The following is a 57,671-nucleotide window of genomic DNA, read 5'->3' as shown; positions in this document are numbered from 1 at the left end:
GCCACTGATAATCCTGCGCGGAGGCGCGAGCGCTTTCCAGCTGCATCTGCGCCTGCGCCAGGGTGGCGCGTGATTCGCTGCCCGCCTGATATTTGTTTTGAATCACCGTCAGATAGCGTTGATAAGCATCGACGCTGCGCTGATAGAGGGCGATTTTCTCGTCCATAATGCGCAGCTGGAAATAGTCCTGCGCCAGCTCAGACTGGGCGCTAAGGGTGATATTCGCCAGCTCGGCGGCGCTGGCCTGGGCGCTGGCTTTGTTCTCTTCCAGCGTGCGACGCAATTTGCCCCACAGATCCAGCTCCCAGCTAGCGCTCAGCTCGGCCTGATGGCTGTTGCTGACGCTACGCTGGCCAGTGGTGCTGGCGCGGCTGCCGCTGCGCGTGCTGGTGGCATCGTAGCTCACCGACGGGAACAGCTCGGCACGTGACTGCGATGCCAGCGCCTGGGCTTCACGGTACTGGGCGGCATAGTTCGCCACGTTCTGGTTAGAGATGCTGACCTGACGCAGCAGGCCATCGAGGGTGGCATCGTGGTACACCGCCCACCATTCGCCTTTGCTCTGATCATCCTGCGGCGTGGCCTCGGTCCAGCCTTGCGCCTCTTTAAAATGGGTCGGCATTGCCATCGTCGGACGCTGATAATCAGGACCAACGGTACAGCCTGCCAGCAGCAGCGCCATAAAGATCGGGGTAATTCGTAACGACATTTTCATGGATCAGGATTCCGCATGACGCAACCGCCGCCACTGACGTTTGGTGGCGCGGCTCAGACTATCGAGCCAGAGATAAACAACCGGCGTGGTAAACAAAGTAAGCAACTGGCTGAGCGCCAGGCCACCGGCAATCGCCAGACCAAGCGGGCTGCGCAGGTCGGCATCGCCACCGCTGCCCAGTGCCAGCGGCAGTGCGCCGAAGAAGGCCGCCAGCGTGGTCATCATGATCGGACGGAAGCGCATCAGGCAGGCCTGAGTAATCGCCTGACGCGGCGTCATGCCCTGACGACGTTCAGCGTCGATGGCAAAGTCGATCATCATAATGGCGTTCTTTTTCACGATACCAATCAACAGGATAATGCCGATCAGCGCGATCACCGTCAGTTGCGTATTAGTCAGCAGCAACAGCAGCAAGGCCCCGACGCCTGCCGACGGCAGCGTAGAAAGAATGGTGAGCGGGTGGATATAGCTTTCGTACAGCACGCCGAGCACGATATACACGGCCGCCAGCGCCGCCAGAATCAGCCACGGCATGGTGGCGGTCAGCTGAGAAAACGCGGCGGCAGTCCCGGCAAAGCCCGCCTGAATATTGGAAGGCAGCCCCAGTTTCGCCATCGCCTGCTTGATAAGCTGCTGCGCCTGTTCCAGCGAGACGCCGTCATTCAGGTTGAAGGCGATGGTGCTGGTAGCAGACTGCCCCTGATGCGCCACCGAAAGCGGTGCATTGCCGCCGACAAAAGTGGCAAAGGCTGAGAGCGGCACCCGGTCGCCACTGTCATTGACGACAAACAGCTCTTTCAGGATATTCGGGTCACGGGTGTAGCTGTCCTGCAACGACATCACCACATGGTACTGGTTAAGCGTGTGGTACAGCGTGGCAATCTGCCGCTGGCTGAAGGAGTTGTTCAGCATGGTATCGATCATCTGTACGTTAACCCCGAGCATCTTCGCCCGGTCGCGATCGATATTGATCACCACTTCCTGGCCGCCGGTTTGCGAGTCGGAATCCACGCTGTTCAGCTGCGGGATCGCCGCCAGCGCCGCCTGCACTTTCGGCGTCCAGGTGCGCAGCACATCCAGATCGTCGGCCTGCAAACTGTATTGATAAGTGGCGTTGGCGCTGCGGCCACCAATATGCAGATCCTGCGCCGCCATCAGGAACATCTGTCCCCCGGCAATATGGCTGGTCTTCATACTCAGGCGGTTGGCCACTTCGGTGGCGGTGGCGGTTCGCTTATCAAAATCCTTCAGTCGCACAAAGAAGTTGGCGCTGTTACGCGAACCAAACATGCCGCTGCCCATCGACGACATCACGCTTTCGACTGCCGGGTCAGACTCGATGATTTTGGTAAACTGCAACATCTTCGGCTTCATCGCCTGGAAAGAGATGTTCTGATCGGCGCGCAACGCGCCCATCAGCAGCCCGGTATCCTGATTGGGGAAGAAGCCTTTCTGCACCACCGAATACAAAAACAGGTTCAGCAACACGGTAAGCAGCAAGCTGAACATAGTCATTTTCTGGTGCGCCAGCACCCAGGCCAGACCACGCGAGTAGGCAGCCAGCAGCGCATTCAGCTGGTTTTCAATAAACTGATACAGCGGATGCGGGCGTTTGCTGACTTTCGGCTTCGGTTTCAGCAGCCGCGCGCACAGCATCGGCGTCAGGCTGAGCGAGACAAACATCGAGATCAGCAGCGAGATGGAAAGCGTCACGGCAAACTCGCGGAACAGACGGCCGACGATACTCCCCATCAGCAGAATCGGGATGAAGACCGCAATCAATGACATGGTCATCGACAGCACGGTAAAACTCACCTCCTGCGCCCCACGCAGCGCGGCGCGCAGTGGACTTAACCCTTCTTCGATATGGCGGGTGATGTTTTCCAGCACCACAATCGCATCATCGACCACAAAGCCGGTCGAGATGATCAACGCCATCAGCGACAGGTTATCGAGGCTGTAACCCAGCAGATACATCACCGCACAGGTGCCAATCAGCGACACCGGCAGCGCCAGCGCCGGTATCACCACCGCCTGCACATTGCGCAGGAAGACAAACACCACCGCAATCACCAGCATCACGGCGATCAGCAGCGTCTCTTCGGTGTCATACAACGACTGACGCACCGTCGGGGAACGGTCCACCACCAGTTTCAGTTGGGTATCGGCGGGCAGATCTTTTTCCAGGTTCGGCAGCTGCGCTTTGATGGCATCAATGGTATCCAGCATGTTAGCCCCGGCCTGACGCGTGATACCGATCATCACCGATGGCGTAGCATTGAGGAAACCGGCCTGATACTTATCTTCAATCGAGTCGTACACGGTCGCCACATCATGCAGCCGCACCGCTTTGCCGTTGTTATAGCTGACGATCAGATTGCGGTACTGTGCCGCTTTATCCAGCTGTCCGTTGCTGTCCACCAGCCACGACTGGCTGCTGCCCTGCAAAATCCCTTTCGGCAGGTTGGTGGTGCTGTCGGCGATGGCGCTACGCACCGTATCCAGTGAAATACCGTATTGCGTCAGCTTCTGCGGTTGCAGATCGATGCGCACCGCAGGCAGCGCACTGCCCATCAGCGACACTTCACCAACGCCCTGCACCTGGCTCATCGCCTGTTCAATCTTGCTTTCCGCCAGGTCGTAGAGCTCACCCGGCGTTCGGGTGGCGGAGACCAGCGCCAGCATCACAATCGGCGCATCGGACGGGTTGGCTTTACGGTACGTCGGCAGCGATTCCATCGAACTTGGCAGCAAACTGCGCGCCGCGTTAATCGCCGCCTGCACATCACGCGCCGCGCCGTTGATATCGCGATCCAGTTCAAACTGCAAAATGATGGTGCTGGAACCCTGCGAACTGCTCGACGTCATCTCGGTGATGCCCGCGATCTGCCCGAGCGAACGTTCCAGCGGTGTCGCCACCGTGGCCGCCATGGTTTCCGGGCTGGCCCCGGCAAGACTGGCGCTGACCATGATGGTGGGGAAATCCACCTGCGGCAGCGGAGCCACCGGCAGCAGCCGGTAGCCCAACAGGCCAAGCAGCATGATCGACAGCGTCAGCAGCAGAGTGGTCACCGGGCGGAAGATAAACAGCCGCGTCAGATTCATTGCTCGCCTCGCGCCTGCTGCTGTTTACGCTGCACAAAACGCTTGCCACGCTGCGCCCAGCCATCAAACCACAGGTAAATCACTGGGGTGGAGAACAGCGTCAACACCTGGCTGACGATCAACCCGCCGACGATCACCAGGCCGAGCGGCTGGCGCAATTCAGCGCCAGAACCGGAGGCCAACATCAGCGGCAATGCCCCCAGCAGCGCCGCCATGGTGGTCATCATAATCGGACGGAAACGCAGCAGACACGCCTGATGAATCGCATCGCGTGGGCTCATCCCCTGCTTGTTTTCCGCTTCCAGCGCAAAGTCGATCATCATAATGGCGTTCTTCTTCACGATGCCGATCAACAGGATCACCCCGATCAACGCAATCAGGCTGAACTCGCTACCGGCCAGCAGCAGCGTCAGCAGGGCACCCACCGCCGCCGACGGCAATGTGGAGAGAATGGTGACCGGATGAATAAAGCTTTCATACAGAATGCCCAGCACCACATACATGGTGATCAGCGCCGCCAGAATCAGCCACAGCGTGTTGCCGGTGGCGCTCTGGAACGCTGAGGTTTCCCCCTGATAACGCAGGGTGATACTCGACGGCAGATTCAGCTGCTGCGTCACCTCGGTAATCGCCTGCTGCGCATCTTCCAGTGAATAACCGCTGCTGAGGTTAAACGACACCATCACCGCCGGGAACTGGTTGAGGCGCATATGCATCAGAGAACCGGTGCGCTCATGGATGGTGGCGATCGAGGTCAGTTTCACCATGCCAGTCGTACTGCTGGTGCTGGATGAGGTCGAACTGCTGGAGCTGTCCGATGAACTGGAGCTGGAGCTACTGCTGCTGGACGAGCTGCTGGTGGTGGTCGTGGAGCTGCTACTGTCGCTGCTGCTGGTCGACGGTTGCAGATAGACATCATCGAACGATGCCGGAGACTGCTGATAAGTGGGTGCCACTTCCAGCACCACGCGATACTGGTTCGCCTGGGTAAAGATGGTAGACACCAGACGCTGACCAAAGCTGTTGTACAACGCGGTATCGACGTCAGAGGCGGTAATGCCGTAGCGTGCCGCTTTATCACGGTTCAGTTCCACATAAGCCACGCGGCCCTGATCCTGTAAGTTGCTCACCACACCATTAAATTCCGGGCGTTTCTGCAAGGCGGCAATCAGCTGCGGCGTCCATTTCACCAGGTTTTCGCTGTCAGCATCGTCCAGGGTGAACTGATACTGATTCGGCGTGACCTGGTCGTTGACCGTTAAATCCTGCGCCGGTTGCAAATAAAGCTGGATACCCGTCACCTGGGTCGCCGCCTGTTGCAGCTGTTTAATCACCACATCGGCTTTGTCATCACGCTCGCCAAACGGCTTGAGGTTGATCTGCATACTGCCGCTGTTGAGGCTGGTATTGGTGCCGTCGATGCCGATGGTCGAGGACAGGCTCTCCACCGACGGATTTTGCAGGATCACTTTTGCCAGTGCCTGCTGCCTTTTCGACATTTCACTAAAGGAGACATCCTGCGAGGCAAGGGTGACGCCCTGAATCAGGCCGGTATCCTGGGTCGGGAAGAAGCCTTTCGGAATCACCAGATACAGCACCGCCGTCAGCGCGAACGTCGCCAGCGCCACCAGCAACGTCAGCTTCTGGTGATTCAGCACGATAGTCAGCATGCGGTCATAGCCGCGCACCAGCTTGTCAAAAAATTCGCCGCCTTTGCGTGAGAAACGGGACTGTTTTTCCGGCGGGATATGCTGCAACAGATAAGCACACAACATCGGGGTCAGCGTCAGCGACACCAGCATCGAGACGAGGATCGACACCGCCAGGGTGATGGCAAATTCGCGGAACAAACGCCCGACCACATCGCCCATAAACAGCAGTGGGATCAGCACCGCAATCAGCGAGAAGGTCAGCGAGATAATGGTAAAGCCAATTTGCTGGGAACCTTTCAGCGCCGCCTGCATCGGCGTTTCGCCCTCTTCCAGCCGTCGCGAGATATTCTCCACCACCACAATCGCATCGTCGATCACGAAGCCGGTGGCGATGGTCAGCGCCATCAGCGACAGGTTGTTCAGGCTGAAGTCCGCCAGGTACATCACGCCGAAGGTGCCAATCAGCGACAGCGGCACCGCGACACTGGGGATCAGCGTCGCCGCGATATTGCGCAGGAACAGGAAGGTGACCATCACCACCAGCGCCACCGACAACATCAGCTCAAACTGCACGTCACTGATCGAAGCACGAATGGTTTGCGTACGGTCGGAGAGGATGGTCATCTTCACGCCATCCGGTAACGCCGCCTGCAACGTGGGCAGTTTGGCTTTGATGGCATCCACCACCTGAATGACGTTTGCCCCCGGCTGACGCTGTACGCTTACCACAATCGCCGGGCTGTTATTGGCCCATGCTGACTGGAAGCTGTTTTCCGGCCCCTGCTCGATATGAGCAATATCTTTCAGGCGCAGTGCGGCACCGTTCTGATAGGTGATAATCAGGTTGCCGTACTCTTCAGCGGTGCGCAGCTGGTCGTTAGCGTCGATGGTGACCGAATGGTATTTGCCGTCGAAGCCGCCTTTTGAGCCGTTCACGTTGCTGTTGCCGATCAGGGTGTTGACGTCTTCCAGCGTCAGGTTATGTGCTGCCAGTGCTTTCGGGTCCATCTGGACACGAATCGCCGGTTGATGGCCCCCCGCCAGCGTCACCATACCGACGCCAGAAATCTGTGACAGCTTCAGCGCCACACGGGTGTTGACCAGATCCTGCACTTCGGTGAGCGGCAGGGTATCGGAACTGGCCGCCAGGGTGATTACCGCGGTATCTGCCGGGTTGACCTTTTTATAGGTCGGCGGATTAGGCAGATCGCTCGGCAGCAGGTTGTTCGCGGCATTGATCGCCGCCTGCACTTCCTGTTCCGCCACATCCAGCGACAGATCAAGGCTGAACTTCAGCGTAATGATTGAGGACCCACCGGAGCTGGTGGAGGTCATCTGGCTTAAACCCGCCATCTGCCCCAGCTGCCGCTCCAGCGGCGAAGTGATCGATGAGGCCATCACGTCCGGGCTGGCACCCGGATACAGCGTGGTGACCTGAATGGTCGGATAGTCCACCTGCGGCAACGCCGAGGTGGAGAGGAATTTATAAGCGAAGATCCCGGCGATCAGCACGCCCACCATCAACAGGATGGTGGCGACCGGCCGCTGGATAAACAGGCGTGACGGATTCATTTGGCCTCGGCGGTCGCAGTCGGTTTGCTCTCATCGGCCAGCGTCACTTTACTGCCGTTGGTCAGACGATCGATACCCTCCGTCACCAGACGTTCGCCTGGCTCTACCCCTTTCAAAATCGCCTGGAAATCTTCACCAAAGGTCGGACCGGTGGTGACCGCTTTACGCGTCACGGTGTTGTCTTTATTGATGACAAACACAAAGCTGCCATCGCTGCTCAGTTGCAACGCCTGGGCCGGGATCACCGTGGCGTTTTTCAGGGTGTCGGTTTGCAGGCGCAGATTGACGAACTGATTAGCAAACAGCGACTCGTCTTGGTTGGGGAAACTGGCTTTCAGCTCGATGGTGCCGGTGCTGGTGTCGATTTGGTTGCTGATATATCTCACTTCACCCTGCGCCAGCACCGTGGTGTTGTCCTGATCAAACGCCGTTGCTGGCAGGCTTTGCTCGTTGTGCAGCGCTTTGGTCAGCTGCGGAATGTTGCTTTGCGGCACACTGAAGGTCACTGCTGCCGGTTGCATCTGCGTCACCACCACGATACCGGTGGTATCGGTGGTCTGGATCATATTACCCGGGTCCACCAGACGCAGGCCCACACGGCCGCTGACCGGCGAGGTGATGCGCGCGTATTCAATATCCAATTTTGCACTGGCGATCTGCGCTTCATCCGCTGCCACCGCACCGCGATACTGGCCAACGGTCGCCATCTGGGTATCCAGGTCCTGGCGCGCCAGTGAGTCCTGCGCGTAGAGTTTTTTGTAGCGTGCCAGCGTCAGTTCGGCACTTTTCAGCAGCGCCTGGTTCTGATTAAGATCGCCCTGATATTGCGCCAGCGTCGCCTGGTAGCTGCGCGGATCGATCTGCGCCAGCAGCTGGCCCGCCTGCACTTTCTGTCCTTCGGTGAAGTACACCTTATCCAGCTGACCCGCCACCCGGCTGGTAACCGTCACGCTGGCATTGGGCACCACCGTCCCCAGCGCATTCAGATACACCGGCACATCGGCGGTGGTGGCAACGCCACTGTGCACCAGGGTCGCCCCCCCCATCATCATCGCCATGCCCGGCGGGCCACCGGCGGCACGGTGACCACTGCGCCCACCGTGTTCACCACCCGGCGGCATTCCGCCTGGCGGCATCCCCCCGCGTCCACCGACTACGCGCCAGATCACGCCAGCCACAATTAACAGCACAACTAACAGGAGCAGCCATTTCAGCCAGCGAGAGAAAGCGGATCGAGGAGCGTTGGTCTTCATTGAGTTTTTAGGTCTCAGATAAATGGAAAATCCCCTGAAAAACAGGGGATTATTTCAAAGGTAAATCATTACTGCGCGTATTATCGGCTGAAATACATATTTTATTCCATGCTCAAACCGTAAGGGTATCGTTAAGATCCTCAGGATTTCCAGCCGCCGCCGAGTGCCTTGTACAACGTGATTTTCTGGCTTAACTGGCCCAGATGCGCGCTAATCAGCGTTTGTTGTGCGCTGTAAAGAGAACGTTGAGCCACTAACACATTGAGATAATTATCAACGCCCTGCTTATACCGCAATTCAGAATAGTCGTAGTCGCGCTGATTCGCACCTACCTCTTTTTGCAGGGCCGTCATTTGATCCTGCCAGGTGTCCTGACCGGCCAGCGCATCGTTCACTTCTTTAAACGCGGTCTGGATCGCTTTCTCATAGTTGGCGATCTCAATGCGTTTTTCGATATGGGCGATGTTCAGGTTAGCCTCGTTTTTGCCGCCGTCAAAAATCGGCAGGTTAATCGAGGGGACAAACGACCAGGCACCGGTACCGCCACCCAGCAGGCTGCCAAGCGAGCTACTGGTGGAGCCACCGGATGCCGTCAGCGTAATGCTCGGGAAGAAGGCCGCGCGCGCTGCACCGATATTGGCATTAGCGGCTTTCAGCGTATGTTCGGCAGCCATCACATCCGGACGGCGCGTCAGCAAATCTGACGGCAATCCGGCTGGTGTGGCCGGGAACTGCCAGTTGGCATCCAGCGACGCATGGGACAGCAGCGACACCGGCAGATCGGTGCCCACCAGCAGACGCAGCGCATCCACATCCTGGCGTACCTGACGGGTGTAGCTGGCGACATCCGCCTCGGCCGCACGCACCGTGCTTTCTGCTTCGGCCAGGTCCTGGTCGCTGCTGACGCCACCGTCATAGCTCATTTTGGTCAGCCGGTACGAATCCTGCTGGCTCTGGGCGGTGTGCTGCGCCAGATGCAGCAGATCGTTATCTGAACACAGGGTCAGCCAGGCAGTGGCCACTTCCGAAATCAGCGAGATCCGGGTGGCACGCTCGGTTGCTGCGGTCGAGAGATAGGTTTCCTGCGCCTGATCGCGCAGGCTGCGCAACCGGCCAAAGAAATCCAGTTCCCATGAGGTGACGCCCAGACCGGCGTTCAGCTCGTGGTAAGTGATCGGACCGGTGGTTTTGGTGTTGTACAGATTGCCCGGCTCATGAGCCGAGGTCTGGCTGGCCGTGGCGTCAATTGACGGCATCAGCGCAGCGCGCTGCACCGTGACATCGTTACGCGCCTCTTCGACATTGAGGGCCGCGACGCGCAGGTCGCGGTTGTTATCGAGTGAAAGCTGGATCAGATTACGCATCGTGGCATCGGTGAAAAAATTCTGCCACGGCAAATCCGCCACATTGCCCACTGCGGTGGGCTGATCGTAATGGGCATCCACCGGCATCGCCGGGCGCTGATAATGCGGCTCCATGGTGCAGCCGGTTAAGCCCAGGGCAGCGGCCAGCGGCAGCAGCGCCCAGTTAAAGGTTTTAGTTATCATGCTGCACCCCCTCTGCGGATGCGTTTTTCTTACGCGCGAAGAACTGCGACACCACCACGTAGAACATCGGCACAAAGAAGATGGCGAGGAAGGTCGCGGTAATCATCCCGCCAGCCACCGCCGTACCGATGGAGTGCTGGCTACCCGCGCCCGCACCGTTAGAGATGGTGAGCGGCAGCACGCCGAGGATAAAGGCCATTGACGTCATGATGATCGGGCGGATACGCAGCCTGGCTGCCTCCACCGCCGCTTCCACCAGGCTCTTGCCTTCCCGCTCGTGCAGTTCCTTCGCAAATTCAACAATCAGGATGGCGTTCTTCGCCGCCAGCCCGACGGTGGTTAATAGCCCTACCTGGAAGAACACATCGTTCTGCAAGCCACGCAGCAACACCGCGCAGATGGTGCCCAGCACGCCAAGCGGCACCACCAGAATCACCGAGAACGGAATCGACCAGCTTTCGTACAGCGCCGCCAGGCACAGGAACACCACCAGAATCGAGATGGCATACAGCTGAGTGGTCTGGTTGCCTGATGCCTGCTCCTCATAAGAGATGCCGTACCACTGCACGCGGAAACCGCTCGGCAGCTGCTTCGCCAGCTCCTCAACCGCTGTCATCGCTTCACCGGTACTTTTACCCGGAGCCGGGGAGCCGAGGATCTCTTCCGCCGTCAGGCCGTTAAAGCGTTCGAAATGCGGCGAGCCATACACCCATTTACCGGAGGCAAAGGCGGAGAATGGAACCATGGTGCCGCTGGTGTTGCGGAAGTACCATTTATTGAGGTCAGACGGCGTCACGCGGGAATCCGCTTTCCCCATCAGGTACACCTCTTTGACACGGCCGTTGTACATGAACTGGTCGATATAGCTGGAGCCCCAGGCCACCGACAAGGTGTTGTTGATATCGGTCATGCTCAGGCCGAGCGCGCTGGCTTTCTCGTCATTAATCTCCAGTTGATACTGCGGCTCATCTTCCAGGCCATTCATGCGTACCTGAGCCAGACGCGGGTCTTTGTTCGCCAGGGCAATTAACTGATGCGTGGCATCCATCATCTGCTGATGGGTGTGCGCACCGGTATCCTGCAAATAGAGGTCAAAGCCGGTGGCATTACCCAGCTCCATCACCGCAGGCGGCACCATGGCAAAGATTTTGGCGTTTTTGTAATTGGCGAAATGCGCCATTACCCGGTTGGCCAAATCCTGTACGCTCTGGCCACTATGGGTTCGTTCCCCCCAGTCTTTCAGACGCACAAACGCCATGGCGTTACTCTGACCGCGACCGGCAAAGTTAAAGCCCGCCACGCCAAAGGTGGTGGTGACCACGGAAGCTTCGTTCTTTTGCAGGTAATCATTCAGGTCGTTGATCACCTGCTGGGTACGCTGCGACGAGGCGTTTACCGGCAGGGTCATCTGCACCATCATCAGGCCCTGGTCTTCATTGGGCAGGAAGGTGGTCGGTACGCGGGTAAACAGAAAGCCCGTTACCCCGACAATCACCAGATACACCACCATAAACAGCCCGCGCCGTGAGATGACTTTACTCACGCCGCGGGTGTAGTGCATCGCACCGCTATCAAACTTGCGGTTAAACCAACCGGCAAACCCGGTGGTTTTGTGCTCGGCCGAACTGGCTTTCAGCAGGGTGGCGCACAGCGCCGGGGTGAAGATCAGCGCCATAATCACCGACAGCGCCATCGCTGACACAATGGTGATTGAGAACTGACGATAGATAACCCCGGTTGATCCAGCGAAGAAAGCCATCGGCAGCAGTACCGCCGACAGCACCAGCGCGATACCAAACAGCGCGCCCTGGATTTGCTGCATCGATTTGATGGTGGCGGTTTTCGGATCGAGCCGTTCTTCGTGCATCACACGCTCGACGTTCTCCACCACTACGATGGCATCATCCACCAATAGCCCTATCGCCAGCACCATCCCGAACATCGTCAGGGTGTTGATGCTGTAGCCGAAGGCCGCAAGGATACCGAAAGTACCCAGCAGCACCACCGGCACCACCAGCGTGGTGATCATGGTCGCGCGCAGGTTTTGCAGGAAGATAAGCATCACGAAGAACACCAGAACCACGGCTTCGATCAGCGTTTTCACCACTTCTTCAATCGACGCGCTCACCACCGGTGAGGTGTCGTAGGGATAGGTGACTTCCACGTTATCCGGCAGCGACTCTTTCAAATCGGCAATCGTCTGACGGACCGCTTTCGCGGTGTTCAGCTCGTTGGCACCGGTTGCCAGACGCAACGCGATACCTGCCGCCGGTTTGCCGTTGAGCGTGGCGTCAATGCCGTAGCTTTGTGGCCCCAGTGCTACCGACGCCACATCTTTCAGGCGCACCTGAGAGCCATCGCTGTTCACTTTCAGCAGTACGTTCTCAAACTGCTTCACCGTGGTGAAACGGGTTTTGCCAAGTACCGTTGCCTGGGTTTTTGCGCCCTGAATGGTCGGCAGACCGCCCAGCGAACCGGAAGACACCTGCACGTTCTGATTATCAATCGCGGTGCTGACATCGCTCGGCATCAGGTTGTATTTGTACAATTTGGCGGGATCGAGCCAGATACGCATGGCGTATTCGGAACCCAGCACCATAAAGTCACCGACACCTGGGGTACGTGAAATCGGGTCTTCCAGTTTGGAGACCAGCATATCCGCGAGGTCACCGTTGGTCAGCTTGCCGTCTTTCGAAATCAGGCCAACCACCATCATGAAGTTTTTCTGGTACTTACGGATGCGGATACCCTGCTGGGTCACATCGGTCGGTAATTGCGACTCCGCCAGAGAAACGCGGTCCTGCACCTGTACCTGCGCAATATCCGGGTTAATCCCCTGGTTGAAGGTGGCGATGATCTGCGCACTACCGTCGGATGCACTGCTGGATTCGAGGTAACGCAGACCGTCCAGGCCGTTAAGTTGCTGTTCAATCACCTGCACCACGGTGTTTTGCGTGGTTTCGGCACTGGCACCGGGATAGGTGACGGAAATCGACACCGCCGGGGGTGAGATATCGGGGTATTGGTTAACCGGCAGTTTGAGCGTCGCAATCGCCCCTACCAGCATCACAATGATCGCGATCACCCACGCAAATATCGGGCGTTCAATAAAAAACTTAGACATTACGCCCCCTTATTGTGCCGCAGCATCAGTCATGGAGAGGCTGACGGCATTGGCGGCAGGCGTGTCATTGGTATCGGCCGCCGTGGTGGTCACTTTGACGCCGCTGCGTACACTTTGCAGATTGTTTACCACCACCTTCTCGCCCTCTTTCAGGCCTCCGGTAACCAGCCACTCCCCTTTGATCATCTCGCCGGTGCTGATGCTGCGCTGCTCAATGGTGTTATCGCTTTTCACCACATAGACGTAAGGCTGGCCTTTGGTGTCATGCATGATGGATTCCTGCGGCACCAGGATGCCCTGCTGCTGGACGCCCTGCGGGAAGCTGGCGTGCACATACATCCCCGGCAGTAACTCATCTTTCGGGTTCGGGAACACCGCGCGCAGCACCACGGTGCCGGTGGCGGTATCCACATTCACTTCCGAGAAGGCCAGTTTGCCCTGCGCGCCATAATGGCTGCCATCTTCCAGCGAGAGGCCCACGGCGGCAGTGTTATCGTCGATCTTCGCGATCTTGCCGTCAGCCAGCGCGCGGCGCAGGTGCAGCAGATCGGTTGACGACTGATTCACATCGACATAGATGGGATCAAGCTGGGTAATGGTGGCGAGATAATCGGTTTGCCCGTCAGTGACCAGCGCACCGGCGGTGTAAATCGAACGGCTGATATGACCGGAGATCGGTGCTTTCACCAGGGTGTAGTCGAGATTCACTTTGGCGGTTTCCACATCGGCTTTCGCTTCGCGCTCGGCCGCCACCGCATCATCGTAGGTTTGCTGGCTGATGGCGTGGGCGGCCGCCAGTGGCTGATAGCGTTTCGCCAGCATGGCATCGTTTTGCCAGGTCGCCATGGCTTTGTCATAAGAGGCTTTATACGTGGCCGGGTCGATTTGATACAACGGCTGACCCTCTTTCACTTCTCCCCCTTCGGTGAAAAGTATTTTTTGGATCACACCGCTGACCTGCGGACGCACCTGAGCGGTTCTTACCGCCGTGGTGCGGCCAGGCAGTTGCGTCACCAGCGTGACAGGCTCAGTTTTCAGGGTGACGACGCCGACTTGCGGCGTCGCAGACGCGGCGGGTGTAGCTCCGCCCTGATCACAGGCTGCCAGTAAAAACACGACGCTGGCAGAAAGAAGTTTCAGGCGCATAGTTTTTCTCAACAAGATGGGTAAAAGTAATGAGAATGATTACTCTCAAGGAAAGTCATTGTAGGCAGGGTGCAACTACACAGCTGTTAAGGTTGCGTAAAACATATTTTCGAAACGAAAATGGTAAACCTTTCGTGCGATAAATCGCTGTGTTTTTTAGCTTTTTGCGGGTTTTCGGCCTTGTGAAAAGGCTTAAGCGCGATAAATCGCGCCGCTACGGTAACTGCGTTGGTTAGCGCCACTGCTAAACTTTGCACCCACATATGTAGCGGCGCGATTTATCGCGCGTCGTTAACCTTTCGGTTCTATCCCGCGACGGCGTAGCTCACGCCGTGCCAAATCCTTTAACCAGTAAGACAAGGTCACGTTGTCATCATCGGTTAGCGCGCGTAACTGATCATGCAATTCCGGATGAATACGTAGCTGAAATGCCGCCGAGCGGCCTTCGCCTTTTGGCGTTCGGTCTTTGATTTTTGGCATAGGGTTTCGACTCAACGGAAAGAAGTTATTCGCCCCTTACCTGCGCTACCAACACAGTAAGGGGCTGGCGGACCTTGATGGAATGCGACATCGCAGTGCGTTGTGGCATACGTTACACGACGAGATATTTTTTTGTTGGCGGGGGAACGTTAAGGGATAGATAAGAGGTGTGAGCGATTTAGCATTGCCTGACCATCATGATTTGGCTCTGAATCGCAGGCAAAAAAAACCCACGCATCTGCGTGGGTCGGTGCAACAGAACAGGGTGAGCAGCGTGAGCTGCCGTTCTTCACACCCATCAATACCTCTGGGACTTTCATCCTCGCATCAACGGTGTGCTGACGACAGCGGGAAAACGCAACGGAATTAGGGGAAATGCAACGAGGTGTGAAAACTTCACCACCTCGTTTACATCATGATTTCGTTAAGATTTATCGGGTGCTGGTTTGCTGTAGATGGCGTCGGGCGCGATATTCATATGTTTCAGCACTGGCCCCATAATGTTGCCGAAGACCGGAGCCGCCACCGAACCACCAAAGTGGTCACCGGCGGTCGGATGGTTGATCATCACCACCAGCGCCACTTCCGGATGGCTGGCGGGTGCGATGCCTGCGGTGTAGTTGACGTAACCGCCATCATATTTACCGCTGCTGCCCATCTTCTCTGCGGTACCGGTTTTGGTCGCCAGCCGGTAACCCGGCACGGCGGCTTTCACCCCGGTTCCCCCTGGCAATACGTCGCTCTCCAGCATATGCACCACGGTTTGCACGATTTGCGGATCGGCCACCTGTTTACCCAGCACCGGTGGCGTCACCTTGGTGATCGACAGCGGGCGATAGATGCCATACGACCCCAGCGTGGCGTATTCACGCGCAATTTGCAGCGGCGTGACGCGCAGGCCGTAACCAAAGGCAAAGGTCGCGCGTTCGATATCCGCCCAACGCTCACGATGCAGCGGGAAGTAACCGACGCTTTCGCCGGTCAGCCCTAATCCGGTGGGTTTGCCGAGACCAAAGGCCTGATAGGTATTCACCAGCGCCTCAGCAGGCATCGCCAGCGCAATATGGGAGACCCCGATGTCGCTCGACTTCTGCAAAATGCCGGTCATGGTCAGACGCGGCCAGTGGCCAACGTCACGGATCAGGTGACCGTTAACCGAATAAGGCGTGGTATCGATCACTGAATCCGGTCGCACCAGATGGCGCTCCAGCCCTTCCATCACCACCAGCGGTTTCACCGTGGAGCCGGGTTCGTAGCTGTCGTTTATCGCCGTGTTGCGCATCTGCGCGGGGGTCGCGCCATCATAGTTATTCGGGTTGAACGACGGGTAAGACGCCATCGCCAGAATTTCGCCGGTATCGATTTTCACCAGTACCGCCGCGCCGGAGTCGGCTTTGTTCAGCAGCACGCCATCGCGCAGTTTGCTGTACAACGTGTACTGGTCAAATTTATCGATGCTAAGCTGCACCGTGGGTGGCTGTTGCGGTGGCTGGTAATCAATCATCGAGATGATATTGCCGTTTTTGTCCTGGCGATAAACCTCTTTACCCTCTTCGCCCTGCAACAAGCGGTCAAAACCTTTTTCCAGCCCATTCAGCCCATTGTTATCCGCTCCGACGATACCAATCAATGGCGCAGCAGCTTCACTCATCGGATAGAAACGGCTGTCGTCATACACCGAGCTGATGCCTTTCAGGCGCAGCGCCGCGATATCTTTGGCGATGCTTAACTCAATTTTACGCCCGAGGTACAGGAAGCGTTTTTTCGGGTTGGCGACAATCTGCTGCGCCAGCTGATCCGGCCGCATATTCAGCGCATTAGCCAGATAGGCCCACTTGGCGCTGGTAAAATCGGGGTTACTTTCCAGTACCCGCATCGGGTCGGCAATGATATCGCGGGATGGGACGCTGAGCGCCAGCGCTTCGCCGTCACGGTCCAGCAGAGTGCCACGATTAGTTGGCAACGTGACGGTACGCAGCGAACGCTGATCCGCTTCGTGTTCCAGCATCGGATGATTAATCAGCTGTAAATCAGCGACGCGTGCCAGTAACAGCCCCATACAACCGAGCACACCTAAACAAATCAGGCGAAAACGAAACGGATTGAATGGGGCCTGGATCTGGTCTTTTCCCAGAAGTTTTTTTATTCGGGCCATGGTATTACCACTGCAATTAAAAAGTAAAACGGGGGCTATCGCAGCAGTTATAAAGAAAGGCGAGGCGGGATAACAGGAAAACTGTGTTTCAGTTCGTTAGCGTGGGCCGCAGACAAAAAAAACCTGCGCATCTGCGCAGGTCGGTGTAATCAAGAAAACTTTTTGATGTTCACCCATCAATACCTCTGGGACCCTGACTGTAGCAAGGCGCAGAGACGGGATTCCATCTCTCAAACGCAACAGTTACCCGCAAAATGTAACCAGCGATGAGATTCTTACTGGATTGTGCAAACCTCATGTTTTTTGATTTCCACCAGGCAACTCATGGCGTTCGGCCCCTGAGTTAACGACGAGGTACCGATATCCAGCGTCAGCACATTGGGGTTGCCTGCGCGGTCCCACGGCTGCCAGGCGCGGCCAAAACCAGGGTCAAACCAGGCTCCGGTGGAGATAATTACCACGCCCGGCGTCAGGCCATCGGTGAGGCGAACCCCGGCCAGCATTCGGCCACGCGCGTTGCTGACGTCGATCTCATCACCATCGACAATCCCGCGCGCCGCCGCGTCCTGCGGGTGCATATATAGCGTTTCGCGTCCGGCGGTTTTGTTAGCCTGTACCGTGGCGGTGGCATCCAGCTGGCTATGCAGGCGATCGGATGGCTGAATTGAAATCATATGCAGCGGGAACTGCTCACTGAGCGCCGCCCCCAGCCACTCCTGCGGCTCGCGCCATTCCGGGTGACCGGCAAAATCATCCAGTTGATAATCGGCGATGGTCTGGCAGAAAAGTTCGATTTTACCGCTGGCGGTTTGAATCGGATGGGTAACCGGGTTGGCGCGGAATTCATCCATAAATACGTAAGGTGCCCCCCCTTCTGGAATTTCCACGAAGCCGCGCTGCCAGAATTCACCGAACTCCGGGAAGTGAATCCCTTTGCGCGCATGGGCCACCGCGCATTGCTGATACAGATGCTCGATCCACTGCATCTCGTTGCGTCCTTCGGTGAAGACATCACGATAGCCGAGGCGGTCAGCGAGATCGGCAAAGATATCGAAGTCATTACGCGCCTGATGCTGCGGTTTAATCGCCTGATGCATCGCCAGCACAAAACGGTCACGCGAGGAGCCGCCAATATCGTTGCGCTCCAGCGTGGTGGTGGCAGGCAAAACGATATCCGCCATCTGCGCCGCAGGCGTCCAGACGATATCCTGCACCACCACGGTATCCGGGCGCTGCCAGCCTTCAACCAGGCGATTCAGCTGCTGATGGTGATGGAACGGGTTGCCACCGGCCCAGTGCACCAGATGAATATCCGGATAATGCAGCGTCTCGCCCTGGAAGCGATAAGGCTGCCCCGGGTTGAGCAGCATATCGCTGATACGCGCCACCGGAATCGACAGGCCAGACGGATTAGGGCCGGTGCTCATCAGCGGTGCCGGACCTTCCTGACGCGGATTGCCAACGCTGTTCATCGAGCCATGACCGAACGAGAAGCCGCCACCCGGCAAACCGGGCTGGCCCAGCATCGACGACAACGCAATCATCATCCAGTACGGCTGCTCGCCACGATGAGCGCGCTGTACCGAATAAGAACAGGTAATAAAGCTGCGTTTGCCGATCAGCTGTTGCGCCAGCAATGCAATACGCGCCGCCGGAATGCCGGTAATCTGGCTGGCCCACTCCGGGGTTTTCGCCACGCCGTCGCTTTCGCCCAGCAGATAGGCGCGCAGCTGCGGCCAGCCGGTACAGTGGCTGGCAAGAAAGGCCTCATCCACCGCCTGACGCCGGGTGATTTCGAACCCGAGCGCCAGCATCAGCGCCACATCGGTATTGGGCCGAATCGGAATCCACTCTGCGTTGACGAACGCCGGACAATCATCACGCATCGGGCTGATGTTAATGATTGGCGTACCTTTAGCGGTCAGCTGCTCCAGCGCCGGTTTCAGGCTGTGCTGCCCGGCCCCGCCGGACGCCACCTGGGCATTTTTCAGCGCCAGCCCGCCAAAAGCGACAAAAATCTCCGCATGTTCCACCACGTCCGGCCAGTCAGTGACGCGACCGGTCAGCGGCATATAGGTACCAATCACATAAGGTAAAAAGAACTGCGCTGCACCCCAGCTGTAGTTGCCCTGCTGGTCAACCCCGCCACCGCCCTGAAAATAGAAGCGACGAATCAGGGTACGTGCATGGTTTACCCGCCCGGCTGATGACCAGCCATAAGAACCGTTAAAAATGCCGGAAGCACCGTAACGTTCGCGCACCCGGCGATTTTCCTCCGCCACCAGGTCCAGCGCGGTATCCCAGTCCACCGCGACAAAATCTTCACGGCCACGCAGGGTACGATCGCTGTTCTCGCGTGATTTCAGCCACGAACGGCGCACCATCGGCTGGCGAATACGTTTATCCGAATAAACCAGTTCGGGAATGGTATTCAGCATCGGCGAAGGATCGGCATCCGCGAAGAAAGGTTCGCAGCCAGTCAGGCGATCATGCTCCGTTACGGCGGTAAAAGCGCCCCAATGCGCCAGGTGTGGCACGCGTGTTTTCATGGTTATGGTCCGGCAGGCAGGTGTTGTTAGTTCTGGCAGCATAACATGCGGGGCGTATCGGGCTAAAGCCTGGCCGCGACCGTCTGATTTTCCGCACTTTTGCGACAGCGCTGGCATTCTGCCGGGTTGCGACGCTGGGTGATTTCCGTAACACTGGTGGCATGTGTAAACGTTTTCCCGGAAGCAGGTTAACGAATGGCTACCATTAAGGATGTTGCCAGAATGGCTGGGGTCTCGGTCGCGACCGTATCCCGCGTGATTAATAATTCCCCCAAGGCCAGCGAGAACTCACGCCTCGCCGTCACCATGGCAATGGAGCAGTTGCAGTATCACCCGAACGCCAACGCACGCGCGCTGGCACAGCAATCCACCGAGACCCTCGGCCTGGTGGTCGGCGATGTTTCCGACCCGTTTTTCGGCGCGATGGTGAAAGCGGTTGATGAAGTGGCGGGTCAGACCGGTAACTTTTTGCTGATTGGTAACGGTTACCATAATGAGCAAAAAGAGCGTCAGGCGATTGAGCAACTGATGCGCCATCGTTGCGATGCGCTGGTGGTGCATGCCAAAAAAATCCCGGACGCGGATCTGGAAGTGCTGATGAAGCAGGTGCCAGGGATGGTGCTGCTCAACCGGCTGCTGAAAGGGTTTGAATCACGCTGCATCGCGCTGGACGACCGCTACGGAGCGTGGCTGGCAACACGTCATCTGATCCAGCAGGGCCACACGCAAATCGCCTTTATCTGCTCCACCCACACCATTTCGGATGCCGAAGATCGCCTGCAAGGCTATTACGATGCGCTGAAGGAACACGGCTTGCCGAGCAACGACCGGCTGGTTGCCTGGGGCGAACCGGATGAAGTAGGCGGCGAGCAGGCAATGACCGAGCTGCTTGGCCGCGGCAAACAGTTCACGGCGGTGGCTTGTTATAACGATTCTATGGCCGCAGGCGCACTGGCAGTGATGAGCGACAACGGCATCCGCGTACCGGAAGAGATGTCGCTGATTGGTTTCGATGATGTGCTGGTGTCGCGCTACGTCCGTCCGCGTCTGACCACGGTACGCTACCCGATTGTCACCATGGCGCAGCAGGCCGCGCAGCTAGCCTTAGCGCTGGCCAATGATACGCCGATGCCGGAAGTGACTAACATGTTCAGCCCGACGCTGGTGCGACGCCATTCCGTCAGCGGACCTGGTTAAATTTTGTCGTTATCCGTAAGGGCGATGCAAATCGCCCTGGGTATTCGTCACAAATTTGGAACACAGAAGTAAAAAAACATTAAACCTCTTTAACGTCTCTGCCGATACCTGCCGGACACCCTTCTGGCCGTGCCAGCCAGGATCGACTGAACATCAAGGAGGACTTATGAGTATTTCCCGACGTCTGCTTCTGGCATTAGCGTTTATTACTGCCGTAATCGTGGCGCAGGGAACCCTGGCGATTGCTTTTATCAGCGGCTTTCAGGACCGCTTCGAAAACGTGCAAAGCCGTGCTATTCCCTCGATCAAACTCCTTAGCGAACTCACGGATCACAGCCAGCAGCTGTATCTGACCTTGTATCAATATCAAAACAGCAAAAGCGCAGCCGCTGAAGCGCAGATAACACAACAAATCGCGCAGATTCGCGACCAGCAAAATGCGTATCAAAACGACCATATCGCCAGTGATAAAGACGCTGGGATGGCGCAGCAGGCGAGCGACACCCTCAAGGTGATCAGCGACCGTCTGCCCGCATTCCTGGCCGCAGTGAAAGCCAATGCCCCGAGCCAGCTGGAGAACGCGGGCGGCATGGGCAGCGCGCTCCAGACGCTGATTGCCGATTATCGCCAGCAAATGGCGCTCAACATGACAATTGGCGACCAACTGCGGGCCACCAACCGCACCATTTTTCATTTTGTCAGCTGGGCAACCGTAGCGGGGATCACCGTCGCGGTGCTGATGATTGTGGTATTCGCGCTGCTGACCATTAAGCACATCCGCCGCAGCCTGAACAACATCTCGACGATTATGGCGCAGGCAACTGAGCATCTCGATCTCACGGTGGCGGCTGACGAAAGCCGCAACGATGAAGTGAGCAGAATGGCCGGTTACTTTAATAAGCTGATGCGCCATATTTCAAAATCTCTGACAGCGGTGAACACCGCAGCCGGGTCGGTGAGCAGCGCTTCAACGCAAATCGCTGCCGGTAATGAAGATCTCTCGGCACGTACCGAGCAACAGGCCGCCTCGCTGGAGCAGACCGCTGCCAGCATGACCGAGCTGAGTGAAACTGTGCGCCAGACCGCCGACCACACGCGCGATGCGACCCGACTGGCGGATAATGCCAGCACGCTGTCGCGCCAGAGTACCGCATCGCTGGATACCATGCTCAGCACCATGAACGACATCCATTTAAGTGCGTTAAAAGTTAAAGATATTACCGGCCTGATTGAAGGCATTGCGTTTCAGACCAATATCCTGGCATTAAATGCCGCCGTCGAAGCCGCGCGTGCCGGGGAACATGGCAAAGGCTTTGCCGTGGTGGCCGGAGAAGTACGCAACCTGTCCCATCGCTCCACTACCGCCGCACGGGAAATTAAAACGCTGATTGAAGCCTCAGCCAATTTGATTGAGTCCGGCGCGCAGCAGGCGGCGCAGGTGGGCGACAGCATTCAGTCGGTCAATGAAGTGATTACGCAGGTCAATAGCCTGGTGAGTGAAATCGCCACCGCCGCCGCAGAGCAAAGCCAGGGGATTAACCAGGTGCATCGGGCGATTGATCAAATGGATGATGTGACGCAGCAGAATGCGGCGCTGGTGGAGCAGGCGTCGGCGGCGTCTCAGTCGTTGCAGGAACAGGCGGAGCATGTTTCACGGCTGGTCGGCGCGTTTCGTTTACATCGCGCCTGACACGCACAATCATCTCCAGGGTCGGCATTCATGCCGACCGGGTCAGTTAAAGTGCCCGCTGATACACCCTTACCACCGTATCCGGGTACTCCAGCGCTTCCTCCGCGAACTTCCAGCCAAAACGCTCGTAATATCCGGCAAAGGTGGACCACAACCACAGCCGGTCATAGCCGCGCTCGCGGGCATAGTCGATAACATGCTGTTGCAGCGCCTGGCTGACGCCTTGCCCGCGCGCATCTTCTTCGATAAACAACGCCGCCAGCCAGGGATAGAGATCCTGGCGGCTGATCAAATCGCAGCGCCAGAACCCCACCGTTCCCAGCGGCCTGCCCCCATCCAGCGCCACAAAGGTCACCGGAAAATCAGCCCCTTTCAGGCTGCTTTTTACAATGCTGGCATAAAACTCACGCGGGGTACCTTCACCAAATTCCCGCCACAACCAATCGGTAATCTGTGAGGCGAAATGAGGCACTTCCTGGAGTGGCAGAATCTGCATTACATTAATTTCCCCTGAAAAATAGGCACTGATTCAAACAGATAACCGTCAAAATCCGGCGCATCCGCATCAGAGAGTTCCAGCAGGGTATTTTTCACATTTTCCAGATGTTGCCACATCGCCTGCCAGGCCCCCATCACGTCACGGCGACGCAACGCTGCGAGGATGGTTTGATGGTCGCCCAACCACTTGAGGCGATATGCGCGGGTTTCAAACTGCGGGCGCAGCTGCTGCCACAGCGGGCTGGCTTCATGATGACGCCAGACGCTGGTGACGGTATCCAGCAGCATCTGATTTTGTGTCGCCCCCGCCAGCAACAGATGAAACAGCTTATCGTTATCCTGGCTGCTGTCGTTGAGCGCGATGGCACGTTGCTCCTGCTCCAGGGTGCGGCGCAGGTTTTCAATATCGGCTTTGGTCGCCATTTTGGCCGCGAAGGCGGCGATGTTGCTCTCCAGCAACTGGCGTGCCTGAAGCATTTCGAAAGGGCCAACATCGCTGCGGAAAAAAGCTTCTTCCGCATCATCACTGTCCGAAGGGATACGCATTACGTAAACGCCCGAGCCTTGACGAATATCGACCGTCCCTTCCAGCTCCAGCATCAGTAAGGCTTCACGCACGATAGTACGACTCACGCCCCAGGTTTCCGCCAACTGACGCTCCGGTGGCAGGCGCGAACCTACCGGGTAATGCCCATCAATGATTTGCTGGCGCAGATGCTGCCCAATTTCCTGATACTGCTTTTTCTCTTGTGGCGCTTCGGCTTTTTCCACGCTGTCACCCTTATGCTTCATGGCGCACAAGGTTCCAGCTGCTTCCATTGCGCGCCGGAACCTGTCTGCTATCTGGGCGCTAGTGTACCAAAGCCAGCGCCTGATCGAGTACCTTTGCACCATTCAGCGTGCCGTAAGCCAGAGTATCGATCACCGCAATCGGCAGCTGATAACTGTCGGTGAGCTTTTTGTTTTCCTCTAGCTTAAAACGCACCTGCGGCCCCAGCAGCACCACCGCCACCTCGTGGCCGTAGTTTTGTAACTCTTCGCGCAGGTTTTGCTCCGGGATAGCGTAGATCTGGTACTCAAGACCGCGCGCCGCCGCCTCTTTTTCCATCCGGGTAACCACCATTGAGGTAGACATGCCTGCCGCACAGGCCAGTACGATTCGTTTCATGTTGGCATCCTTATTTCACTTCATCATTAATATTCAGCGTCAGTTGCTGACTATCACGCAGCTGACGAAACCAATGCGCTGACTTTTTCATCCGGCGCTGACGATGGTTATCCAGGTCGATTTCGATTAATCCGTAGCGATTTTTAAACGCATTCATCGGCGAGACGTTATCGGTGAAGGCCCACAGCATGTAGCCCTGGCAATGGCAGCCCGCCGCCTGCGCGCGCAGCGCCTGATGCAGATGTTCGGCAATAAAATTGATGCGGTAATCGTCCTGAATAACGCCCTGCGCATCCTTAAAACGCGCTTCGTTTTCAATGCCCATGCCGCTTTCCGCCACAAACCACGGCAGGTTGCCGTATTCCTGTTTCATGCGTTGCGCCATGTCGTAGATGATGCGCGGCTGAATTTCCCAGCCCCGCGAGGTATTCATTCGTCGGCCTGGCAGGTCAAAATGTTCGTAGTAGTACGCCGGATGAAACGGTGTCTCAGGGTGCCAGGCACGGGACGGGGCCTTCACCCGATGCGGGTAATAAAGATTCAGGCCCACCTCATCAACGGTGTTGGCTGCGATAATCGCCAGTTCTTCCGCCGTCACCTCCCACCTGATCTGATGCTTTTCCAGCAGTTGCAGCAGTTCGGCGGGATATTCCCCTTTGATTGCCGGGTCGAGAAACACCCGGTTATAGAACAGGTCATACATGCTGGCCGCTTTCACATCATGCGCGGCGGTTGAGCGGGGATACGTGACTTCCGGATTAAGGATGGTGCCAACCGTTCCGGCATAGCCCTGCTGACGAAACAGCTGCACCACCTTTGCCGTCGCCAGATTTTTATGATGATTCCACTGCATCCACTTATGGGTGTTCTGCTCATAAGGCCAGCGCAACGCATCCAGATAGACGCGTGTCTGCACCACAATCGGCTCGTTGAAAACAAACCAGCGCGTCACTTTTGCGGCGTAACGGGTGAAGACCTGCGCGGCATAGCGGGTGAACAGCTCCACCACATGCTTCGATTGCCAGCCGCCATATTGTTCCAGCAACTGCGCTGGCAACTCGTAATGTTCGAGGCACAGCATCAGCTCAATACCGTTGCGGTGCAGCTCATCAATCAGCTGGTCGTAATACGCCGCGTACTCCTCATCCACCACGGCGTTTTCGTAATCGGTGAGGAAGCGCGACCAGTTAATCGAGGTGCGATAGTGCGTCAGGCCCGCTGCTTTCATCAGCGCCACATCTTCGCGGAATCGGTTAATAAAATCCGTCGCCACCGCCGGGCCGTAGCCGTTGTGCCACACATCACGATCATGGGTATACCAGGCGTCCAGATATGAATCCTGCCCCGGTTTTTTGCCGCTCCAGCCCTCGGTTTGCCATGCTGAAGCCGCCGCGCCGAGAATAAAGCCGTCCGGTAGCGGGATATGATGGGTACTCATGCTTGCTCCTTAGTTTTGCGCCAGTTCCGGTTGCAGGTTTTTCGCCTCTGCCGCTTCGGCACGACGCGCCGCCACTTTGACGAATGGCAGGTAGATCAACACCGACACGCCGATGCAGATGATTTGAGTGACCACTGCGCCCATCGATCCCGCCGTGGACAGCCAGGCATTGATAATCGGTGGCGTGGTCCAGGGCACCATGACCACCGCTTTCCCGGCAAAGCCCATTACCGTAGCGAAGTAGCCAATCGAACCGGTCACCAGCGGGGTGATGATGAAGGGAATAGCAAGGATCGGGTTGAGCATGATCGGCATACCAAAAATCACCGGCTCATTGATGTTAAACAGGCCGGGGCCGAGGGATAACTTGGCAATCTCGCGCATCTCTTTGCGTTTGGTTGCCAGCATTACCGCGGTCAGCAGGCCAATGGTCAGCCCGGAGCCGCCAATACTCATATACACATCCCAGAACGGCATGGTGATGATATTCGGCACCTCTTTGCCCTGCTCGAAGGCGTTCATATTCACCAGAATCGCCCCCAGCAGCAGCGGTTCACGAATCGGTTTCACCATCTGATTGCCATGAATGCCGATCACCCAGAACAGCTGGGCGACAAACATCAGCAGCAGAATGCCCCACAGGCTCTGCACCACCGATTCCAGCGGCTGCTGCACCACTTTGTAGACCGCGTCATACAGATACATGCCAGTCAGCTGGTGGAAGATAAAGCCGAAGGTGGCAACCAGCGTCACGGTGATAATCGACGGGATCAGCGCCGAGAAAGAGGCGGAAACGTTAGGCGGCACGGTGTCCGGCATTTTGATTTTCAGCCGCTCGACATGCTCCAGCCGACAGTAAATCTCCACCGAAAGGATGGCGATAAACATGCCGAGAAACAGGCTTTTGGTATCGGAGAACTGCTTCGCCAGCACATCGGTGACCAGATGCATCTGACCATCGACCAGCATCTGCAAGGTGGTCGGCGTAACGGAGATAAAGCAGATAATCGCCAGCAGGCCGGGAAACAACGTTTTTATGCCGTTGATCCGCCCGAGCTCGATACCAATCAGAAATACCGCGCCAATGTTGAGAAAACTCAGGGTGGCGTAGTTGATGCTGCTGGTAATCGGTTTCAGATCGGCGAGAAACGCCAGCATCGGAAAGCTGGCGAGACCATTTTTCGCATCGAGCACCATATTGGAGATCAACACCGAAAATGCGCCAACGATGATCACCGGCATCAGCGTAATGAAGGAGGCTTTAATCGCCATGATGTAGCGGTAGCTATTGAAACGCGTGGCAAAGCTACCCAGAGAATCGATAAGACGGTCCTGTAGAGACATGGGTCAACCCTCGGTGGTTTGGATGAAGCATTCCTGTGTTGTGCGTCAGCTTCCCTGTTGTGGCATACCAAAATGACGATCATTGCGAGTTATTTCTGTGATCATGTTCGCGGAAACTCTTTTTGGTATTCCGGTAGCATCAAAAACGTGAATTTGGCATACCAATAAGTGAGGCGAGTATGGATTTTGAACAAACGATGATGGAACTGCTGATTAATGCGGGAGAAGCACGATCTCAGGCGATGATGGCGATCCAGCAGTCGCGCAAAAAAGACTGGGACGGAGCAGAGGCGGCATTACGCGCATCGGACGAAGCGGCCAAGGCCGCGCATAAGATTCAGACCGCGTTAATTGGGGCCGATGAAGGTTGCGGCAAAGTGCCGGTGACCCTGATTCTGGTGCACGCGCAGGATCATTTGATGACCGCAATGCTGTGCCGCGATCTGGCAGAGGAAATGGTTCTACTGCGCAAAGAACTGCACAATATGTAGCGGCGCGATAAATCGCGCCGCTACGGAACATGGCGGGGCTTACAGCTCCAGTGCCAGCAGCTCCTGGATGGTCTGCGCGCGGCGAATCTCGCGCGCGCTGCCGTTTTCAAACAACACTTCCGGGATCAGCGGACGGCTATTGTAATTGGATGACATCGATGCGCCATAAGCGCCGGTATCGTGGAATACCAGATAATCACCGACCTCGGCCGCCGGTAAGTCGCGGGTTTCCACCTTGCCGCCTTCCAGCTGGGTAAAGACATCGCCCGATTCGCACAGCGGACCGGCTACCACGCTCGCCACCGTCTGGCTTTCATCCACCGCGCGGCCATCAGCAGGCAACAGGGAGATATGGTGATAGCTGCCGTACATCGCCGGACGCATCAGATCACTGAAGCCCGCATCCACCAGCACAAAGTGACGGCTACCCATATCTTTCACCGCACGGACCTGTGAAACCAGCACGCCGGATTCTGCCACCAGGAAACGGCCCGGTTCGATTTCCAGTTTCACCGCATGCCCCAGGTGCGCCGCGATACGTTCACGCGCGCCGTTCCACAGGCCGTAGTAATGATCCGTATCGATCGCTTCTTCACCGAAGCGGTAAGGGATCGACAAGCCGCCACCGGCAGAGATCGCTTCCAGATCCTGACCAAACGCCGCCACCTGATCGACCATCGCGTCGCACACCTGCTGCAGATGACCGTAATCCACGCCAGAACCGATATGCATATGCAGACCCACCAGACGCAGGCCATGCTGCTGGATCGCCGCCAGCGCCTGCGGCAGATCGCTGTGCCAGATACCGTGCTTGCTGTTCTCGCCGCCGGTGTTGGTTTTCTGGCTGTGGCCATGGCCAAAGCCAGGGTTGATACGCAGCCACACCGCATGGCCCTTTGATACCGCCCCGAGTTGATGCAGCATATCCACTGAACCGGCGTTCACCGGCACTTTCAGCTCGGCAATACGCGCCAGCGTGGGTTGATCGAACACGTCAGCGGTGAACACGATATCTTCGCCACCCGGCTGATAACCGGCAACCAGCGCACGCTCAATCTCTCCCAGTGAGACGGAATCCACCTTCACGCCCGCCGCGCGCATCAGGCGCAGAATATGAATATTCGAGCAGGCTTTCTGGGCGAAGCGCACCACGTCGAACTGGCTCAGCTGCGCAATGCGCTGCTGGATGACGCTGGCATCATAAGCCCAGAACGGGCCGGCATAGCGCTGCGCCAGTGGCAGCAAATTGGCGGCAGTCAGCGCCGTGACGGTGTTATTCAATGGACGTGGCATAGCAATTCTCCTGTGACGTTAAGGCTATTTAGCCACAGCCCATCCATGCAGAAAAATATCTGTTTTACTGGCAGCTATGCAAATATGATATGGATTGCGACGGAGGCTGTATGGCAAAAATTAACTGGCGACATATCGAAATTTTCCACGCGGTGATGACCAGCGGCAACCTGACCCAGGCGGCCACGCTGCTGCATACCTCACAGCCTACCGTCAGCCGCGAACTGGCACGGCTGGAACAGCAGCTCGGGCTGCAACTGTTTGAGCGGGTACGTGGCCGCTTACAACCCACGGTGCAAGGGCTGCGCCTGTTCGAAGAGGTGCAGCGCTCGTGGTACGGGCTGGATCGCATCATGGATGCCGCCGAAGGTTTACGTCAGTTCCGCCAGGGCGAACTCTCCATCGCCTGCCTGCCGGTGTTTTCTCAATCGCTGCTGCCACCGCTGTGTCAGCCATTTTTGCAGCGTTATCCGCAGGTCAGCATGAACATCATTCCGCAGGAGTCACCGCTGCTGGAGGAGTGGCTGTCGGCGCAGCGTTACGATCTGGGGCTGACGGAAACCCAGCATGCCCCGGCAGGCACCGAGCGTGTTGCGCTGCTGACCTGCGATGAAGTGTGTGTGCTGCCGCCCCAGCATCCGCTGTGCCAGCGTGCGGTGCTGACGCCGCAGGATTTCCACGGGCAAAACTACGTCAGCCTGTCACGCAGTGACAGCTATCGTCAGTTACTGGATACGTTGTTTCATGAGCAAGGGGTGGAACGACGACTGGTGCTGGAGACGCATAGCGCGGCGTCGGTGTGCGCGATGGTGCGCGCCGGGGTGGGGATTTCGATCGTGAATCCGCTGACGGCGCTGGATTACGCCGACAGCGGTGTGGTGATGCGCCGGTTCAGCATTGCGGTGCCATTTACCATCAGCCTGGTACGCCCGCAACACCGTCCGGCGTCTGCGCTGGTGGATCACTTCTGCGACCATCTGCAACAGCAGGTCGCCGCGTTCCCTCAGCGCATTGCCGAGCGGCTGGCTTAAGCGCGCACCGCCTCGCCCTGCCCACCTGATTTACGGAAGGTCATCAGGCAGACCACCAGGCCCACCACCGCCAGCGCCGCAGCGGCCACCGGTACCGAGGTCAGGCCGTAGCCTCTGTCGATCACCGCGCCACCGACCCAGGCTCCCAGTGCATTGCCGACGTTAAACGCGGAAATGTTCAGGGTTGATACCAGGTTTGGCGCGTCTTTACCGTGGCGTACCACGTTGATTTGCAACCCCGGTACGGTGGCGAAGGTCGCCATCGCCCACAGGAACAGGGTGATCTCTGCCAGCCACAGTGCATGGCTGGTCCAGCTGAACAGCAGCGAGAACACCGCAATCAGTGAGAAGCTGAGGATCAGGCTGAAAGAAACTTTCCAGTCAGCCAGCTTGCCGCCAAGAATGTTACCCACCGTCAGACCCGCACCAATCAGGAACAACGTCCAGCTGACGCCGCGATCGCTGATACCGGTGACCTGCAACAGCAGCGGCGCGATATAGCTGAACAGCGCAAACATTGCCGCCGCAAAAAACACCGTCATCAGCAGCGACAGCCACAGTTTGCCGTTCGCCAGCGCGCTGACTTCACTCGCCAGATGCACCGGCTTCTCGTCTTTGTTAGTAGGCAGGCTGACGATCAACGCGATAAAGGCGAGGATGCCGATAATCGCCACCCCCCAGAAGGTAGCGCGCCAGCCAAACATCTGACCAAACCAGGTGCCCAGCGGCACGCCGAGCACGTTCGCCAGCGTCAGACCGGTGAACATCAACGCCACTGCCGATGCCTGACGGCTCGGGGCTACCAGGCTGGCCGCCACCACGGAACCGATGCCGAAAAACGCACCGTGACACAGCGCGGTGACAATGCGTGCCAGCATCAGCAGATTGTAGCTGTAGGCCAGCGCACACAAGACATTGCCGACGATGAAGATACACATCAGCAGAACCAGGGTACGTTTACGCGGCAGTTTTGCTGTCAGCAGCGCCATAATCGGGGCACCGATGGCGACGCCCAACGCATAGCCACTGATCAGCCATCCCGCAGAAGGAATCGACACTTGCAGATCACCCGCCACTTCCGGCAGTAATCCCATGATGACAAATTCCGTGGTGCCGATGGCGAACGCACTCAGCGCCAGCGCCAGTAATGCAACAGGCATAACACACTCTCCCAATAACGATAATTTATGCAGGCAGGCCGTTCCACGAACGCGGAACGGTGATAGCAGACGCTTATTAATTTTTGATCTGCGTCACAACGCGTATTAAAGCATAGCCACTTTCCGCCATACACCCCGCATGCCGCAAGGTTATTTTGCCGCTGCCGCAATAATCGTTCACCGCTCACGCAGAGAGCGGATCTGTACCCCTTCGGTGTTTTCTCATTCCTGAAACAGAACGATTTTTTCACGCTACTCTTGAAGACGGGTTGTGATCACCGTCGCATTTCGACGGGGAATCAATCCTTAAAGGAAATTTCCGCGTTGCCGATACCCCAATGGATTGCCTGGTAATGTCTCGTCATTCTTCAAAGGGGAGAGCGTATGCGATGGCTCATAGCCGTAACGATTGGCTGTCTGAGTGGCTGCTCGGTCGGGCACTACGAGTACAGTAAAGAGGCGCAAAAGCGCGTCGATATGACCTTCACCGGCATTCCTACCGTGCTGGGTGTCGGTGCGCTCGGCTCAGTGATTCCCCTGACTCCCGAGTACAGCCTGACGGCCGCGCATGTGGCGAAATACTCGATGTATCGGGTGAAGGCCTGGCACCCCGAATGCGATCTTGCCGTGGTGTACCACAAAAACAGCGAGTCCGATCTCCCGCCGCACTTTCGTAATGGGCGAATTGGCGACAACATCAATCTCTATGGCTACAGCTTTATCAGCGCGATGCCGGTGGCCTCCACCGGTCAGAACCTGATCAATACCACGCTGGCGAATGACTGGAACAAACCCAGCTGCGTGGTGGTGGCCGCCAATGCGGGCGTGGTGAAGGGCATGTCCGGTGGTGCGGTGTATAACGCCAGCGACAACACCTTAGCCGGGGTGATCGTCGGCTACAGCAGCCGGATCAACGATAACCACAGCGGTAAAACCCTGTACAAGGATGTGGCGCTGTATATCCCTTATGCGCGCTTCCAGAAGTGGCTGGATGGGGTGATGAAATCGTAATTGCGCGATAAATCGCGCAATTACGATTCAGTGCAAGCAGTTTAACCTGTTATGCCGGCACCCACGGCCCCTGTAATGTCACCTGCGAAAACCCGTCGGTGAGAATTCGCAGCTCAGCGTCGCGCGGGGTGTTATCGCCCTGCCCCTGGATGCTGACGATATCCTGCGGACAGGCCGAGAACGCCACAAAGCAATCCATCTCAGCGCGCAGCACGATGTAATCGCCCGGTTTAGTGACCACCGGCAACGTCTTCAGGGTGATGCCATCACTTTGCACCTGGATGTTCATAAAGATATTGAACGACGCCAGATTGCCGTGCGGCAGTTGCACGCCCAGCTCCGCCAGCCCTTCGTGCAGGTTATCGTGGCAGTTGCGGTGCGGCTCGGTGCAGCCCAGCAGTTCATAGCGACGTGCATCACAGGCCGCCATAAAAGTATCGTGCACCCCAGGCGAGGTATCCGCCACCAGCGTCAGAATCGGGTGGCGCTGGCTGGTAATAAAACTATCGCCCACCTTTGGATTGAGGCGCTGGTTCCAGACGCGTGTCGCCTCCATACACATATATTCACTGACGTCATCCGCGTTGTAGGCCCAGCAATCCACCACCTGGGTACCGTGCAGGTTAATCACCTGCACCGCTTCGCCCTTATTAAGACGCACCGCTTTACCGTAGCGCGCCGGAATGGTCATGGTTGCACGATGCTGATATTCAGCCGACATGTTGTTCTCCAGATTAATGCTGCATGCCGCGACGATAGCGCGTCATGCGGGATTCAAGACAGCGCGCCAGCCAGTCGATCAGGCTGTTCAGCAGCCAGTAGCAGAGCGCTACTGTCAGGTAGATCTCCAGCGGCGCGTAAGTATCAGAAATTGCCTGTTTGGCGGCGTACATAAACTCCTGCACCGAAACCACCGACAGCAGCGCAGAGTCTTTAATCAAACCAATGGTTAACCCGACCAGCGGTGACAGCATTTGCGGCAGTGTCTGCGGCAACACCACATCGCGCAGTTGCTCGCTGCGGCTCAGCCCCAGCACCCGACACGCCTCCCACTGCCCCTTCGGCAGCGCGGCAATCGCCGCACGGATCACCTGCGCAATGTAAGGTGCGTAATAGAGCGTCAGCGCCAGCACGCCGACCACCGGCGAAGACAGGGTGATGTCGTACTCCGGCAACACAAAATAGAGCAGATAAATCACCACCAGCAACGGCAGTGCCAGGGTTAACCCGCTGTAAATATTGAGCAATCGCTGCCAGAACGGTGAGGCTCGCATCAGCATGGTTGCCATCAACGCCCCCCACAGCAGTGAACACAGCGCCGCCACCGCACACAATTGCAGGGTTGCCACCAGGCCATCCCCTAACGATGGCAGCGAGGTAATAATTGCCTGCCAATCCACTATGCCAGTCTCCGTTTTGCTTCCACATGTCGTGCCGCACCGATTAACGGCAGCGCAATCAGCAGATAACCGGCCGCTACCAGCAGCAGCACCTGAGTGGCGTCATAGGTGCGGGCGATAACAATCTGACCGGCGTAGGTCAGTTCTGTCAGCGCCACCACTGAGGCCAGCGGGGTGGTTTTCAGCAAAATGGTGAACTCATTCACCAGCATCGGCAGGCTGGCACGCATTACCTGAGGATTGATGACATACCACCAGGTGAGCGCGCGGCTTAACCCCAGCGTCCGGGCGGCTTCCAGTTGCCCGCGCGTCACCAGGCTACGGTTGACGCGCAGAATTTCCGCCACGTAAGCCCCACTGTTCAGACCAATCGCCACCACAGCTGCAAGCATCGGCTGACCACCCAGCCCCAGACGCGGCAAGGTAAAGAACACCACAAAAAGCTGAACAATGGCTGGGGTGCCGCGCATCAGGCTAACGTAGAGGCGGCCAATGGCGCGCCAGATCCAGGCCCGGCGCAGTTGCAGGAAGCAGCCAAGCTGCCCCATCACTACGCTCACCAATGATGCCAGCACCGTCAGTACCAGCGTCATCAGCAGACCGTGCCCCAGTTCCGGCAGCGCGGCCACTACCTGTTGATCCAGCCCCATCGCTTACTCCGCGTTAAAGTCCGTCAGGTTTTCCGCCACCGCCAGTCGCAACGGTGCGGGCTTGTCGTTGCCCTCAATACCGGTGTTGCAGGCAGAGACGATAAAGCGCGTATCCATCACCACACGACAGGTAATGCTGTCGCCAGCCTGAGTCAGGTTGGTTTCTGGCAGGATGTCGCCGTCACGCGTCAGTTTGACGTGCATAAACAGATTGATCGGATCCGGCAGCTTCGGCACCGTCATACCCAGACGCGCCAGCTCGCGGCTTATACCTTCAATGCAGCCCTCACCACCGTAGCCACGTTGCGCCAGAAACGCCGTGGTGGAACCCGGCAGCAGCAAGTCATGACGTTTGACGCTGTCTTTACCCAGCACCATCATCGGACGGCGACGGTTGTTGACCAGGCGCATACCGGAGCCGAGCAGATAACTGTTGCTGAAGACACGAGTATGGTGCACCGACAGCCATACCGCCGGATCCTGCAAACTAAAACCAAACAGCGAGGCTACCGCCCCCTCCCCCAGCGCGGTGATACGCAGCAACTGACCACGCAGCACGCGAATCGATGCCACACTCCCCGCAGCCACCTCAACCGGTGCCGCCAGGGTGCGCTCCGCGCTCTCTTCATAACTCTCACGCATCAGCAACATGCGGTATCTCCCCGGTGTGGTAGTGATCGCTGACGCGAATATCGATAGGTGTCACCTGCAAGCCGTTACCCGGAATGATGTCCTGCGGGCAGGACGATACCGAGCAAATCAGGTCGCACAGCGCTTCAAAGGTGATGCTGTCGCCCGCCTTGCTGTGGGGATCGGTGACTTCCATCCGCCCATCGGCGGTGACCGGGCCGTTCTGGAACAGATTGAACGGTTCCGGCAGAGTGAAGTACGTCACGCCAAAGGCTTTCATCCCTTCCAGCAGGTTATCAACGCAGTTGCGATGCCCCTCAACGCCGAAATCAACGCTGAAACGCGTACGGTCACAGGCAGGGACATTCGCATCGTGGATACCGATGGTGTCCGCGACAATGCGCAGCAGCGGGCGGTTTTCACTCGACCACAGCGCATCGCCAGGTTTAAAGAACAGCGAACGCAGATGCTGGCGGGTATGCACTGGCGACAGCTTTTCGTTCAGGTCGTCGGCATTGACCGCGACAAAATCCGCGGCCTGCTGCCCTTCACTATCAATGACGGTAATAAACTGACCTTTGCGCACACGGAAGGTTTTACCAAAGCCTGCCGGGACCGTCAGGGTTGACTGACACATACTTACTCCTGGGGAATGAAATCGCTGGCCGGCACGGTAAAAGTGGTGCCGAGATACTGCTGCTGAAGTTTGGTCAGCTCGCCATCTTTCTGCATCGCCAGAATATGGTCGCTCAGGGCTTTGTTCAGGCTGCCGTCTTCTTTACGTGTTGCCCAACCCATCCACTGTGACGGACCGACCTCGCCCACCTGCGCCACTTTGCTCGGATACTTCTTCACCACCGGTGCCAGCACCGAGATATCGTCGTAAACGAAATCGGCGCGTTTGGTCATCAGGGTGCTGACTGTTTGATCAAGAGAATCGACGCTGATGATGGTGATCGGTTTTTTACCGGCTTTTTTCAGCTCTTCGTTAAACCCTTTCAGCAACTGCTCCGGCACGCTGGCGGTTTTCACCGCACCGCGCAGACCAGACAGGCTTTCCGGGCTGAGAGTTTTGCCACTGAAGGTTTTGGCTTCATCTTCGCGCACCAGTACACCGTTAACGGTTTTGCTGTATGGCACGGTGAACAGCACTTTCTTCGCGCGCTCGGCGGTGACGTTCAGGGAGGAACCTTCAGCGTTAAACGAGCCGGAAATCAGGCCCGGCAAAATGCCGCTGAACGCGGTTTTCTGAAACTCAAGTTTCACACCGAGGTCTTTGGCGAAAGACTGCATGATCGCCACGCTGTAGCCGGTGATCGCACCACTGTCGTCGGTGTATTCATACGGAGGAAATGTCGGGTCGATACCGACGGTGATTTTGCCGCTGCTTTTGATGTCGGCCAGCGTGTCGGCTTGCGCCTGCGCCAGCGTACCAACAGACAAAAGTGCGGCAATCAGCATTGCTGTTTTTTTCATTATGGTGTTTCCCTGGTGTTGGTGAAATGTCTTTTTCTACTGAGCATATTTTGTGCCAGATTTTTCACGCACCGATCGCACCAGGGGGCAGAGTGATCACTTTTCCCTGTACAATCATTGAGAAACGATTGTTTCTTTATTTTTATTTTAAGTTTCTATGATTTCATTGCTAATGAAACAGCAGGGAACCGGGCAACACCGGATGCACCATTTCAGGGCAAAAACTGGCGCAGAATGCGCCAGCGTGGGGCGTTATTCGAGCTCGTCGAGGGATTGGTGCAGCGCTTCAACCTGCGCGAGGTAATCATTGCTGGCTTTGCCCATCTGGCGTGCCACCAGTGAACACAACAGATTGCAGATGCCGGACAGTGCGGCGGTGCTGTCGAAAATCAGGCTGCTGTCGGTGTGGCAGCGTACCACCCATTGGGCGTGGCGCGCCGGTTTGCCGGACAACACATCGGCCAGATACAACATCGGTACCTGCCGCTCCGCCAGCGCATTCATCGCTGCGTCGAGTACCGGCATACGGCGGCGCAGGCCGACACAGATCGCCACATCCTGCTCACCCAGCGAGGCGAGATGTTCCGCCAGCGAATCGCCGGGACGTGGCAGCAAACGCACATCGGGATGGACATGAATCAGGTCCCGATAAATCAGCTGCGCGATAGTCTGGCTATGACGCCAGCCCATCACCACCACGCGCCGCGCGCGGGCGATAGCAGCAACCGCCTCGTGCAGCTGAGCGCTTTCCAGCGTACGGTAGCTGTTGACCAGATTGGCGATCTCTTTTTCCAGATGCTGCTGCATGATGCTGTCGAGCGGTGAGGCGCTGGGGACAACCTGCAAATAAAGCGGTGATCCGCTGCTTTGCATGTCACGCGCCTGACGGCGTGCCGCTTCGTAGCTTTCATAACCGAGATGACGGAAGAAACGCGTCGTGGTGGCTTTGGAGACCCCGGCGCTGTGGGCCAGTTCTGTCGCCGTGTTCATGGCGAGCTGACCGGGTGCAGCCAGCAATACATCAGCCAGCCGCTGTTCGTGGCTGGAGAGTTGATCCCAGTGCTGACGAATCCGGCCTTCTAACGATGCCGCTTTTGCACTCATGGTGATTCCCTGCAAATAAAAAAACCATCCTGCACAGAGCGTGCCGGGTTGTCATCAGGATTTTTATGGCAAAAAAAAGGTCGCCCTGAAGGCGACCATTTTTTGGTATGGCAATGCGATTATTTGCCTGACGGGCGCAGCGCCGGGAACAGGATCACGTCGCGGATGGTGTGGCTGTTGGTAAACAACATCACCATACGGTCGATACCGATACCCAGGCCCGCAGTCGGCGGCAGGCCGTGTTCCAGCGCAGTAACATAATCTTCGTCGTAGAACATCGCTTCGTCATCGCCTGCATCTTTGGCATTCACCTGTTGCAGGAAACGCTCCGCCTGGTCTTCTGCATCGTTCAGCTCGGAGAAGCCGTTACCGATTTCACGGCCGCCGATGAAGAATTCAAAGCGGTCAGTGATTTCCGGGTTCTCGTCATTACGACGCGCCAGCGGTGACACCTCAGCCGGATATTCGGTGATGAAGGTCGGCTGGATCAGATGTGCTTCAGCGGTTTCTTCGAAGATCTCGGTCACAACACGGCCCAGACCCCAGCTTTTCTCCACTTTGATGTGCAGAGAGTGAGCAATCGCCACGGCTTTGTCGAAGTTATCCAGATCGGCCAGATCGGTTTCCGGACGGTATTTTTTGATCGCTTCACGCATGGTGAGTTTTTCGAACGGCTTACCGAAATCGAAGCTGTGTTCACCGTACGGCACTTCCGTGGTGCCGAGCACGTCCTGCGCCAGGGTGCGGAACAGGCTTTCGGTCAGCTCGATCAGATCTTTGTAATCCGCATACGCCATGTAGAGTTCCATCATGGTGAACTCTGGGTTATGACGTGGCGAAATCCCTTCGTTACGGAAGTTACGGTTAATCTCGAATACGCGGTCAAAACCACCGACCACCAGACGCTTCAGATACAGTTCCGGCGCAATACGCAGGTACATATCGATGTCCAACGCATTGTGATGGGTAATAAACGGACGCGCCGAAGCACCACCCGGAATCACCTGCATCATTGGGGTTTCCACTTCCATAAAGTCGCGACCAACCATGAACTGGCGGATACCGGCCATGATTTTGGAGCGAACCTGGAAGGTGTGACGTGATTCGTCGTTGGCGATCAGGTCGAGGTAACGCTGACGATAACGGGTTTCCTGATCGGCCAGGCCGTGGAATTTGTCCGGCAGCGGACGCAGCGCTTTGGTCAGCAGGCGCAGCTCAGAGCAATGGATCGACAGTTCACCCGTTTTGGTTTTGAACAGCTTACCGCGGGCGCCAAGGATATCGCCGAGATCCCACTTCTTGAACTGTTCGTTGTAGATGCCTTCTGCCAGGTCATCACGCGCCACATACAGCTGGATGCGGCCACCGACGTCCTGCAGGGTGACAAACGAGGCTTTGCCCATAATACGGCGAGTCATCATACGACCAGCCACGCTCACCTCAATGCCGAGATCTTCCAACTCTTCGTTGCTTTTCTCATCATAGCTGGCGTGCAGCTTATCGGAGGTGGTGTCACGGCGGAAATCGTTAGGAAACGCCACGCCGGTTTCACGCAGCGCGCTGAGTTTTTCGCGACGCGTTTTCAGTTCGTTATTTAACTCAAGTGCGGCGTCAGCGCTCTGCGGTTGTTGTTCAGACATGTCGGTTCCTTATAGCCCTGCTTTTAAACTTGCTTCAATAAAACGATCGAGGTCGCCGTCCAGCACCGCCTGGGTGTTACGGGTTTCGACGCCAGTACGCAGATCTTTGATGCGTGAATCGTCCAGCACGTACGAACGGATCTGGCTGCCCCAGCCGATGTCAGATTTGTTATCTTCTGCCGCCTGTTTCTCAGCATTTTTCTTCTGCATCTCAAGCTCGTACAGCTTCGCTTTCATCTGCTTCATCGCCTGATCTTTGTTCTTATGCTGCGAACGATCGTTCTGACATTGAGTCACGGTGCCGGTCGGAATATGGGTAATACGTACCGCGGATTCCGTACGGTTAACGTGCTGACCACCCGCGCCCGAAGCACGGTAAACGTCAATACGCAGATCTGCCGGGTTGATTTCGATATCAATATCGTCATCCACTTCCGGGTAGATAAAGGCCGAGCTGAAGGAGGTGTGACGACGGCCGCCGGAGTCAAACGGACTCTTACGTACCAGGCGATGAACGCCAGTTTCCGTACGCAGCCAGCCGAAAGCATAGTCGCCAGAGACGCGAATGGTGGCAGATTTCAGACCGGCCACTTCACCCTCTGACTCTTCAATAATTTCAGTTTTGAAGCCTTTGGCTTCTGCCCAGCGCAGATACATACGCATCAGCATGCTGGCCCAGTCCTGCGCTTCGGTGCCGCCGGAACCGGCCTGCAAATCGATATAGCAATCGGCGCTGTCATATTCGCCAGAGAACATACGACGGAATTCCAGTTCACCCAGCTTGACTTCCAGTCCATCCAGCTCGGCAACGGCTTCGTTAAAGGTCTCTTCGTCGTCGGCTTCAACCGCCAGATCCAGCAGACCCTGCACGTCCTCCAGACCCTGATGCATCTGGTCCAGGGTATCGACGATGGCTTCTAACGACGAACGCTCTTTACCCAGCGCCTGTGCGCGCTCAGGTTCGTTCCAGACGTCAGGTTGTTCCAGCTCGGCGTTTACTTCTTCGAGGCGTTCTTTCTTGGCATCGTAGTCAAAGATACCCCCTAAGAACGTCGCTGCGCTCGGTGAGGTCCTGAATACGGTTTTTGACCGGGTTGATTTCAAACATGGCTTTTCAGTCTTTTTTGACGATTCGGTGAGAGGAGAAAATAATAACGCGCTAGTTTAACCGAAAGCGCGTTTATTTTATAGCTTTGGTAGCCGCTTATGCCAGCGGCCACAGATGGTCGATAATCAGCTGTACCGAGCGGTTGCCGCGATACTCATTGATGTCCAGCTTGTAGGCCAGTTCGACCTGGCGCACGCTACTGTCCGGCCACAAGGTAGTATCGACGTTAAACGCAATACCATCCAGCAACGGACCGCCGCCGACCGGCTCCACCATCACTTTCAGATGACGTTCGCCCACCAGTTTTTGTTGCAGCACTTTAAAGCGCCCGTCAAATACCGGCTCGGGGAACGCCTGGCCCCAGGGACCCGCTTCGCGCAGCAACTCAGCGGTTTGCAGCGAAAACTCCTGCGCACGCAACTCGCCATCGGACCAGATCACCCCCTGCAATGCTTCGCCTGCCAGCCATTCATCGATTAGCGCAGCAAAACGCTGGCGAAACTCATCAAAACGCGCTTCCTCCAGCGACAAACCCGCCGCCATCGCATGGCCGCCGAACTTGATCATCAGGCCGGGGAATAACGTATCGAGGCGTTCCAGCGCATCGCGCAGATGCAGACCGGCAATCGAACGGCCAGAGCCTTTCAGCGTGCCATCCCCTGCCGGAGCAAACGCAATCACCGGACGGTGAAAACGCTCCTTCAGGCGGGAGGCGAGAATGCCTACCACCCCCTGATGCCATTCGGGATGGAAAAACGCCAGCCCCAGCGGTAAGTCGGTATTCTGCCGCTCCAGCGCATCACACAGCGCCAGCGCTTCGCTTTTCATGCCCTGTTCAATCTCTTTACGTGTCTGATTGAGGGCATCCAGCTCGTTCGCCAGCATACGTGCTTCGGTGATGTCCTCGGTCAGCAGCAACGCCACCCCAACCGACATATCATCCAGTCGCCCGGCAGCGTTGAGGCGCGGGCCGATGGCGAAACCAAGGTCGCTGGCGACCAGCTGACGCGCATCACGATTGGCGATTTCCAGCAAGGCACGAATACCCACGCGGCATTTCCCGGCGCGAATGCGGCTCAGGCCCTGCCATACCAGGATACGGTTATTGGCATCGAGTGGCACCACGTCCGCCACGGTGCCGAGCGCCACCAAATCAAGCCATTCCGCCAGATTGGGTTCGCTGCGCCCATCGCTAAACCAGTTTTGCGTACGCAAATGGGCACGCAACGCCAGCATCAGGTAAAAAGCGACGCCGACCCCGGCCAGCGCCCGCGAGGGGAAATCGCTGTCGCTCAGATTGGGGTTAACAATGGCTTCGGCGGCAGGCAGTGTTTCGCCAGGCAGATGGTGGTCCGTGACCAGCACCGGGATACCGTGCTGATGCGCAGTATCGACGCCCGCATGGGACGAGATACCGTTATCCACCGTGAGGATCATTTCGGCACCGCGTGCGCGTGCCTGCTCCACCACTTCCGGGCTCAGGCCGTAACCATCTTCGAACCGGTTTGGCACCAGATAATCGATATTGCCACCGAGGCTGCGCAGCGCCAGCACCGTCAGCGCCGTACTGGTCGCTCCGTCGGCATCAAAATCGCCGACCACCACAATGCGGCGACCGTCGCGCAGCATCTGATGCAGCAAGGTCACAGCGGCTTCAATGCCGCCTAACGTTTGCCACGGCAGCAGATGTTTCGCGCCGCGCTCCAGTTCTGCGGCATCGCGTACACCACGTTGCAGGTAGAGCCGACGCAGCAGCGGCGGCAAATCGGCAGGTAAAGCATCGTCGGCATGGATTTCACGCCGACGCAGTTCAACAGAATGGATCACTGTGGATTAACCGCCACTTTTCTGGCCATCGAGCACCTGCTTCAGCTCCTGCGGTCCCTGATAACCAGGGATCATCATGCCGCTGTCGGTAAGAATGGCGGGAGTGCCCTGGATACCAAACAGAATGCCAAGTTTGTAGTGCTGATCGAGGTCGATTTTGCAGGTGGCTGGCGCATCCATCTGTGGCGCGTTGCCTTTCATCGCTTCATCAAAGGCTTTGTTACGATCGGCGCTACACCAGATCGCTTTCATCGCTTTTTCCACCTGACCATGCAGACCTTCACGCGGGAACGCCAGATAGCGCACGGTGATGCCCAGCGCGTTGTAGTCCGCCATCTGCTCATGCAGCTTACGGCAGTAACCGCAGGTAATATCGGAGAACACGGTGATAACGTGTTGTTCTTTCGGCGCTTTGTACACGATCATTTGCGGTTCCAGCGCGGCAACTTTTTTCTCCAGCAGCTGGTTAGTGACGTTGACCGGCTGAGCACCGCTGACATCGTACAGCGGCCCCTGAATCATGTGTTTGCCATCTTCGGTGACGTACAGCACACCGCTTTCCGTCAGCACGGTTTTGATGCCAGGCAACGGTGACGGCTGAATCTCCGTCTGTTGCAGGCCGAGTTTTTTCAGCGCCTGCTGGATGGCGTTGTCATCGGCATGAACCAGCCCGGAAAAAGCGCTGACCAACAGAGCCAGCATCGTTAACTGTTTTTTCATCTCATTTCCTTGTTGCCGCGCGTCAGGCACGCGGATGATGCTGTTGATGTAACTGTCGCAGACGCTCAGTGGCGACATGCGTATAAATTTGGGTGGTTGAGAGGTCGCTATGCCCCAGCAACATCTGTACGACGCGCAAATCGGCGCCGTGGTTCAGTAAATGTGTGGCAAACGCGTGACGCAGCACATGCGGCGACAATTTTTCACTGTCGATCCCGGCCAGGATGGCGTAATGCTTGATGCGATGCCAGAACGTCTGGCGCGTCATCTGTTGTGCCCGATTACTGGGAAACATCACATCCAGCGTCTGCCCGTTCAGCAACCACGGACGACCATGCTCCATATAATGCTCCAGCCAGTAAATCGCTTCTTCACCCAATGGCACAAGACGCTCTTTGTTGCCTTTACCGATCACCCTCACCACGCCCTGACGCAGACTGATATCGCTCAGGGTTAAACCCACCAGCTCGGATACGCGCAGGCCAGTAGCATAGAGCAACTCCAGCATCGCTTTGTCGCGCAGTTCGAGCGGGATCTCAATCGACGGTGCCTGCAACAGGCTTTCCACCTGCTTTTCGCTGAGATCCTTCGGCAGGCGCTGCGGCAGCTTCGGGGCGGAAAGCAATGCGCTGGGATCGTCACTGCGCAGCTTTTCACGATACAGATATTGAAACAACCGACGGATGGCGCTCAGGGTACGCGCAGAACTGGTGGCTTTATAGCCGCCTTCCACGCGTTCTGCCAGAAACTGCTGCAAATCGAGCGCCTCCAGCGTCAGCAGGGTACGCTCATGATGGTGCAGCCAGCCGGTGAGGGTTTGCAGATCCTGCCGATACGATGCGAGGGTATTCTGTGCCAGATTGCGCTCAATCCACAGCGTATCCAGAAACTGTTCGATCAGATCACTGTCTTCCACTCTCTCCCTCCAGCTCGTGTGAAATCGTGCTCATTATGCCTGAAAAGCGCCTGCTTCTGGTACAATTGCGCCAAAGTCAGTTTCAGCCAGAGCATTAATTGCATGAATATCGGCCTGTTTTACGGTTCAAGTACCTGCTACACCGAAATGACTGCGGAGAAGATCCGCGACTTTATTGGTGGAGAATTAGTCACCCTGCATAATCTGAAAGATGACGATCCCACGCTGATGGAGCAGTACGATTTGCTGATCCTCGGTATTCCCACCTGGGATTTTGGTGAATTGCAGGAAGACTGGGAAGCGATTTGGCCACAAATCCCGGCACTGAATCTGCGCGGGAAAATTGTCGCGCTATATGGCATGGGCGACATGATTGGCTACAGCGAATGGTTTCTTGATGCGCTGGGTATGCTGCATGAGCTGCTGCAATCGATGGGCGTGCAGTTTGTCGGCTACTGGCCGCTGGATGGCTATGAATTTACCAGCCCGAAACCCCTCACCGCCGACGGCAAACAATTTGTCGGCCTGGCGCTCGACGATGTTAACCAGTTCGAACTGAGTGATGAACGTATCGAACAGTGGTGTGAACAGATTCTGACGGAAACCGCCGCCCTGCTGTAAGGCGTAATGGTTGCCGCTACAGGTTGGCGGTAAAACAGCTGGCGCGTAATCTGCGCCAGCTGTCTTCTGGCATGTTGTCATACATCAGCCATAATCGCCTGCGCTGCCCCTGTTGATTACGCAGCACCAGCAACACGCCAATCGGCAACCAGCCCGGCGCACGCGCATTGCGCCAGTTGCTGTTATCCCACTCCCAGTTACCTTGTTGATCCAGTGCCAGCCGTCCACGACGTTGCTGAAGCAACCTGTGGTTGCGCCAGCCTTCTGCCAGCAGTAATAACAGCAGCGGAACTTTGCCCCAGCGCCACATCTCCGGCCAGGGCAGAGCCACAACCAGCGCACAACAGCAACCGAGCATCAGCGCCTGCAACGCACGCGCGCTGCGCGACGGATGCAAATTACATTGCCACCGGACCGCGTTCACGATTGCGCTGCTGAATCAGTTTCACCATGCGTTTGAACTCGGGGTCAGCAGGCTCACCGTGGTTCATCATCCAGTTAAACAAATCAGGGTCGTCACTTTTCAGCAAGGCAATAAACACCTGCTTGTCGGCGTCGGTCAGAGAATCATATTCATATTTGAAAAACGGCATGATGGCGATGTCCAGTTCCAGCATGCCACGACGGCACGCCCATTGGACGCGGGATTTGTCATGAATATCCATGTGTCTTTTTCCACAGCGGCAAACAATGGCGCTCAGTGTACCTGCTTTTTTTCATGGCTGCAGGCGTGGCTTAGGTTGCTGTGCATCAACGCGCAAAACCCTTTTACACAATGCAGGGTTATCACGCGATTTGTGCGTCGGATTCCGCAAACAGGTTGCAATGCCGCGCGGCTCTTTTAACATGGAATCATTATCTACGGATGAACCCAATAATCAGGAATAGCCCATGCCTATTTATACCCTTCCGCCACGCCAGCCTGCGGCATCTTCTCGTCTGCCATTAACCCTGATGTCTCTTGATGAGTGGGCGTTGGTTTCGGTGCAAGGCAAAGACAGCACCTCCTATCTGCAAGGCCAGCTGACGCTGGACGTGGCGGCTCTGGATGCTACCCAGCATCGCCCGGCGGCGCATTGTGATGCCAAAGGGAAAATGTGGACCAGCCTGCGCCTGTTCCATCGCGGCGAAGGTTATGGCTACCTGGTTCGTCGCAATCTGCGTGACACCCAGCTGGCTGAGCTGAAAAAGTATGCGGTGTTCGCTAAAGTCACCATCGCTGCCGATGACGATGCCGTGCTGCTGGGCGTCGCCGGTTTCCAGGCACGCACCGCGCTGGCAGGTCAGTTCCCGATTCTGCCCGATGCGGCCACGCCAGTGGTACAACAGGACGACACCACCCTGCTGTGGTTTGAACAGCCAGCGGAGCGCTTTCTGCTGGTCACCACCCTGACACAGGCTGAAACCCTGAAAGATAAGCTGAAAGGTGATGCGCAGCTCAATGACAGCACCCAGTGGCTGGCACTGGATATTGAAGCGGGTATTCCGGTGATCGATAGCGCCACCAGCGCGCAGCTGATTCCGCAGGCCACTAATCTACAGGCGCTCGACGCTATCAGCTTTAAAAAAGGTTGTTACACCGGGCAGGAGATGGTGGCGCGTGCCAAATTCCGTGGTGCCAATAAACGCGCCCTGTACTGGCTTGCGGGTAATGCCAGCCATCTGCCACAGGTCGATGGTTCACTGGAATTGCAGATGGGTGATAAGTGGCGTCGTACCGGCACCGTTCTTACAGCGGTTCAGCTGGATGACGGTGAAATATGGGTGCAGGTGGTGATGAATAACGACCTGGAGCCGGATAGCGTACTGCGGGTGGAAGGTGACGAAGGCGGTAAACTGACTATTCAGCCACTGCCTTATTCACTGGAAGATTAATTTTACCCGGACGGCATAAATGCCGTCCCTACGTTTTGTAGGGTACGAATTCATTCGTACCTGGTAATTGATGTTCATGACGCGATAAATGCTACTTACATCACATAGAAGTAAATCGCACAGAAGTGGCAAATGCTGCCACCCAGCACAAAAGCGTGCCAGATCGCGTGATTGTAAGGAATACGCCGCGCGACATAAAAAATCACGCCGAGCGAATAGACAATTCCCCCCGCCGCCAGCAGCCAGACACCGCCTGCTGACAATTTCATCGCCAGCTGATAAATCACCACTAGCGAGAGCCAACCCATACAAAGGTAAGTCACCAGCGATAATGCTTCGAAACGATGGGCGATGGTGAGTTTAAAAATGATGCCTGCCAGCGCTATACTCCAAATCACGACCATCAGACCATGTGCCAGCGGGGATTTCAGTCCTACCAGCAGGAAAGGCGTGTAAGTTCCCGCAATTAAGAGGTAGATGGCGCAGTGGTCGAATTTTTTCAGCCAGTACTTGGCTTTCTGGTGTGGAATAGCGTGGTAAAGCGTTGAAGCAAGAAACAGCAAAATCATGCTGGCGCCATACAGGCTGTAGCTGGTGATTGCCGTAACATTAGCCCGCATTTCAATAGCTTGTGTCAGCATCAATACTAAACCAACGATGCCAAACAGGCAGCCCAAACCGTGGCTGATGCTGTTAGCGATCTCTTCTGCCAGCGAATAGCCATGAGCGATAAGACGGTTCTTTACCATACGAGTGCATCCTGAACAACGAAGAAACAAACTGTGCTTTTTCTGTGCATCAGAGTAACCAGGAATAATTTCAGTGTACACATGTACGCTAAAATTAAACTGTGTATCGGTGTTTCAACCTGAGTGATCAGACAATGGGAAAATGTCAGGAAGATGACAGGCTAATGTCGGCGCGATAAATCGCGCCGCGACGGTTCGGAGAATATCTGAATTCTGGTTAGCGCCCACCCGCTGCATCAATGATGGTGCCGGTGATGTAGGACGCAGCATCGCTTGCCAGCCAGACAATAGCGGCGGCGATTTCCTGCGGCTGACCGCCGCGCCCCATCGGGATCCCACTCGCGACCCGATCAACCCGGCCAGGTTCTCCACCGTCGGCATGCATTTCGGTGTAGATCGGTCCCGGACGCACGCCATTCACGCGAATTCCCTGCAAAGCGACTTCCAGCGACAGGCCTTTGGTCAGGGTATCCATCGCGCCTTTGGACGCGGCGTAATCCACATATTCGTTTGGCGAACCGAGTCTGGCTGCGGCAGATGACACGTTGATGATGGATCCTCCGCTGCCGCCGTGATGCGTCCCCATGCGTTTCACTGCTTCGCGGCAGCACAGAAAAGTGCCGGTCACATTGGTAGCAAACACGCGCTGGATACGTTCCACAGCCAGATCCTCTACCCGGCACTGCTGAAACAGGATACCGGCGTTGTTCACCAGCACTTTCAGCTCAGCATCATGACCATCGAGTTGCCCGAACATCTTCAGCACCTGTGCTTCGTCAGCGATATCGGCCTGAACCGCAAACGCGCGGCCACCCTGTGATGCGATCTCCGCAACCACCTGAAGCGCTTCTGTTTCACGCTGGCGATAATTCACCGCCACGCAGTAGCCTGCTTTTGCCAGTAATAACGCGGTAGCACGACCAATCCCGCGACTCGCTCCGGTGACCAATGCCAGTTCCATATTACCTCCATAAAAAAAGGCCGGTTGCCCGACCTTTGCTGTGATGGGAAAGAGTGTAGCTTACGCGTACTCACTCATCGGGACACAGCTACAGAAAAGATTGCGGTCGCCGAAGACATCATCCAGGCGTTTTACCGTCGGCCAGTATTTATTGGCGCTACCTGCCGGGAACACGGCCAGCTCGCGGGTGTACGGATGCGCCCACTCACCGACAATTTCCATCTGGGTATGCGGCGCATTGACCAGCGGGTTGTCTTCGAGCGGCCATTCACCATCAGCCACACGATCGATCTCCATACGAATCGCCAGCATGGCGTCGATAAAGCGATCCAGTTCGATTTTGCTCTCCGATTCCGTCGGCTCGACCATCAGCGTACCGGCAACCGGGAACGACATGGTCGGCGCATGGAAGCCGTAGTCAATCAGGCGTTTGGCAATGTCCAGCTCGCTGATGCCGGTTTGCTCTTTCAGCGGACGGATATCCAGAATACATTCATGCGCAACGCGGCCATCGCGACCGGTATACAGAATCGGGTAGGCTGACTGCAGACGGCTGGCGATGTAGTTAGCATTGAGAATTGCTACTGAACTGGCCTGTTTCAGTCCTTCTGCGCCCATCATACGGATGTACATCCAGCTGATCGGCAGAATCGAAGCGCTGCCAAACGGCGCTGCGGAAACCGCGCCCTGCTGGGTCAGTACGCCATCAATCTGCACCACGCTGTGGCCCGGCACGAAGGGGGCCAGATGCGCTTTCACGCCGATCGGTCCCATACCCGGGCCGCCACCGCCGTGCGGAATGCAGAAGGTTTTGTGCAGGTTAAGGTGAGAAACATCCGCACCGATGTAGCCTGGTGTGGTGATACCCACCTGCGCGTTCATGTTGGCACCATCAAGATAAACCTGGCCGCCGTACTGATGCACAATCTGGCACACTTCACGGATTGTTTCTTCGTACACGCCATGGGTAGACGGATACGTCACCATGATGCAGGAAAGCTTATCGCCCGACTGTGCTGCTTTCTCACGCAGGTCACCGAGGTCGATGTTGCCCTGTTTGTCACAGGCGACTACCACCACTGACATGCCCGCCATCTGTGCAGACGCCGGGTTGGTGCCGTGTGCGGAACTGGGGATCAGGCAGATATGACGGTCGCCTTCATTGCGGCTTTCGTGATAACGGCGAATCGCCAGCAGACCGGCATATTCTCCCTGTGCGCCCGAGTTCGGCTGCATACACAGCGCGTCATAACCGGTCAGCTGCACCAGCCACTGCGACAGCTGGCCGATCATTTGCAGATAACCCGCTGCCTGCTCTGACGGACAGAACGGATGCATTTCAGCGAATTCCGGCCAGGTGATTGGAATCATTTCGGCTGCGGCATTGAGTTTCATGGTGCAGGAACCCAGTGGGATCATCGCCTGGTTCAGCGCCAGATCCTTTTTCTCCAGGCTGTGCATGTAACGCATCATCTCAGTTTCGCTGTGATGACGGTTGAACACAGGATGTTCCAGAATGGCGCTTTGACGCTGCTGGCCCGCCGGAATCGCGCTGTTTTCAGCGGCAACTGCGCTATCCAGCGCATCAATATCCTGGCCGTGGGCATCGCCCAGCAGAATAGCGAATAACGCCTGCACATCTTCACGACGGGTGGTTTCATCCAGGGTGATACCCACCGCGTTATGGATGTCGCTGCGCAGGTTGACACCAAAGCTCAGCGCACGGTTAAGTACCGCCGCTTTATCAGCCACGTCAACCGTCAAAGTATCGAACCAGCTGTTGTGGCGCAGTTTCAGGCCACCGTTTTTCAACCCGGCAGCCAGAATGCTGGTCAGACGGTGAATACGTGAAGCGATACGCTTCAGGCCAGCTGGTCCATGATAGACCGCATAGAAAGCGGCGATATTCGCCAGCAGCACCTGTGAAGTACAGATGTTGGAGTTGGCTTTTTCACGACGGATATGTTGTTCGCGGGTCTGCATCGCCATGCGCAGCGCAGTGTTGCCCGCCGCATCGCGTGAAACACCGATGATACGGCCCGGCATCGAGCGTTTATGTTCGTCGCGGCTGGCAAAGAAGGCCGCGTGCGGACCACCGTAGCCCATCGGCACGCCAAAGCGCTGCGCAGAGCCAAACACGATGTCTGCGCCCTGCTTGCCTGGAGCTTCCAGCTGCACCAGCGCCATAAAATCAGCGGCGACACTCACCACCACTTTGCGGCTTTTCAGCTCGCTCATCAGTGCGCGGTAATCATGCACTTCACCGGTAGTACCTGCCTGTTGCAGCAGCACACCGAACAGGTCGTCATGATCGAGCGCTTTTTCCGCGCTGTCGATAATCAGTTCAAAACCAAAGGTTTCAGCACGAGTACGCACCACATCCAGCGTCTGCGGATGGATATCGTCGGCGATAAAGAATTTGTTGGCAGTTTTCAGCTTGCTGACGCGTTTTGCCATCGCCATCGCTTCAGCGGCGGCAGTGGCTTCGTCCAGCAGTGACGCCGATGCGATGTCGAGGCCAGTAAGATCCAGCGTCAGGGTCTGGAAGTTAAGCAGCGCTTCGAGACGGCCCTGTGATACTTCCGGCTGATACGGCGTGTAAGCGGTGTACCAGCCCGGATTCTCCAGCATGTTGCGCAGAATCACCGGCGGGGTGATCACTGCAGTGTAACCCATACCAATCCAGGATTTGTAACGCTGGTTCTGACTGGCAATGGCTTTCAACTCAGCCAGCGCCTGCTGCTCAGTGGCGGCATCACCCACCGCGGGCGGGCCCGGCAGTTGGATGTCGGCAGGCACGATGGAACCGATCAACGCTTCCAGTGAGCTGGCACCAATCGCTTCCAGCATGGTGGCCTGTTGCTCCGGCGTAGGGCCGATATGGCGCTCAATGAAAGCACCGTTATGTTCAAGCTGGCTGAGAGTCTGAGTCATTAGCAGTAAATCCTGAGTCGGGCTGGGTATTAATACAGATAAAAACGAAGGTGCCGCCTGGCGACACCTTCTGTTACGCATACTTATTCGTCGATGGAAGCTTTGTACGCATCGGCGTCCAGCATCGAGTCAAGTTCAGACTCATCGCTGGCTTTGATTTTGAACAACCAGCCATCGCTGTACGGATCGCTGTTGATCAGTTCCGGCGAACCTTCCAGTTCTTCGTTAATCTCAATGATTTCGCCGCTCAGCGGGGCATAGATGTCAGAAGCGGCTTTCACTGATTCTGCTACTGCACAATCTTCACCAGCTGCAACAACGCGTCCCACTTCTGGCAGGTCAACAAATACCATGTCACCTAACAGTTCCTGGGCATGTTCGGTAATCCCGACGGTGAAAGTACCGTCGGCTTCTTTACGCACCCACTCGTGGCTATCTTTGTACTTCAATTCTTTTGGTACATTGCTCATCGCCAAATCTCCTGAAAAAAGTTACTGAGCGACCGGCTTACCGGCGCGAACAAAAATTGGTTTGGTGACCTTCACCGGCATTTCACGGTTGCGGATTTCCACAATCGCCTGCTCGCCAATTCCCGCTGGCACGCGTGCCAGCGCAATGCTGTAACCCAGCGTTGGAGAGAAGGAACCACTGGTAATAATACCCTGCTGCGGCTGACCCTGTTCATCGGTGAAACGTACCGGCAAGCCGTTACGCAGCACCCCTTTTTCGGTCATTACCAGGCCCACCAGTTTTTCTGTCCCTGCAGCACGCTGAGCTTCCAGCGCGGCACGGCCAATAAAATCACGGTCGGTCGGTTCCCAGACAATGGTCCAGCCCATGTTGGCCGCCAGCGGTGAGACGCCTTCATCCATCTCCTGTCCATACAAGTTCATCCCCGCTTCCAGACGCAACGTATCACGTGCACCCAGACCCGCCGGTTTGACACCTGCCGCCAGCAAACGCTGCCAGAAATCCGCAGCAGCGCCAGCAGGCAAGGCAATCTCGTAGCCCGCTTCGCCGGTATAACCGGTGGTAGCAATAAACAAATCTTCCGCCTGAACGCCGAAGAATGGCTTCATGCCCGCTACAGCCTCACGTTGTGCCGCGCTAAACAACGACTGTGCTTTTTGCTGGGCATTGGGTCCCTGTACCGCAATCAGCGCCAGATCATCACGTTCGGTCAACGTCACCCCGTATTTCTTCGCGTGTTCACCAATCCATTGCAGATCTTTTTCACGCGTAGCGGAGTTCACCACCAGACGGAAAAAGTCCTCGGTCATAAAGTAAACAATCAAATCATCAATGACGCCACCGGAAGCGTTCAGCATGCCGGTGTAAAGCGCTTTGCCTGGCTGGGTCAGTTTGGCGACATCATTTGCCAGCAGATAACGCAGGAATTCACGGGTGCTCGCCCCGCGCAGATCGACGATGGTCATGTGGGAAACGTCAAACATGCCGGCATCAGTACGTACCGCGTGGTGCTCATCCATTTGTGAGCCGTAATGCAGAGGCATCATCCAGCCGTGAAAGTCCACCATGCGGGCGCCGCTGGCCTGATGTTGTTCGAATAGAGGCGTTTGCTGAGTCATAACCATCCTGTAGAAAACAAGTGAGCGTGACGCGCCTGCGTAGCCATGATGGCTGACGCAAACGTTCTCTTTGCGCTGACGTTACCACCGAACGCTCGAATTAACCATAAGGAAAACGAGGGCGAAACAAAGTCTGTCGCCTGCGAAGCGCCGCACAGAATGCAGGATAATCCACTGGATTTATGTGATTAAACACGCACAAAATACAACAACATAACTTTTATGTAGCAAAATAATGGAATCCAACGCCATGAGTGGGCAAATGGCACCGAAAAAAAACCACCATGACATGAGAAAATATAATGCGAATTCCTGCGTAAAATTAGAATAAATCAAACGAGGCGCAAAAACAGGGCGAGTCTGCATCATGGTGGTGCAAACGGGGAATTAGCTGGGGAAGAATGAATGGCTGTAACGGCGCGATAAATCTCGCCGTTACGGAATTTGTGCAGATTTAGAGAAGGTTAGCGCAGCCAGCCGGGGATATCGTTCAGCCCCATGGCCTGCTTCAGCATCATCGGTTTAACCCCAGGCAGGGTGTCCGCCAGTTTCAGGCCGACGTCACGCAGGAATTTTTTCGCTGGATTACTCCCGGCAAAAAGTTCACGGAAGCCCTGCATACCCGCCAGCATCAGCGCAGCGCTGTGCTTACGGCTGCGCTCATAGCGACGCAGATACAGATGCTGTCCAATATCCTTGCCCTGACTGTGCAAACGGCGAATTTCACCGATCAACTCTGCGGCATCCATAAAGCCCAGATTCACGCCCTGCCCGGCCAACGGATGGATAGTGTGCGCAGCATCGCCCACCAGCGCCAGCCGGTGTGCAGCAAAATTACGCGCATAGCGTGCCATCAGCGGGAAGGTTTTACGCTCGCTCTCCACCTGGCACAAACCAAGGCGCATATCGAAAGCCACAGAAAGCTGCTGATTGAACAGCGCTTCAGGCATATCCTGCAAACGCGTGGCTTCCTGGGGAGACAACGACCAGACAATCGAACTCAGATGCGGGTCCTGCATTGGCAAAAATGCCAGAATGCCGTCACCGTGGAACACCTGGCGCGCCACCGCATCGTGCGGCAGGTCAGTGCGGATATTCGCCACCAGCGCGTGATGATCGTAATCCCAGAAAGTGATCGGGATATCCGCTTTGTCACGCAGCCAGGAGTTGGCACCGTCGGCGGCGATCAACAGACGGGCGCTCATCATGCTGCCATCCTGCAGAGTGATAAAGGCTTCGTTGTCGCCAAAAGCCACCTGCTGCAACTGCGCTGGAGCCAGCAACGTAATATCGCTGCACTGGCTGGCGCGCTGCCATAATGCGCTATGAATCACTGGATTTTCAATGATATGACCGAGGTGGGCTAAGCCCTGCTGCTCATCATCAAAACTGATGCTGCCAAAACTGTCCTGGTCCCACACTTCCATGCCGTGATAAGCGCTGGCGCGCAATGCCAGAATCGTTGACCAGACATCGAGCTTTTGCAGCAGGCGTTCACTGGCCGCATTGATCGCCGATACGCGGATCGATGGCGCAGCTTGCGGATCAAATCGCGGCTCTGCCGCCTTCTCCAGCACCGCAACGCGCAATCCACTGCCTTGCAGCCCGCAGGCGACGGCCAGTCCGACCATGCCACCGCCAGCGATAGCCACATCAAAAGTTTGCATTGCTGCCCCTTAATTCATGCTTAACGTTTTACCCAGCCGAGCGTCCGCGCGGCAAGGGGGTTTCGCAGCCACGGCAGATGGTCCATTGCCACCAGCCCAAGATTTCGTCCTGCCACCAGCGTGGCATAACGGTTAGCAAATAATCGTACCAGACCATCGGTCACGCCAATGGTCGCCGCACGATCCGGTTGGCGTCGAGCGGCAAAATGATGGAGTACCGCATAACTGCCGGGATCCTGCTGGTGACGCCAGGCACTCGCCAGTGTTTCCGCCAGCGACATCACATCACGCAGGCCGAGGTTAAAACCCTGACCGGCAATCGGATGTAGCGTCTGCGCCGCATTGCCCACCAGCGCCAGCCGGTGCGCCACCTGCCGCTCGGCGGTTTGTAACGCCAGCGGGTAAATTTCGCGCTGGCCGGTGTGGGTGAAGCGTCCCAGCCGCCAGCCGAACGCCTGTTGCAGCTCGCGCAGAAAAGTCGCGCCATCCCACTGCGCCAGCTTGTCTTTCTCGTCCAGCGGATGACACCACACCAGCGACATGCGATTGCCCGACATCGGCAACAACGCCAGCGGACCGTGTTCAGTAAAGCGTTCGAAGGCGCGTCCCTGATGCGGCAACTGCGTGGTGACATTGGCTATCACCGCCAGCTGTTGGTAATCCTCCCGCTGCCAGTTGATGCCGCAAGAGGCCGCCAACGGTGAACGTGAGCCGTCTGCCGCCACCAGCAGCGCACCATCCAGCTGTTCGCCGCTGTCCAGCGTGACCTGCACGCTATCAGCACTGCGTGACACCGCCGTGACATGCGCCGGGCAACGTAGCGTCACGCCCGGTGCGCTTTTCAGCCGCTGGAACAGGCGCTGCCCGACATCGAACAGCTCCACCACCTGGCCCAGTGCCGGTAGCTGGTAATCCGCCGCCTGCATCGAAACAAAGCCGGTATGACCACGGTCAGAAACATGGACGTGGGTAATCGGCGTGGCGCAATCCTGCAACGAACGCCACAGATCAATTTCCGCCAGTTGCTGGCAGGTCCCTGCCGCCAGCGCGATAGCGCGTCCGTCATATCCCGGATGCGCACGGCTGTCCGGTTCGCTGCGTTCAATCAGCATCACCGGCAGTTTTCCCTGCGTCAGATGGGATATGGCCAGCGCCAGCGTGGCACCGGTCATGCCGCCGCCTGCAATCAGAATAGTCATGCCTGACGCGCCGCCGCCATTAAGGCTTCAATTGCGTCGGCATCTTTCACCACGCTATCGGTGAGATTCTCGTTGCCTTCGGCAGTGATCACGATGTCATCCTCAATACGAATGCCGATACCGCGATACTGGGCCGGGACTTTGGCATCCGGCGCGATATACAGACCGGGTTCAATGGTCAGCACCATGCCAGGTTCCAGGATGCGGTCGCGGCTCGGGGTGCCATAATGGCCGACGTCGTGCACATCCAGCCCCAGCCAGTGGCTCAGCCCGTGCATAAAGAACTGGCGATGCGCCTGTTCCGCAATCAGTGCGTCCACTTCGCCTTCCATCACACCCAGTTCAACCAGGCCAGTCACCATAATGCGAACCACTTCTTCGTTCACATCATGGATGCTGATGCCTGGGCGGAACATTTCCAGCGCTTTGTACAGCGAAGCCAGCACGATGTCGTAAATGGCACGCTGCGGGTCGCTAAACTTGCCGTTGACCGGGAAAGTACGGGTGATATCACCCGCATAGCCCTGGAATTCACAGCCTGCGTCAATCAGCACCAAATCGCCATCACGCATCTCGCACTCATTTTCGGTGTAGTGCAGGATGCAGCCGTTTTCGCCTGCTCCGACGATGGTGTTGTAAGACGGAAAACGCGCACCGTGGCGATTGAATTCATGCTGGATCTCGCCTTCCAGCTGATATTCGAACATCCCCGGGCGGCAAGCCTGCATCGCACGGGTATGCGCCAGCGCGCTGATCTCACCGGCACGCCGCAGGATGGCGATCTCTTCTGGCCCCTTGAACAGGCGCATATCATGCACCCACGGACGCCAGTCGGTGAGGGTATCCGGCGCGCTCAGATTTTGCCGGAAGCCGCGACGCAGTTTATCCAGCGCACTAAACACCAGGTTATCCGCTTCGGCATACAAGCCCTGGGCGTGATACACCACATCCAGGCCGTTCAACAGCTGATGCAGCTGCTCGCCGATGTCGTCCCACGGCAATGCCCGGTCCACACCGAGTTTTGCCGGTGCCGCATCCTGGCCCAGACGACGGCCAAACCAGATTTCGGCCGTCAGGTCACGCACGCGGTTGAACAGCACGCTGTGGTTGTGGGTCTCATCGCTTTTAATCAACACCAGCAACGCCTGCGGCTCGTTAAAACCGGTGAAATACCAGAAATCGCTGTTCTGACGGAAGGGATACTCGCTGTCGTTGCTGCGCGTCACTTCAGGCGCGGCAAAAATCAATGCGGCACTACCGGGCGCCATACGGGCAATCAGCGCCTGACGACGTTGCTGGAAGGTTTCCAGTGAAATCATATTTGCACTCCCTGTTGAAAAGCGGGCACGGCAGTACCCGGAATGACGCGCTTAGTGTAGCGTTGGCTTCTTCACTTCAGGTGCAGTGGGTGGCTGCGGCTGGGTGAAGGTGTCGTGGCACAGCAATGCGGCAACACGAACGTATTCAATCACTTCTTCAAGTGATTGTTCGAGTTCTTCCTGATCTTCATCTTCGTCATAGCCCAGTTGCGCGATGGTACGCAGGTCATCAATCGCTTCGCCGGTTTCGCCGGTGACTTTGTCCAGCTTCGGCTGAGTCACACCAAGTCCCAGCAGGAAATGGTTGACCCATCCCGCCAGCGCATCGGCACGGTCAAACACCGTGATGTCATCGTCATCAGGCAGCATCAGCTGAAACAGGAAACCCTCTTCATCCAGCGTGTTGGCCAGGCTTTCATGTAACGCCTGTAACGGCTGCGACAGGCTTTGCGAAAAAGCCATGCCTTCGTTGGTGAGATCGTGCACCAGCGTCTTCCAGCTGTTATCCTGGTTGCCGCCACACAGGATGCCGCAAATCAGGCCGTGCATTTCAGCGGGGGTCATTCCCACGCCCTGCTGGGAAAGCGCCGTAGCCAGCGCGTTGTAAGTGGGCGTTGCGTTCTGTAAAGACATAAGCTTTCGTCGTCGTTGGCAGAATAAGTTCGTGTTATGCTACCACCAGGTGCCTCAGGGTTTCCAGAAAAGGGGTTGTAACTTATCACGCGGGTCTATATAGTTGCGCACCTCCCAAGCCATTGACTGCTAAGGGAGATGCGGGCGAAGTAATCAGTCAGGAAGGTGGCATGTCTGCACAACCGGTAGATATTCAGATTTTTGGTCGTTCATTGAGAGTGAATTGTCCGCCTGAACAGCAAGATGCGCTGAATCTGGCAGCTGAGGACCTCAATCAACGGTTGCAAGATTTAAAAGTTCGCACTAGAGTCACAAATACAGAGCAGCTGGTGTTCATCGCCGCGTTAAACATTTGCCACGAGCTGGCACAAGAGAAAGGTAAAACGCGCGACTACGCAGCCAATATGGAACAACGCATCCGTATGCTGCAACAGACCATTGAACAAGCATTAGTTGAGCAAGGTCGCATAACTGATCGCCAGGGCACAAAGTTTGAATAACACTTCATGGTTATCGTGATACAGTAACGGTGAAGTAAATTTTCTCTGAGATGTTTGCATGTGGGCCAGTCCCCTGAGCCGATATTTCATTACCACAGAATGTGGCGCTCCGTAACTTGTGAGCATGCTCGGTCCGTCCGAGAAGCCTGATAGTTGCGACGACACATTCACCTTGAACCAAGGGTTCAAGGGTTACAGCCTACGGCGGCATCTCGGAGATCTCCACTTAGTTCCACATCTGTAATCCCCCGGTACGCGTGATATAGTGGCTGGCAACAGCCGACATTGCCGGGGATATCATGTCTGAACCCTCACTACGCGACCGACAAGACATTCGTCAACACGTGCGCCATTTGCGTCGTAATCTCACGGCAGAACAGCAGGAACAGGCAGCCGATTTGCTGGCTGAACACGCCATCAATTTTGCCCCGATTGCCAATGCCGAACGCATCGCGCTGTTCCTTTCCGTGGATGGCGAACTGAATACCCGCCCGCTCATCGCCAAACTCTGGCAACAAAAAAAACAGGTTTATC

49 protein-coding genes and 1 other RNA gene (2 of these 50 only partly in view) are annotated in these 57,671 nt (G+C 56.7%); 10 read left to right on the top strand and 40 right to left on the bottom strand.

From position 1 onward, the window contains the following. The 10 genes from PW844_RS28865 to PW844_RS28820 all read right to left on the bottom strand — a co-directional run. Positions 1-715, bottom strand: partial view of an efflux transporter outer membrane subunit gene (locus PW844_RS28865; protein WP_299460167.1) — the 5' portion only. Its footprint begins 692 nt before the window's first position; the window shows 715 of its 1,407 coding nt (coding positions 1-715); the start codon lies at positions 713-715; its stop codon lies beyond the left edge, outside the window. A 3-nt stretch (positions 716-718) separates the two neighbouring features. Beyond that, positions 719-3,820 (bottom strand): efflux RND transporter permease subunit, encoded by a 3,102-nt coding sequence (locus PW844_RS28860; protein ID WP_299460164.1) that lies wholly within the window; start codon positions 3,818-3,820, stop codon positions 719-721. After that, the gene (locus PW844_RS28855; RefSeq protein WP_299460161.1) at positions 3,817-7,044 is read right to left on the bottom strand and encodes an efflux RND transporter permease subunit; all 3,228 of its coding nucleotides are present in this window, start codon (positions 7,042-7,044) and stop codon (positions 3,817-3,819) included. The genes PW844_RS28860 and PW844_RS28855 overlap by 4 nt, the downstream gene beginning before the upstream one ends. Continuing rightward, on the bottom strand, positions 7,041-8,297 hold the full coding sequence (locus tag PW844_RS28850; RefSeq protein ID WP_299460158.1) for an MdtA/MuxA family multidrug efflux RND transporter periplasmic adaptor subunit: 1,257 nt from the start codon (positions 8,295-8,297) through the stop codon (positions 7,041-7,043). The genes PW844_RS28855 and PW844_RS28850 overlap by 4 nt, the downstream gene beginning before the upstream one ends. 140 nt (positions 8,298-8,437) lie before the next feature. Beyond that, positions 8,438-9,844: an efflux transporter outer membrane subunit gene (locus PW844_RS28845; protein ID WP_299460155.1), complete on the bottom strand. Its 1,407-nt coding sequence runs from the start codon at positions 9,842-9,844 to the stop codon at positions 8,438-8,440. Beyond that, positions 9,834-12,968, bottom strand: coding sequence for an efflux RND transporter permease subunit (locus PW844_RS28840; protein ID WP_299460153.1), 3,135 nt, complete (start codon positions 12,966-12,968; stop codon positions 9,834-9,836). Before PW844_RS28840 ends, PW844_RS28845 begins: the two co-directional genes overlap by 11 nt. A gap of 9 nt (positions 12,969-12,977) precedes the next feature. After that, positions 12,978-14,114 (bottom strand): efflux RND transporter periplasmic adaptor subunit, encoded by a 1,137-nt coding sequence (locus tag PW844_RS28835; RefSeq protein WP_299460150.1) that lies wholly within the window; start codon positions 14,112-14,114, stop codon positions 12,978-12,980. 291 nt (positions 14,115-14,405) lie between these two features. Next, entirely contained in the window at positions 14,406-14,594 is a 189-nt protein-coding gene (locus tag PW844_RS28830; protein WP_299460147.1) for a toxin-antitoxin system HicB family antitoxin, read from the bottom strand. A gap of 424 nt (positions 14,595-15,018) precedes the next feature. Further along, a complete protein-coding gene (locus PW844_RS28825) occupies positions 15,019-16,749 on the bottom strand; it encodes a penicillin-binding transpeptidase domain-containing protein (protein WP_299460145.1) in 1,731 nt (576 codons plus the stop codon). A 275-nt stretch (positions 16,750-17,024) separates the two neighbouring features. Further along, positions 17,025-19,298, bottom strand: a complete 2,274-nt coding sequence (locus PW844_RS28820; RefSeq protein WP_299460142.1) for a molybdopterin-dependent oxidoreductase — start codon at positions 19,296-19,298, stop codon at positions 17,025-17,027. A 195-nt stretch (positions 19,299-19,493) separates the two neighbouring features. On the opposite strand from PW844_RS28820, the gene galR reads away from it, so the two are divergent. Together galR and PW844_RS28810 are read left to right on the top strand one after the other, a co-directional pair. Further along, the gene (gene galR, locus PW844_RS28815; protein WP_299460139.1) at positions 19,494-20,495 is read left to right on the top strand and encodes an HTH-type transcriptional regulator GalR; all 1,002 of its coding nucleotides are present in this window, start codon (positions 19,494-19,496) and stop codon (positions 20,493-20,495) included. A gap of 166 nt (positions 20,496-20,661) precedes the next feature. Beyond that, positions 20,662-22,185 (top strand): methyl-accepting chemotaxis protein, encoded by a 1,524-nt coding sequence (locus PW844_RS28810; RefSeq protein WP_299460136.1) that lies wholly within the window; start codon positions 20,662-20,664, stop codon positions 22,183-22,185. Positions 22,186-22,231: 46 nt separating this feature from the next. Here PW844_RS28810 and PW844_RS28805 read toward each other — a convergent pair whose 3' ends face one another. The 5 genes from PW844_RS28805 to PW844_RS28785 form a co-directional block, all read right to left on the bottom strand. Continuing rightward, complete coding sequence (locus PW844_RS28805; protein ID WP_299460133.1) at positions 22,232-22,681, bottom strand: GNAT family N-acetyltransferase; 450 nt, start codon at positions 22,679-22,681, stop codon at positions 22,232-22,234. Further along, positions 22,681-23,454, bottom strand: coding sequence for an FCD domain-containing protein (locus PW844_RS28800; RefSeq protein ID WP_084878568.1), 774 nt, complete (start codon positions 23,452-23,454; stop codon positions 22,681-22,683). Before PW844_RS28800 ends, PW844_RS28805 begins: the two co-directional genes overlap by 1 nt. 79 nt (positions 23,455-23,533) lie before the next feature. Continuing rightward, a complete protein-coding gene (locus tag PW844_RS28795; protein ID WP_084876532.1) occupies positions 23,534-23,851 on the bottom strand; it encodes a PTS sugar transporter subunit IIB in 318 nt (105 codons plus the stop codon). Between the two features lie 10 nt (positions 23,852-23,861). Continuing rightward, on the bottom strand, positions 23,862-25,289 hold the full coding sequence (locus PW844_RS28790) for a glycoside hydrolase family 1 protein (protein WP_299460128.1): 1,428 nt from the start codon (positions 25,287-25,289) through the stop codon (positions 23,862-23,864). Positions 25,290-25,298: 9 nt separating this feature from the next. Further along, positions 25,299-26,633 (bottom strand): PTS transporter subunit EIIC, encoded by a 1,335-nt coding sequence (locus PW844_RS28785; RefSeq protein WP_299460125.1) that lies wholly within the window; start codon positions 26,631-26,633, stop codon positions 25,299-25,301. Positions 26,634-26,812: 179 nt separating this feature from the next. On the opposite strand from PW844_RS28785, the gene PW844_RS28780 reads away from it, so the two are divergent. Then, the gene (locus PW844_RS28780; RefSeq protein WP_299460122.1) at positions 26,813-27,124 is read left to right on the top strand and encodes a PTS lactose/cellobiose transporter subunit IIA; all 312 of its coding nucleotides are present in this window, start codon (positions 26,813-26,815) and stop codon (positions 27,122-27,124) included. 39 nt (positions 27,125-27,163) lie between these two features. Here PW844_RS28780 and lysA read toward each other — a convergent pair whose 3' ends face one another. After that, positions 27,164-28,417, bottom strand: coding sequence for a diaminopimelate decarboxylase (gene lysA / locus PW844_RS28775; RefSeq protein ID WP_299460119.1), 1,254 nt, complete (start codon positions 28,415-28,417; stop codon positions 27,164-27,166). A gap of 110 nt (positions 28,418-28,527) precedes the next feature. On the opposite strand from lysA, the gene PW844_RS28770 reads away from it, so the two are divergent. After that, on the top strand, positions 28,528-29,448 hold the full coding sequence (locus tag PW844_RS28770) for a LysR family transcriptional regulator (RefSeq protein WP_299460117.1): 921 nt from the start codon (positions 28,528-28,530) through the stop codon (positions 29,446-29,448). Here PW844_RS28770 and PW844_RS28765 read toward each other — a convergent pair. Next, positions 29,445-30,608, bottom strand: coding sequence for an MFS transporter (locus PW844_RS28765; RefSeq protein WP_299460114.1), 1,164 nt, complete (start codon positions 30,606-30,608; stop codon positions 29,445-29,447). The genes PW844_RS28770 and PW844_RS28765 overlap by 4 nt on opposite strands. A gap of 384 nt (positions 30,609-30,992) precedes the next feature. Between PW844_RS28765 and PW844_RS28760 the strand changes: the two genes are divergently transcribed. Continuing rightward, on the top strand, positions 30,993-31,619 hold the full coding sequence (locus PW844_RS28760; protein ID WP_299460111.1) for a serine protease: 627 nt from the start codon (positions 30,993-30,995) through the stop codon (positions 31,617-31,619). Between the two features lie 49 nt (positions 31,620-31,668). Here the strand turns inward: PW844_RS28760 and PW844_RS28755 are convergent, their stop codons facing one another. From PW844_RS28755 to xerD, 12 genes are all read right to left on the bottom strand, one after another. Beyond that, complete coding sequence (locus PW844_RS28755) at positions 31,669-32,340, bottom strand: urea carboxylase-associated family protein (RefSeq protein WP_299460108.1); 672 nt, start codon at positions 32,338-32,340, stop codon at positions 31,669-31,671. 13 nt (positions 32,341-32,353) lie between these two features. Continuing rightward, positions 32,354-33,019, bottom strand: a complete 666-nt coding sequence (locus tag PW844_RS28750) for an amino acid ABC transporter permease (RefSeq protein WP_299460105.1) — start codon at positions 33,017-33,019, stop codon at positions 32,354-32,356. After that, complete coding sequence (locus PW844_RS28745; RefSeq protein WP_299460102.1) at positions 33,019-33,669, bottom strand: amino acid ABC transporter permease; 651 nt, start codon at positions 33,667-33,669, stop codon at positions 33,019-33,021. Before PW844_RS28745 ends, PW844_RS28750 begins: the two co-directional genes overlap by 1 nt. Positions 33,670-33,672: 3 nt before the next feature. Then, on the bottom strand, positions 33,673-34,320 hold the full coding sequence (locus PW844_RS28740) for an urea carboxylase-associated family protein (protein WP_299460099.1): 648 nt from the start codon (positions 34,318-34,320) through the stop codon (positions 33,673-33,675). Next, positions 34,304-34,936, bottom strand: a complete 633-nt coding sequence (locus PW844_RS28735) for an urea carboxylase-associated family protein (RefSeq protein WP_299460096.1) — start codon at positions 34,934-34,936, stop codon at positions 34,304-34,306. The genes PW844_RS28740 and PW844_RS28735 overlap by 17 nt, the downstream gene beginning before the upstream one ends. A 2-nt stretch (positions 34,937-34,938) precedes the next feature. Further along, positions 34,939-35,775, bottom strand: coding sequence for a transporter substrate-binding domain-containing protein (locus PW844_RS28730; protein ID WP_299460093.1), 837 nt, complete (start codon positions 35,773-35,775; stop codon positions 34,939-34,941). A 252-nt stretch (positions 35,776-36,027) separates the two neighbouring features. Beyond that, positions 36,028-36,879 (bottom strand): MurR/RpiR family transcriptional regulator, encoded by an 852-nt coding sequence (locus tag PW844_RS28725; protein WP_299460090.1) that lies wholly within the window; start codon positions 36,877-36,879, stop codon positions 36,028-36,030. A 119-nt stretch (positions 36,880-36,998) separates the two neighbouring features. After that, positions 36,999-38,519, bottom strand: coding sequence for a lysine--tRNA ligase (gene lysS, locus PW844_RS28720; RefSeq protein ID WP_084876547.1), 1,521 nt, complete (start codon positions 38,517-38,519; stop codon positions 36,999-37,001). 9 nt (positions 38,520-38,528) lie between these two features. Then, positions 38,529-39,627, bottom strand: a protein-coding gene (prfB, locus tag PW844_RS28715) for a peptide chain release factor 2 (RefSeq protein WP_299460086.1) whose coding sequence is annotated in 2 segments (ribosomal slippage) — positions 38,529-39,551 and positions 39,553-39,627 — 1,098 coding nt in all. Because the reading frame shifts where the segments join, the coding sequence is not laid out codon by codon here. Positions 39,628-39,723: 96 nt separating this feature from the next. Beyond that, entirely contained in the window at positions 39,724-41,454 is a 1,731-nt protein-coding gene (gene recJ / locus PW844_RS28710) for a single-stranded-DNA-specific exonuclease RecJ (protein WP_299460083.1), read from the bottom strand. A 6-nt stretch (positions 41,455-41,460) separates the two neighbouring features. Further along, complete coding sequence (dsbC, locus tag PW844_RS28705) at positions 41,461-42,174, bottom strand: bifunctional protein-disulfide isomerase/oxidoreductase DsbC (RefSeq protein ID WP_299460080.1); 714 nt, start codon at positions 42,172-42,174, stop codon at positions 41,461-41,463. A gap of 22 nt (positions 42,175-42,196) precedes the next feature. After that, positions 42,197-43,090 (bottom strand): site-specific tyrosine recombinase XerD, encoded by an 894-nt coding sequence (gene xerD / locus PW844_RS28700; protein ID WP_084876550.1) that lies wholly within the window; start codon positions 43,088-43,090, stop codon positions 42,197-42,199. Between the two features lie 102 nt (positions 43,091-43,192). On the opposite strand from xerD, the gene fldB reads away from it, so the two are divergent. Beyond that, positions 43,193-43,711, top strand: coding sequence for a flavodoxin FldB (gene fldB / locus PW844_RS28695; RefSeq protein WP_299460063.1), 519 nt, complete (start codon positions 43,193-43,195; stop codon positions 43,709-43,711). Positions 43,712-43,727: 16 nt separating this feature from the next. Here fldB and PW844_RS28690 read toward each other — a convergent pair whose 3' ends face one another. Together PW844_RS28690 and sdhE are read right to left on the bottom strand one after the other, a co-directional pair. After that, entirely contained in the window at positions 43,728-44,135 is a 408-nt protein-coding gene (locus tag PW844_RS28690; protein WP_299460060.1) for a protein YgfX, read from the bottom strand. Next, entirely contained in the window at positions 44,110-44,376 is a 267-nt protein-coding gene (gene sdhE / locus PW844_RS28685; RefSeq protein WP_084876553.1) for an FAD assembly factor SdhE, read from the bottom strand. The genes PW844_RS28690 and sdhE overlap by 26 nt, the downstream gene beginning before the upstream one ends. A 226-nt stretch (positions 44,377-44,602) precedes the next feature. Here sdhE and ygfZ point away from each other — a divergent pair, with 226 nt between their 5' ends. Next, positions 44,603-45,586 carry a tRNA-modifying protein YgfZ gene (gene ygfZ, locus PW844_RS28680; protein WP_299460056.1) on the top strand — a complete coding sequence of 328 codons (984 nt, stop codon included), beginning with the start codon at positions 44,603-44,605 and terminating at the stop codon, positions 45,584-45,586. 95 nt (positions 45,587-45,681) lie between these two features. Here ygfZ and PW844_RS28675 read toward each other — a convergent pair whose 3' ends face one another. From PW844_RS28675 to PW844_RS28635, 9 genes are all read right to left on the bottom strand, one after another. Then, positions 45,682-46,335, bottom strand: coding sequence for a hemolysin III family protein (locus PW844_RS28675; RefSeq protein ID WP_299460053.1), 654 nt, complete (start codon positions 46,333-46,335; stop codon positions 45,682-45,684). A 217-nt stretch (positions 46,336-46,552) separates the two neighbouring features. After that, complete coding sequence (locus tag PW844_RS28670) at positions 46,553-47,296, bottom strand: SDR family oxidoreductase (RefSeq protein ID WP_299460050.1); 744 nt, start codon at positions 47,294-47,296, stop codon at positions 46,553-46,555. A gap of 60 nt (positions 47,297-47,356) precedes the next feature. After that, positions 47,357-50,230, bottom strand: a complete 2,874-nt coding sequence (gcvP, locus tag PW844_RS28665; protein ID WP_299460047.1) for an aminomethyl-transferring glycine dehydrogenase — start codon at positions 50,228-50,230, stop codon at positions 47,357-47,359. A gap of 83 nt (positions 50,231-50,313) precedes the next feature. Beyond that, on the bottom strand, positions 50,314-50,700 hold the full coding sequence (gene gcvH, locus PW844_RS28660) for a glycine cleavage system protein GcvH (RefSeq protein ID WP_299460044.1): 387 nt from the start codon (positions 50,698-50,700) through the stop codon (positions 50,314-50,316). A gap of 21 nt (positions 50,701-50,721) precedes the next feature. Beyond that, positions 50,722-51,819, bottom strand: coding sequence for a glycine cleavage system aminomethyltransferase GcvT (gcvT, locus tag PW844_RS28655; RefSeq protein ID WP_084876559.1), 1,098 nt, complete (start codon positions 51,817-51,819; stop codon positions 50,722-50,724). A 464-nt stretch (positions 51,820-52,283) separates the two neighbouring features. Continuing rightward, positions 52,284-53,486, bottom strand: coding sequence for an FAD-dependent 2-octaprenylphenol hydroxylase (gene ubiI, locus PW844_RS28650; protein WP_299460040.1), 1,203 nt, complete (start codon positions 53,484-53,486; stop codon positions 52,284-52,286). A gap of 20 nt (positions 53,487-53,506) precedes the next feature. After that, the gene (gene ubiH, locus PW844_RS28645) at positions 53,507-54,685 is read right to left on the bottom strand and encodes a 2-octaprenyl-6-methoxyphenyl hydroxylase (protein ID WP_299460037.1); all 1,179 of its coding nucleotides are present in this window, start codon (positions 54,683-54,685) and stop codon (positions 53,507-53,509) included. Continuing rightward, positions 54,682-56,004, bottom strand: coding sequence for a Xaa-Pro aminopeptidase (gene pepP, locus PW844_RS28640; protein ID WP_299460034.1), 1,323 nt, complete (start codon positions 56,002-56,004; stop codon positions 54,682-54,684). Before pepP ends, ubiH begins: the two co-directional genes overlap by 4 nt. 51 nt (positions 56,005-56,055) lie before the next feature. Continuing rightward, positions 56,056-56,637, bottom strand: a complete 582-nt coding sequence (locus PW844_RS28635; protein WP_299460031.1) for a YecA family protein — start codon at positions 56,635-56,637, stop codon at positions 56,056-56,058. Between the two features lie 170 nt (positions 56,638-56,807). Here PW844_RS28635 and zapA point away from each other — a divergent pair, with 170 nt between their 5' ends. From zapA to PW844_RS28620, 3 genes are all read left to right on the top strand, one after another. Continuing rightward, positions 56,808-57,137, top strand: coding sequence for a cell division protein ZapA (gene zapA, locus PW844_RS28630; RefSeq protein WP_084876564.1), 330 nt, complete (start codon positions 56,808-56,810; stop codon positions 57,135-57,137). A 39-nt stretch (positions 57,138-57,176) separates the two neighbouring features. Then, a non-coding RNA gene (gene ssrS, locus PW844_RS28625) (6S RNA) lies at positions 57,177-57,360 on the top strand. 76 nt (positions 57,361-57,436) lie between these two features. Continuing rightward, on the top strand, positions 57,437-57,671 hold the 5' portion of the coding sequence (locus PW844_RS28620; protein ID WP_299460026.1) for a 5-formyltetrahydrofolate cyclo-ligase. The gene runs 356 nt beyond the window's last position; the window shows 235 of its 591 coding nt (coding positions 1-235); the start codon lies at positions 57,437-57,439; its stop codon lies beyond the right edge, outside the window.

Origin of the sequence: Pantoea sp. (genome assembly GCF_028283705.1) — a bacterium.
Lineage (GTDB): Bacteria > Pseudomonadota > Gammaproteobacteria > Enterobacterales > Enterobacteriaceae > Pantoea.
This window is presented reverse-complemented; position numbering and strand designations above follow the sequence as displayed.

What these genes read in the sequence shown, in the direction of transcription:
- PW844_RS28860 (WP_299460164.1), bottom strand. Translation starts at nt 3,820, where the DNA reads ATGAATCTGACGCGGCTGTTTATCTTCCGCCCGGTGACCACTCTGCTG.
- PW844_RS28855 (WP_299460161.1), bottom strand. Translation starts at nt 7,044, where the DNA reads ATGAATCCGTCACGCCTGTTTATCCAGCGGCCGGTCGCCACCATCCTG.
- PW844_RS28850 (WP_299460158.1), bottom strand. Translation starts at nt 8,297, where the DNA reads ATGAAGACCAACGCTCCTCGATCCGCTTTCTCTCGCTGGCTGAAATGG.
- PW844_RS28845 (WP_299460155.1), bottom strand. Translation starts at nt 9,844, where the DNA reads ATGATAACTAAAACCTTTAACTGGGCGCTGCTGCCGCTGGCCGCTGCC.
- PW844_RS28840 (WP_299460153.1), bottom strand. Translation starts at nt 12,968, where the DNA reads ATGTCTAAGTTTTTTATTGAACGCCCGATATTTGCGTGGGTGATCGCG.
- PW844_RS28835 (WP_299460150.1), bottom strand. Translation starts at nt 14,114, where the DNA reads ATGCGCCTGAAACTTCTTTCTGCCAGCGTCGTGTTTTTACTGGCAGCC.
- PW844_RS28830 (WP_299460147.1), bottom strand. Translation starts at nt 14,594, where the DNA reads ATGCCAAAAATCAAAGACCGAACGCCAAAAGGCGAAGGCCGCTCGGCG.
- PW844_RS28825 (WP_299460145.1), bottom strand. Translation starts at nt 16,749, where the DNA reads ATGGCCCGAATAAAAAAACTTCTGGGAAAAGACCAGATCCAGGCCCCA.
- PW844_RS28820 (WP_299460142.1), bottom strand. Translation starts at nt 19,298, where the DNA reads ATGAAAACACGCGTGCCACACCTGGCGCATTGGGGCGCTTTTACCGCC.
- galR (WP_299460139.1), top strand. Translation starts at nt 19,494, where the DNA reads ATGGCTACCATTAAGGATGTTGCCAGAATGGCTGGGGTCTCGGTCGCG.
- PW844_RS28810 (WP_299460136.1), top strand. Translation starts at nt 20,662, where the DNA reads ATGAGTATTTCCCGACGTCTGCTTCTGGCATTAGCGTTTATTACTGCC.
- PW844_RS28805 (WP_299460133.1), bottom strand. Translation starts at nt 22,681, where the DNA reads ATGCAGATTCTGCCACTCCAGGAAGTGCCTCATTTCGCCTCACAGATT.
- PW844_RS28795 (WP_084876532.1), bottom strand. Translation starts at nt 23,851, where the DNA reads ATGAAACGAATCGTACTGGCCTGTGCGGCAGGCATGTCTACCTCAATG.
- PW844_RS28790 (WP_299460128.1), bottom strand. Translation starts at nt 25,289, where the DNA reads ATGAGTACCCATCATATCCCGCTACCGGACGGCTTTATTCTCGGCGCG.
- PW844_RS28785 (WP_299460125.1), bottom strand. Translation starts at nt 26,633, where the DNA reads ATGTCTCTACAGGACCGTCTTATCGATTCTCTGGGTAGCTTTGCCACG.
- PW844_RS28780 (WP_299460122.1), top strand. Translation starts at nt 26,813, where the DNA reads ATGGATTTTGAACAAACGATGATGGAACTGCTGATTAATGCGGGAGAA.
- lysA (WP_299460119.1), bottom strand. Translation starts at nt 28,417, where the DNA reads ATGCCACGTCCATTGAATAACACCGTCACGGCGCTGACTGCCGCCAAT.
- PW844_RS28770 (WP_299460117.1), top strand. Translation starts at nt 28,528, where the DNA reads ATGGCAAAAATTAACTGGCGACATATCGAAATTTTCCACGCGGTGATG.
- PW844_RS28765 (WP_299460114.1), bottom strand. Translation starts at nt 30,608, where the DNA reads ATGCCTGTTGCATTACTGGCGCTGGCGCTGAGTGCGTTCGCCATCGGC.
- PW844_RS28760 (WP_299460111.1), top strand. Translation starts at nt 30,993, where the DNA reads ATGCGATGGCTCATAGCCGTAACGATTGGCTGTCTGAGTGGCTGCTCG.
- PW844_RS28755 (WP_299460108.1), bottom strand. Translation starts at nt 32,340, where the DNA reads ATGTCGGCTGAATATCAGCATCGTGCAACCATGACCATTCCGGCGCGC.
- PW844_RS28745 (WP_299460102.1), bottom strand. Translation starts at nt 33,669, where the DNA reads ATGGGGCTGGATCAACAGGTAGTGGCCGCGCTGCCGGAACTGGGGCAC.
- PW844_RS28740 (WP_299460099.1), bottom strand. Translation starts at nt 34,320, where the DNA reads ATGTTGCTGATGCGTGAGAGTTATGAAGAGAGCGCGGAGCGCACCCTG.
- PW844_RS28735 (WP_299460096.1), bottom strand. Translation starts at nt 34,936, where the DNA reads ATGTGTCAGTCAACCCTGACGGTCCCGGCAGGCTTTGGTAAAACCTTC.
- PW844_RS28730 (WP_299460093.1), bottom strand. Translation starts at nt 35,775, where the DNA reads ATGAAAAAAACAGCAATGCTGATTGCCGCACTTTTGTCTGTTGGTACG.
- PW844_RS28725 (WP_299460090.1), bottom strand. Translation starts at nt 36,879, where the DNA reads ATGAGTGCAAAAGCGGCATCGTTAGAAGGCCGGATTCGTCAGCACTGG.
- lysS (WP_084876547.1), bottom strand. Translation starts at nt 38,519, where the DNA reads ATGTCTGAACAACAACCGCAGAGCGCTGACGCCGCACTTGAGTTAAAT.
- dsbC (WP_299460080.1), bottom strand. Translation starts at nt 42,174, where the DNA reads ATGAAAAAACAGTTAACGATGCTGGCTCTGTTGGTCAGCGCTTTTTCC.
- fldB (WP_299460063.1), top strand. Translation starts at nt 43,193, where the DNA reads ATGAATATCGGCCTGTTTTACGGTTCAAGTACCTGCTACACCGAAATG.
- sdhE (WP_084876553.1), bottom strand. Translation starts at nt 44,376, where the DNA reads ATGGATATTCATGACAAATCCCGCGTCCAATGGGCGTGCCGTCGTGGC.
- ygfZ (WP_299460056.1), top strand. Translation starts at nt 44,603, where the DNA reads ATGCCTATTTATACCCTTCCGCCACGCCAGCCTGCGGCATCTTCTCGT.
- PW844_RS28675 (WP_299460053.1), bottom strand. Translation starts at nt 46,335, where the DNA reads ATGGTAAAGAACCGTCTTATCGCTCATGGCTATTCGCTGGCAGAAGAG.
- PW844_RS28670 (WP_299460050.1), bottom strand. Translation starts at nt 47,296, where the DNA reads ATGGAACTGGCATTGGTCACCGGAGCGAGTCGCGGGATTGGTCGTGCT.
- gcvP (WP_299460047.1), bottom strand. Translation starts at nt 50,230, where the DNA reads ATGACTCAGACTCTCAGCCAGCTTGAACATAACGGTGCTTTCATTGAG.
- gcvH (WP_299460044.1), bottom strand. Translation starts at nt 50,700, where the DNA reads ATGAGCAATGTACCAAAAGAATTGAAGTACAAAGATAGCCACGAGTGG.
- gcvT (WP_084876559.1), bottom strand. Translation starts at nt 51,819, where the DNA reads ATGACTCAGCAAACGCCTCTATTCGAACAACATCAGGCCAGCGGCGCC.
- ubiI (WP_299460040.1), bottom strand. Translation starts at nt 53,486, where the DNA reads ATGCAAACTTTTGATGTGGCTATCGCTGGCGGTGGCATGGTCGGACTG.
- ubiH (WP_299460037.1), bottom strand. Translation starts at nt 54,685, where the DNA reads ATGACTATTCTGATTGCAGGCGGCGGCATGACCGGTGCCACGCTGGCG.
- pepP (WP_299460034.1), bottom strand. Translation starts at nt 56,004, where the DNA reads ATGATTTCACTGGAAACCTTCCAGCAACGTCGTCAGGCGCTGATTGCC.
- PW844_RS28635 (WP_299460031.1), bottom strand. Translation starts at nt 56,637, where the DNA reads ATGTCTTTACAGAACGCAACGCCCACTTACAACGCGCTGGCTACGGCG.
- zapA (WP_084876564.1), top strand. Translation starts at nt 56,808, where the DNA reads ATGTCTGCACAACCGGTAGATATTCAGATTTTTGGTCGTTCATTGAGA.